General features: G+C 59.6%; 53 protein-coding genes (1 of these 53 running past the window's edge). 18 read left to right on the plus strand and 35 right to left on the minus strand.

Translation table 11 applies throughout. From position 1 onward, the window contains the following. On the plus strand, positions 1-369 hold a 369-nt coding region (locus CLV41_RS10920; RefSeq protein WP_146048555.1), incomplete at its 5' end, for an integrase core domain-containing protein. 699 nt (positions 370-1,068) lie between these two features. On the opposite strand, the gene CLV41_RS10925 is transcribed toward CLV41_RS10920, so the two are convergent. Next, positions 1,069-1,629, minus strand: coding sequence for a hypothetical protein (locus CLV41_RS10925; protein WP_103222382.1), 561 nt, complete (start codon positions 1,627-1,629; stop codon positions 1,069-1,071). Positions 1,630-2,195: 566 nt separating this feature from the next. On the opposite strand from CLV41_RS10925, the gene CLV41_RS10930 reads away from it, so the two are divergent. Next, positions 2,196-3,485 (plus strand): PQQ-dependent sugar dehydrogenase, encoded by a 1,290-nt coding sequence (locus CLV41_RS10930; protein ID WP_103222383.1) that lies wholly within the window; start codon positions 2,196-2,198, stop codon positions 3,483-3,485. Between the two features lie 77 nt (positions 3,486-3,562). Here the strand turns inward: CLV41_RS10930 and CLV41_RS10935 are convergent, their stop codons facing one another. The 4 genes from CLV41_RS10935 to CLV41_RS10950 are packed head-to-tail and all read right to left on the minus strand — an operon-like array spanning position 3,563 to position 6,591. Beyond that, on the minus strand, positions 3,563-3,823 hold the full coding sequence (locus CLV41_RS10935) for a PepSY domain-containing protein (RefSeq protein WP_103222384.1): 261 nt from the start codon (positions 3,821-3,823) through the stop codon (positions 3,563-3,565). Between the two features lie 31 nt (positions 3,824-3,854). After that, positions 3,855-4,298 carry a cupredoxin domain-containing protein gene (locus CLV41_RS10940; protein WP_103222385.1) on the minus strand — a complete coding sequence of 148 codons (444 nt, stop codon included), beginning with the start codon at positions 4,296-4,298 and terminating at the stop codon, positions 3,855-3,857. Between the two features lie 21 nt (positions 4,299-4,319). Continuing rightward, complete coding sequence (locus tag CLV41_RS10945; protein ID WP_103222386.1) at positions 4,320-5,300, minus strand: YVTN family beta-propeller repeat protein; 981 nt, start codon at positions 5,298-5,300, stop codon at positions 4,320-4,322. A gap of 10 nt (positions 5,301-5,310) precedes the next feature. Further along, the gene (locus tag CLV41_RS10950; protein WP_103222387.1) at positions 5,311-6,591 is read right to left on the minus strand and encodes an ABC transporter substrate-binding protein; all 1,281 of its coding nucleotides are present in this window, start codon (positions 6,589-6,591) and stop codon (positions 5,311-5,313) included. Positions 6,592-6,735: 144 nt separating this feature from the next. Here CLV41_RS10950 and CLV41_RS10955 point away from each other — a divergent pair, with 144 nt between their 5' ends. Further along, complete coding sequence (locus CLV41_RS10955; RefSeq protein WP_103222388.1) at positions 6,736-8,109, plus strand: histidine kinase; 1,374 nt, start codon at positions 6,736-6,738, stop codon at positions 8,107-8,109. Then, positions 8,106-8,735 (plus strand): response regulator, encoded by a 630-nt coding sequence (locus CLV41_RS10960; RefSeq protein WP_103222389.1) that lies wholly within the window; start codon positions 8,106-8,108, stop codon positions 8,733-8,735. The genes CLV41_RS10955 and CLV41_RS10960 overlap by 4 nt, the downstream gene beginning before the upstream one ends. Before the next feature lie 182 nt (positions 8,736-8,917). Here CLV41_RS10960 and cynS read toward each other — a convergent pair whose 3' ends face one another. The 8 genes from cynS to CLV41_RS11000 all read right to left on the minus strand — a co-directional run bounded on the left by cynS (position 8,918) and on the right by CLV41_RS11000 (position 16,427). Continuing rightward, positions 8,918-9,421 (minus strand): cyanase, encoded by a 504-nt coding sequence (cynS, locus tag CLV41_RS10965; RefSeq protein WP_235867110.1) that lies wholly within the window; start codon positions 9,419-9,421, stop codon positions 8,918-8,920. A gap of 39 nt (positions 9,422-9,460) precedes the next feature. Next, positions 9,461-10,639 carry an NAD(P)/FAD-dependent oxidoreductase gene (locus tag CLV41_RS10970; protein WP_103222390.1) on the minus strand — a complete coding sequence of 393 codons (1,179 nt, stop codon included), beginning with the start codon at positions 10,637-10,639 and terminating at the stop codon, positions 9,461-9,463. Positions 10,640-10,706: 67 nt separating this feature from the next. Continuing rightward, complete coding sequence (locus CLV41_RS10975; RefSeq protein WP_103222391.1) at positions 10,707-11,561, minus strand: sulfurtransferase; 855 nt, start codon at positions 11,559-11,561, stop codon at positions 10,707-10,709. A gap of 36 nt (positions 11,562-11,597) precedes the next feature. Next, positions 11,598-12,752: an acyl-CoA dehydrogenase family protein gene (locus CLV41_RS10980; RefSeq protein WP_103222758.1), complete on the minus strand. Its 1,155-nt coding sequence runs from the start codon at positions 12,750-12,752 to the stop codon at positions 11,598-11,600. An 80-nt stretch (positions 12,753-12,832) separates the two neighbouring features. Beyond that, positions 12,833-13,369, minus strand: a complete 537-nt coding sequence (locus CLV41_RS10985; RefSeq protein WP_103222392.1) for an OsmC family protein — start codon at positions 13,367-13,369, stop codon at positions 12,833-12,835. A 37-nt stretch (positions 13,370-13,406) separates the two neighbouring features. Then, complete coding sequence (locus CLV41_RS10990) at positions 13,407-14,279, minus strand: ABC transporter permease (protein WP_235867111.1); 873 nt, start codon at positions 14,277-14,279, stop codon at positions 13,407-13,409. Further along, on the minus strand, positions 14,276-15,562 hold the full coding sequence (locus CLV41_RS10995) for an ABC transporter substrate-binding protein (protein WP_235867112.1): 1,287 nt from the start codon (positions 15,560-15,562) through the stop codon (positions 14,276-14,278). The genes CLV41_RS10990 and CLV41_RS10995 overlap by 4 nt, the downstream gene beginning before the upstream one ends. Before the next feature lie 31 nt (positions 15,563-15,593). Then, positions 15,594-16,427: an ABC transporter ATP-binding protein gene (locus CLV41_RS11000; RefSeq protein WP_103222393.1), complete on the minus strand. Its 834-nt coding sequence runs from the start codon at positions 16,425-16,427 to the stop codon at positions 15,594-15,596. 302 nt (positions 16,428-16,729) lie between these two features. On the opposite strand from CLV41_RS11000, the gene CLV41_RS11005 reads away from it, so the two are divergent. Next, positions 16,730-17,356, plus strand: a complete 627-nt coding sequence (locus CLV41_RS11005; protein WP_408013777.1) for a TetR/AcrR family transcriptional regulator — start codon at positions 16,730-16,732, stop codon at positions 17,354-17,356. Between the two features lie 84 nt (positions 17,357-17,440). On the opposite strand, the gene CLV41_RS11010 is transcribed toward CLV41_RS11005, so the two are convergent. The 5 genes from CLV41_RS11010 to CLV41_RS11030 all read right to left on the minus strand — a co-directional run bounded on the left by CLV41_RS11010 (position 17,441) and on the right by CLV41_RS11030 (position 22,305). Further along, positions 17,441-18,133: an aspartate/glutamate racemase family protein gene (locus CLV41_RS11010; RefSeq protein WP_103222394.1), complete on the minus strand. Its 693-nt coding sequence runs from the start codon at positions 18,131-18,133 to the stop codon at positions 17,441-17,443. Positions 18,134-18,138: 5 nt separating this feature from the next. Next, positions 18,139-18,978, minus strand: a complete 840-nt coding sequence (locus tag CLV41_RS11015) for an ABC transporter permease (protein ID WP_103222395.1) — start codon at positions 18,976-18,978, stop codon at positions 18,139-18,141. 2 nt (positions 18,979-18,980) lie between these two features. Beyond that, on the minus strand, positions 18,981-19,859 hold the full coding sequence (locus CLV41_RS11020) for an ABC transporter permease (protein ID WP_103222396.1): 879 nt from the start codon (positions 19,857-19,859) through the stop codon (positions 18,981-18,983). A gap of 95 nt (positions 19,860-19,954) precedes the next feature. Further along, positions 19,955-21,247 carry an ABC transporter substrate-binding protein gene (locus tag CLV41_RS11025; protein ID WP_103222397.1) on the minus strand — a complete coding sequence of 431 codons (1,293 nt, stop codon included), beginning with the start codon at positions 21,245-21,247 and terminating at the stop codon, positions 19,955-19,957. A gap of 65 nt (positions 21,248-21,312) precedes the next feature. After that, a complete protein-coding gene (locus tag CLV41_RS11030) occupies positions 21,313-22,305 on the minus strand; it encodes an ABC transporter ATP-binding protein (RefSeq protein WP_103222398.1) in 993 nt (330 codons plus the stop codon). Positions 22,306-22,518: 213 nt separating this feature from the next. Between CLV41_RS11030 and CLV41_RS11035 the strand changes: the two genes are divergently transcribed. After that, positions 22,519-23,295 carry a GntR family transcriptional regulator gene (locus CLV41_RS11035; RefSeq protein WP_235867113.1) on the plus strand — a complete coding sequence of 259 codons (777 nt, stop codon included), beginning with the start codon at positions 22,519-22,521 and terminating at the stop codon, positions 23,293-23,295. 39 nt (positions 23,296-23,334) lie between these two features. Here the strand turns inward: CLV41_RS11035 and CLV41_RS11040 are convergent, their stop codons facing one another. Further along, positions 23,335-23,769 (minus strand): YybH family protein, encoded by a 435-nt coding sequence (locus CLV41_RS11040; protein ID WP_103222400.1) that lies wholly within the window; start codon positions 23,767-23,769, stop codon positions 23,335-23,337. A 200-nt stretch (positions 23,770-23,969) separates the two neighbouring features. Next, complete coding sequence (lysM, locus tag CLV41_RS11045) at positions 23,970-24,404, minus strand: peptidoglycan-binding protein LysM (protein WP_103222401.1); 435 nt, start codon at positions 24,402-24,404, stop codon at positions 23,970-23,972. Positions 24,405-24,791: 387 nt separating this feature from the next. Here lysM and CLV41_RS11055 point away from each other — a divergent pair, with 387 nt between their 5' ends. The 5 genes from CLV41_RS11055 to CLV41_RS11075 all read left to right on the plus strand — a co-directional run bounded on the left by CLV41_RS11055 (position 24,792) and on the right by CLV41_RS11075 (position 31,534). Continuing rightward, entirely contained in the window at positions 24,792-26,315 is a 1,524-nt protein-coding gene (locus CLV41_RS11055) for an ABC transporter substrate-binding protein (protein WP_103222403.1), read from the plus strand. A 169-nt stretch (positions 26,316-26,484) separates the two neighbouring features. After that, complete coding sequence (locus CLV41_RS11060; RefSeq protein WP_103222404.1) at positions 26,485-27,402, plus strand: ABC transporter permease; 918 nt, start codon at positions 26,485-26,487, stop codon at positions 27,400-27,402. Continuing rightward, positions 27,402-28,325 carry an ABC transporter permease gene (locus CLV41_RS11065; RefSeq protein ID WP_103222762.1) on the plus strand — a complete coding sequence of 308 codons (924 nt, stop codon included), beginning with the start codon at positions 27,402-27,404 and terminating at the stop codon, positions 28,323-28,325. The genes CLV41_RS11060 and CLV41_RS11065 overlap by 1 nt, the downstream gene beginning before the upstream one ends. A gap of 1 nt (position 28,326) precedes the next feature. Further along, a complete protein-coding gene (locus tag CLV41_RS11070) occupies positions 28,327-30,174 on the plus strand; it encodes a dipeptide ABC transporter ATP-binding protein (protein WP_103222405.1) in 1,848 nt (615 codons plus the stop codon). After that, entirely contained in the window at positions 30,164-31,534 is a 1,371-nt protein-coding gene (locus CLV41_RS11075; protein WP_103222406.1) for a lyase family protein, read from the plus strand. Before CLV41_RS11070 ends, CLV41_RS11075 begins: the two co-directional genes overlap by 11 nt. On the opposite strand, the gene CLV41_RS11080 is transcribed toward CLV41_RS11075, so the two are convergent. The 3 genes from CLV41_RS11080 to CLV41_RS11090 all read right to left on the minus strand — a co-directional run bounded on the left by CLV41_RS11080 (position 31,441) and on the right by CLV41_RS11090 (position 36,689). Beyond that, positions 31,441-32,421: a LysR family transcriptional regulator gene (locus CLV41_RS11080; RefSeq protein WP_103222407.1), complete on the minus strand. Its 981-nt coding sequence runs from the start codon at positions 32,419-32,421 to the stop codon at positions 31,441-31,443. The genes CLV41_RS11075 and CLV41_RS11080 overlap by 94 nt on opposite strands. Before the next feature lie 137 nt (positions 32,422-32,558). Beyond that, positions 32,559-34,601 (minus strand): C1 family peptidase, encoded by a 2,043-nt coding sequence (locus tag CLV41_RS11085; protein ID WP_170107169.1) that lies wholly within the window; start codon positions 34,599-34,601, stop codon positions 32,559-32,561. A 114-nt stretch (positions 34,602-34,715) separates the two neighbouring features. Beyond that, positions 34,716-36,689 (minus strand): DNA/RNA non-specific endonuclease, encoded by a 1,974-nt coding sequence (locus tag CLV41_RS11090; protein ID WP_103222409.1) that lies wholly within the window; start codon positions 36,687-36,689, stop codon positions 34,716-34,718. A gap of 282 nt (positions 36,690-36,971) precedes the next feature. Here CLV41_RS11090 and CLV41_RS11095 point away from each other — a divergent pair, with 282 nt between their 5' ends. Further along, positions 36,972-38,453, plus strand: a complete 1,482-nt coding sequence (locus CLV41_RS11095; protein ID WP_103222410.1) for a protein adenylyltransferase SelO — start codon at positions 36,972-36,974, stop codon at positions 38,451-38,453. 191 nt (positions 38,454-38,644) lie between these two features. Next, on the plus strand, positions 38,645-39,073 hold the full coding sequence (locus CLV41_RS11100) for an HIT family protein (protein ID WP_103222411.1): 429 nt from the start codon (positions 38,645-38,647) through the stop codon (positions 39,071-39,073). A 428-nt stretch (positions 39,074-39,501) separates the two neighbouring features. Here CLV41_RS11100 and CLV41_RS11105 read toward each other — a convergent pair whose 3' ends face one another. From CLV41_RS11105 to CLV41_RS11120, 4 genes are all read right to left on the minus strand, one after another. Beyond that, positions 39,502-40,152, minus strand: a complete 651-nt coding sequence (locus tag CLV41_RS11105) for a glutathione S-transferase family protein (RefSeq protein WP_103222412.1) — start codon at positions 40,150-40,152, stop codon at positions 39,502-39,504. Between the two features lie 36 nt (positions 40,153-40,188). Then, entirely contained in the window at positions 40,189-40,551 is a 363-nt protein-coding gene (locus tag CLV41_RS11110; RefSeq protein ID WP_103222413.1) for an AzlD domain-containing protein, read from the minus strand. Continuing rightward, positions 40,548-41,309: an AzlC family ABC transporter permease gene (locus CLV41_RS11115; protein WP_103222414.1), complete on the minus strand. Its 762-nt coding sequence runs from the start codon at positions 41,307-41,309 to the stop codon at positions 40,548-40,550. The genes CLV41_RS11110 and CLV41_RS11115 overlap by 4 nt, the downstream gene beginning before the upstream one ends. Before the next feature lie 91 nt (positions 41,310-41,400). Beyond that, positions 41,401-42,105, minus strand: coding sequence for an SDR family oxidoreductase (locus CLV41_RS11120; protein WP_103222415.1), 705 nt, complete (start codon positions 42,103-42,105; stop codon positions 41,401-41,403). 214 nt (positions 42,106-42,319) lie between these two features. On the opposite strand from CLV41_RS11120, the gene CLV41_RS27955 reads away from it, so the two are divergent. Beyond that, entirely contained in the window at positions 42,320-43,735 is a 1,416-nt protein-coding gene (locus tag CLV41_RS27955; RefSeq protein ID WP_208987456.1) for a patatin-like phospholipase family protein, read from the plus strand. A gap of 116 nt (positions 43,736-43,851) precedes the next feature. Here the strand turns inward: CLV41_RS27955 and clpA are convergent, their stop codons facing one another. From clpA to CLV41_RS11140, 3 genes are all read right to left on the minus strand, one after another. Next, complete coding sequence (gene clpA / locus CLV41_RS11130; protein WP_103222416.1) at positions 43,852-46,299, minus strand: ATP-dependent Clp protease ATP-binding subunit ClpA; 2,448 nt, start codon at positions 46,297-46,299, stop codon at positions 43,852-43,854. Positions 46,300-46,311: 12 nt separating this feature from the next. Then, positions 46,312-46,644 carry an ATP-dependent Clp protease adapter ClpS gene (gene clpS, locus CLV41_RS11135; protein ID WP_068416230.1) on the minus strand — a complete coding sequence of 111 codons (333 nt, stop codon included), beginning with the start codon at positions 46,642-46,644 and terminating at the stop codon, positions 46,312-46,314. Positions 46,645-47,042: 398 nt separating this feature from the next. Continuing rightward, on the minus strand, positions 47,043-47,375 hold the full coding sequence (locus tag CLV41_RS11140; protein WP_103222417.1) for a phasin family protein: 333 nt from the start codon (positions 47,373-47,375) through the stop codon (positions 47,043-47,045). A 611-nt stretch (positions 47,376-47,986) separates the two neighbouring features. On the opposite strand from CLV41_RS11140, the gene CLV41_RS28110 reads away from it, so the two are divergent. After that, complete coding sequence (locus tag CLV41_RS28110; protein WP_103222418.1) at positions 47,987-49,621, plus strand: D-alanyl-D-alanine carboxypeptidase; 1,635 nt, start codon at positions 47,987-47,989, stop codon at positions 49,619-49,621. A gap of 17 nt (positions 49,622-49,638) precedes the next feature. On the opposite strand, the gene CLV41_RS11150 is transcribed toward CLV41_RS28110, so the two are convergent. The 3 genes from CLV41_RS11150 to CLV41_RS11160 all read right to left on the minus strand — a co-directional run bounded on the left by CLV41_RS11150 (position 49,639) and on the right by CLV41_RS11160 (position 51,868). Next, positions 49,639-50,346, minus strand: coding sequence for a DnaJ domain-containing protein (locus tag CLV41_RS11150; RefSeq protein ID WP_103222419.1), 708 nt, complete (start codon positions 50,344-50,346; stop codon positions 49,639-49,641). Positions 50,347-50,568: 222 nt separating this feature from the next. Continuing rightward, positions 50,569-51,309 (minus strand): vWA domain-containing protein, encoded by a 741-nt coding sequence (locus CLV41_RS11155; protein ID WP_103222420.1) that lies wholly within the window; start codon positions 51,307-51,309, stop codon positions 50,569-50,571. 124 nt (positions 51,310-51,433) lie between these two features. Continuing rightward, positions 51,434-51,868 carry a DUF1489 family protein gene (locus CLV41_RS11160; RefSeq protein ID WP_103222421.1) on the minus strand — a complete coding sequence of 145 codons (435 nt, stop codon included), beginning with the start codon at positions 51,866-51,868 and terminating at the stop codon, positions 51,434-51,436. Positions 51,869-51,989: 121 nt separating this feature from the next. On the opposite strand from CLV41_RS11160, the gene CLV41_RS11165 reads away from it, so the two are divergent. The 3 genes from CLV41_RS11165 (at position 51,990) to CLV41_RS11175 (ending at position 54,779) form a co-directional block, all read left to right on the plus strand. Further along, positions 51,990-52,874 carry an NAD-dependent epimerase/dehydratase family protein gene (locus tag CLV41_RS11165; protein WP_103222422.1) on the plus strand — a complete coding sequence of 295 codons (885 nt, stop codon included), beginning with the start codon at positions 51,990-51,992 and terminating at the stop codon, positions 52,872-52,874. 111 nt (positions 52,875-52,985) lie between these two features. Beyond that, the gene (locus CLV41_RS11170; protein WP_103222423.1) at positions 52,986-53,534 is read left to right on the plus strand and encodes a hypothetical protein; all 549 of its coding nucleotides are present in this window, start codon (positions 52,986-52,988) and stop codon (positions 53,532-53,534) included. Between the two features lie 513 nt (positions 53,535-54,047). Then, positions 54,048-54,779 carry a DUF599 domain-containing protein gene (locus tag CLV41_RS11175; RefSeq protein WP_328590039.1) on the plus strand — a complete coding sequence of 244 codons (732 nt, stop codon included), beginning with the start codon at positions 54,048-54,050 and terminating at the stop codon, positions 54,777-54,779. Here the strand turns inward: CLV41_RS11175 and CLV41_RS11180 are convergent. Next, positions 54,665-55,912 (minus strand): adenylate/guanylate cyclase domain-containing protein, encoded by a 1,248-nt coding sequence (locus CLV41_RS11180; protein ID WP_146048557.1) that lies wholly within the window; start codon positions 55,910-55,912, stop codon positions 54,665-54,667. The two genes, CLV41_RS11175 and CLV41_RS11180, sit on opposite strands and share 115 nt — an antisense overlap. Positions 55,913-56,178: 266 nt before the next feature. Continuing rightward, positions 56,179-56,975: the 3' portion of a YdcF family protein gene (locus CLV41_RS11185; protein WP_103222425.1), read on the minus strand. It continues 1 nt past the right edge of the window; only the last 797 of its 798 coding nucleotides appear in the window; its start codon straddles the right edge of the window (only 2 of its three bases are visible, at positions 56,974-56,975); its stop codon occupies positions 56,179-56,181.

Consider the following 56,975-nt stretch of genomic DNA (forward strand, 5'->3'; position numbering starts at 1 on the left):
TGCGTTGAGGCGTTGAACGAAGCAATCTACCGCTTCGGCCCGCCCGAAATAATGAACACAGATCAGGGTTCGCAGTTCACGTCCTTTGCCTGGACTGACCGGCTGAAGCGGGTCGGCACCCGGATCTCGATGGACGGCAAGGGCCGTTGCCTCGACAACATCTTCATCGAGCGCCTGTGGCGTTCCTTGAAATACGAATGCGTCTATCTGCACGCCTGGGAGACCGGATCGCAGGCCAAAACCGGCGTCGCCAAATGGATCACCTTCTACAATCACCAGCGGCCTCACGCCGCCCATGGCGGACAGCCGCCCGCCATGGTCTACTTCAACCAGATCGAAACCGACCAGCAGGGGCAGAGAGTAGCTTAATTTGCACCTGAAGTTGTCCAAGTGATGGGGAGTAGCTCCCGCCCAAGAGGAAGCTGTTTCCACGACAGCGACGAGCGTCGCATAAACTTTTTCCGGCGCTGCAAATGCCCATGCGCTTGCAATTGGAACGCCCCAATTGATCACACTATCGATTCCGGCGTCCGCTTTTCGAGCGATCCACGAAAGGATCGAGCCCGCCACTTTTCGAAGGGTCGCAGCCCGTGTTTCTAAAACCTCGGCCTGCGGTGAAGATTTCTTAACTTCTTCCTTCAAGTCACGAGCCGCCTCAATGACTATCCTGATTTCGATTGGGGAAATGGGATCAGGCTCAACGAGCTCAGGCGGATTATTGTGGTTCCGCGGAGGCAGATGTTCTTGATAGTTACTTAACGCTGCTTCGAGACCATCCAAGCGCGAAAGCAATTCGCCGCGCAGACGATCTGCCGACAGACGTTCCGTCTGTTGCGGTAGTCTTGGACGGTTCCCTATCAATCTGCGTCCATTAGCATCTGTAAGAAAACGCCCACTTGCGTCCGTTAGGTGAGCTTGGCCTAGCGGATTGGGAAACTCACCGTCTTCGTACTCCCCCACCTCATCGTCATCAAAGGCCGAAATATCAGGCAATGGCTCATCAATTGAAAAGATGCCATCATCCAGTTCATCGTTCTGATCGTAATCCTCGCTCCTTTCCACGGGAGCTCATTCGAACAAACCATCACGTGTAACTTCCGTTATCGCCACTTCAATTTGATTGTCGTCGGCAAGGTCCGAAAACTCGCTCCCAATCTCTTCGCTAGCATCGTATGCCCCCCCCCAAATCCACTGATAACCTCCTTCTCGGCTTTCATAAGGCGTCCGAACAACGGGATCTTCATAGTTCTTGTGAAACCATTGAACCATCGCCTTAACCTTGCGTGCACGCGACAACTTACGAAATGCCGACGGTGTGAAACGGTCTTCGTCAATGTAATACGCGCGTCTTTCGTTGCTCTGCCGCTGAAGCTGTTCTTCGAATCCATCGTCTTCCGGTTCATCAAACGCATTAATGCTCAACTGACGAGTGAGTTTCCCAGGTCGAAGTCCCAATTTTGTAAGCACATCCGGGTCAGTCCCTTCATCAAAACGCACTAGATAGCCATGTAGCTCTCCGTCATTGCCGTCGAGCGTCTCCAACTCCCAGGATGTGTCGTTTAACAACTCGACACTGACGCCCCACGCATCCGCGATGGCTTCCGCCTGCCGATCTTCAAAAAACTCCATGATACGTCCTGTGACTCGAGTCTTTCAGTTCAATCTACAGATGAAATGTGGGCGAAGAAAACTTGCCTGCGGATGTAAAACTGAATTGGGTCTTCCCGATACCCTCAGCGAAACACTTACTTCAGTGATGAAGAAACTATGCGAAGTCGAATCCGACACATTCAAGTCTACAATTCTACCTAACCTGACGTGTCAGTCTATCTTGCTCTACGTGAAGAGTGAATTATCCTAGATCTGTAGACGTCTTCTTCCCTAATTTTGAGGCGGGAAGGCCGACATGGCACAAGCAATTTCAGTGACAATTTCAAACCGGATTCCGAGTGCCAGCATCAGATCCGTTGAGAATCTCCACGCTTGGCCCGAAGTGGACTTTCGCTACACACGGCACAATCCACCACTCCGCCAAAAAACTACCGTTGCCCGAATGGCCGCACTGACAAGCCGCATCGCGGAACGCTGCGCAATGATCGACCGCAACTCCGCCCCAAATCCAAACATGCCAAAAGCCCCTGTTACACCGCCCTGACCTCCGCTACGTTGGTCGCAAATCAGCTTGGAGGCCGGATATGGAACTTATCGCGAAGGCAACGGAACTGGTGGGGGGCGCTGTGGCGCTCATGCGGCGGATCGGGGCGCCGTCCCATCAGGCCATGGGGGCGGCGCCGTCGATTCCGGAGGCGAAGAAACAGGGGATCATGACCCTGAAGATGCCTGTTGCGAAAGGGTGGCAGGACGGCCGCCTGCCCGTCTGCGCGAAGGGGCTGAAGGTCAACGCTTTCGCCTCCGGTCTGGAGCATCCAAGGTGGATCGAGGTTCTGCCGAACGGCGATGTTCTGGTGGCCGAATCCAAGGAAAAGGCCGGACCGCCCAAGACACTGATGGACCGCGCGGCCCAGGCAACGATGCGACGGGCCAAAGCCATCGGGGAAAGCGCCAACCGCGTGTCCCTGTGGCGGGACGCCGATGGAGACGGGGTCGCCGAGATCCGGGAAGTCTTTGTCCAGAACCAGAACCAGCCCTTCGGCATGGCGCTGGTCGGGACGAAATTCTACCTCGGCAACACCGACGGCATCTCGGTTTTCGACTATAGCCCGGGGGCCACATCGCTGTCCGGGGACGGCAAGAAGCTCGTGGATTTCAAGCCGCACGGCCACTGGACACGCAGCCTGATCGTCTCGCCTGACAAGTCCAAAATCTACGCCGGGGTCGGATCGCTCACCAATATCGCCGATCAGGGCATGGACGTGGAAGAAGGGCGTGCTGCGATCTGGGAGCTGGATGTCGAGAGCGGAAAGGCGCGCATCTTCGCGTCGGGCCTGCGCAATGCCGTCGGCACGGCCTTTGAGCCGGTGACCGGGGCGCTGTGGACAGTCGTCAACGAACGGGACGGTCTGGGCGACGAGACGCCGCCGGATTACCTGACGTCTGTACAGGACGGCGGCTTTTACGGCTGGCCCTATTGCTACTGGGGCGACACGGTGGACGACAGGGTTCCGCAAGACGCGGACCTGGTCGCCAGAGCGATCACGCCGGATTATGCATTGGGCGGACACACGGCGTCTCTCGGGCTGTGCTGGATGCCCAAAGGCACCCTGCCGGGGTTCGGCGATGGCATGGTGATCGGGCAGCATGGATCGTGGAACCGCTCGAAGCTGAGCGGCTACAAACTGATCTTCGTGCCATTCGAAAACGGAAAGCCCAACGGCCCTCCCCGCGACATACTGAGCGGCTTCCTGTCCGAAGACGAAAAGATCGCCTACGGACGCCCTGTCGGCGTGACGATCGGGGCCGACAGGAAGTCGCTTCTGATGGCCGATGACGTGGGTGACATTATCTGGCGCGTGACGGCTGCCTGAGCGCTGCCGACCACACCGTGCGCGAACGAGGTCCCTGGGCGGTTGTACAAGCCCAGAGACCTCGCTTTGCTAACGGGTTATTCGGCCCTGCGTCCGGTCTCGTTCAACTCGGCATCGAGCTCGATGTCGAACTGCTTGCCACCCTTGCAGATGACGTCGTCAAGCTCGTAGCCGTCCTCGGTGACCTCGATGTCGTCCGGCGACATCTGGCATTCCATTTCAGTCAGTTTGGCCATGATCGCCGCTTCCGTTTCGGCGCTGACCTCCGCTTCGCCGGCGGCATATACGCCCGTGGAAAAGGCGAGCGCGGCGGCCATGGCCATGATCGATGTTTTCATCTGGTTTCTCCCTGTCACTGAATGATGAATGTCACTGGATGTTGAACGTTACTTTTTGAGACCCGCCCGTGGAGCCGGGAATGCGGAGCGTATGGCTTCCCGGCTTGATGGCGACGAAGGAGAGTTCCGCGGTTCCCGCCGCGTCGAACTCAAGGCTGTCGATGGCCATCGGCCGGACTTCGATCTGGTTGATGACGATCTCGTTCATCCAGATCGCCCGGAAGAAATCGGGACCGGAAATCGCAAGCTCGGCCGACCCGTCGGCGGTGATGAAAATCTTGTAGTAGGCGCCGGACTGAAGGGCATAGGAGCCCTCCTTGGAAAGCGGCTGGCCGGATGCCAGGGTCAGCTCGATCGGCTCGCCCCGGTTGCAGGACGCCAGAAGCCCCGCGAAGCCGAGATCGTCACACAGCGGCGCGGCGAGCGCGGGGTGGGCCAATACCGCCATGAGCGAGGCCAGAAATATGCGTTTCATCGAAGTGTCTCTCCCTGTTGTTTACCGGTCCGGCTGCACGACAACACCCCAGGGCTGCTGCCCCACCTGAACGGATTTGATGGCTTCGCGGGCCTCGACATCGATCACGGTGACGTCGTTGGAATTGCCGTTTGTCGTGACCAGGTATTTCTCGTCAGGGGTGAAGTCGAGTTGCCAGACGCGCTGGCCGACGAGAATGTATTTTTCCACCTCGTAGGTCTCGGCATTCACCACGGCGACACGGTTTGCCGGACCGAGCGCGACGAACAGCCATTTGCCGTCCTTCGTGATCCTGGCGCCAACCGGCTGCAGCCATTCCGGCAGGACACCGGGGACCTGGAAACCGATCTTGTGAACGAGGGTCGGCGCGCCTTCGTCATCGATCTCCATGACGCTGACCGTGCCGCCGATCTCCGAGGTCACGAAGAGTTTCGATCCGTCGCTGGAATACTGCGCGTAGCGCGGGCGCTGGTCGACCAGCACATTGTGCCTGATCTTGTAGTCCGCCGTGGAGATGAAGTGGGCCATGTTCGTCGTTTCCGACGTGTTGACAACCCATTTCGCATCCGGGCTGATCGCCATGCCCTCGGGCTCGACCCCGACCGGCACCTCGGCGAGAACCGTATGGCTGTGCGTGTCCGTCACCGTTACGAGATTGTCGTCCTCATTGGCGATATAGAGCCGGTCCCCCGAAGGATGAATGACGAACAGCTCCGGGTCCGGGCCGGAGGGAAGCGTGTAAAGCTCCTCATAGGTCTCGGTGTCGAAGACACGGACCGCATCGTCGTCGGACGCGCAGACATATAGCAGCGCGCCATCCGGGCTGATGGTGATGCCGCGTGGCCGGTTGCCGGCGGGAAACTCCTCAAGAACCTCCCATGTGTCACTGTCGATGACCGTGACGGTGTTTCCCTTTTCGTTGCTCACAAACACCTTGTTGGCAAAGGCCGGGGAAGCTGCCATGACGGCAAGGCAAAGGATCGCGAAGAGACGTCCGGTCATCGGGCACACGTTATTCAAACTCCTTGCAGGAAGATTCCGAGGCATCCAGCCCCAGCGTGTCGAGCGGCGATGTCTGATGCAGGAAGCCCTCCTGAGGAGAGACGCTCACCGTCATGCGGCCATTCGACAGCAGAAGAGGCTGGCGCACCTGGCCGTTCCAGGAACGCACGGTCAGGGGCACGCCCTTGAACGCGGCCAGTTCGAACGCGTCGGACAGGATATAGGTCCGCAACGTAGCGGCATCTGCGGCCCCCGTTCGCGTAACGGCCTCACCGATGATCCGGAGCGACAGCCAGGTCTGGTAGTCCGCTTCCGCCATATAGCGCCCGGCGAGTTTCTCGAAGCGCCGCTGTATCTGGGTCGCCCCCCAGCTTTCGTGAGTGGGGGCCCATGAGAGCGGACGCAGGCCCGCGGACCCGGCGACCGGTGCGGCATCCCAGGTATGGTAGGGCAGATATTCGGCGAAAACCTCGCTGGCATCGGCCGCAACGACGACATCGTGGTCCGCCGCATCTTGTGTGAACACCGGAATTTGCCGCTGAACCAGCACGTGGCCCGAATCGGAAACCCGGGAGCCGCCGGTGTCTTCAAATGTGCGGCTTTCCACGACCTGTGCGCCGAATTTTTCCGCGGACGCGGCATAAGCCTGCGTCAGCCGGATGTCCTTTTCGTTCGACCCGCCGATCAGGAACCAGCGGTTCCATCGCTTCCAGGCCAGAAACTGAGCGACCGCGTCGGCGCGCATGGCGTCGCTCGGCGCAACATGCAGCGTATTCGCACGGCAGTTTTCGGACCTGAGCGAAACGTCGCCCGACCAGGCATTGAACAACAGGGTGTCGGCCGGGGCACCATCGGACAAAGCCAGAAGGTCTTCCGCTTCGGCCACAATGACAAACAGGCGATACCCCGCGTCGACCAGTGCCTGGAAATCGGCACGGGCGTCTTCCGGCGTCGTGGCCACGGTTTCGGTCTGGAAGTCATGCCCGAGAAATTGCCCCGTGGTGCGATTGTCTTCCGTGGCCAGCATGCCGCCGGCAAATGCGCGGTCCTCCCCGGGAAGGTCCATTCGGGAAAGAGGAAGGAGCGAGGGATAATCAATCCGCAGGACAGCGGCGCGAATATCCAGCGCTGCGGCGGGGAGTGTTGCCGCAATCGTGAGGAGGCACGACAGGACAGACCAGTGTCCCAAGCGCTTCAGTTTGGGTGCCAGGTGATCCGGCTTTGATGCGAACCGTTCGATTTTCCCGGCTCCTTCCTGCTTTTCCGGTTTGAAAGCTAACAGTGGCCCCATGCGCCGCGCCTCCCAAAAGTCACCGGGAACATTCGGCAAGCCTGTTGCCAATAGTTCCCGCAAGCCGGTTCTTTCATCGACGGATGTCGTTCACCGCGCTACGGTTTCCTTGTCGGAAATGAGGAGGAGTTCGTGTTCGGCCGAATGCATTTGCACCATCAGGCAGTCCTTTCGATCTGTCTGATCCATCTGGCCGCGGTCACCCTGACGACCGCAATTCTGGTTTCAAATGCCCGGGAGGCGGTCCGCCTGGAGATCGATGCCAGCGCGAACAGCGCAAGGGCGCTTGTCCTGTCCACGGTGGGTTACGCCCTTCAGCAGTCCTCGCCGTCGGAAGTCCTGCCGCGTCTCGCGGAGATCCTGGTGGAGCCGCGGCATGTCAATATCACACTGCTCGACGCGCGCCGGGGTGTCCTGCCCTTGCGGAAGCTCTCCAGGGCCGACGAAGAACCCGGCGCGGCACCCGGCTGGTTCGTGCGCCTGGCAACGCCCGGGCCACGGGAAACGCGAATTCCGATCGAGACCAAGGGCATATTGCATGGCTATGTTTCGATGACGGCGGCCCCCGGCGACGAGATCGCCGAGGTCTGGCATGACGTTGCCAGCATGATCTGGATCGTGGCGGGAACCGCGCTTGTGTCCGCGTTGATCATGGTGGTGCTGGTCAACCGGACCCTGCGCCCCCTCGATACGCTGCGCACGGCGCTCGCCCAGCTTCGGCAGGGAAAGCATTCGGTCCGGGTTGGGCGCGGCGCAAGTGCTGACCTGACACCGATATTCGAGGGCTTCGACGCGCTTTCGCAAGCCTTGGAGACGGCCGAGGCGGATCGGGCCAGGCTGAACCGCCGGATTGTGGAGCTTGGCGACGCGGAACGCCGCTCCATCGCCATGGAACTCCATGACGAGTTCGGGCCATGTCTCTTCGGATTGAAAGTCAAGGCATCGGCTGTTGCCCGCGCCGCTGAAGCCAACAACGACGCGGACCTTGCGCGGGACGCTTCAAGCATTCAGTCGATTGTCGCGCAGATCCAGGCCTCCAACAGCCGCCTGCTGACGACGCTCAGGCCGATGGCAATCGGCCAACTGCCGCTGATCGATGCTCTTCTGGATCTTTTCGCGGCGTTCCGCAAAACCCACCCCGCTGTCGACTGGCGCGTGGATTTTCCCAAACTGTTGCCGCAGACACCCGAGATCGTCGATCTCACTGTTTATCGCTTTTTCCAGGAAGGCGCGACCAATGCACTTCGGCACGGCAGACCCGGCCGCATCATCGTGTCCCTGTCGCGGCAGGAAACAGAGTGCGGCCCCATGCTGCTTCTCGGTGTTGAGGACGATGGCGTGGGCATGACCGGCGAACGAAACGAAGGCAGGGGTTTGACGGCCATGCGGGACCGGATCCGCGCGGTTGGAGGCCATTTGAGCATCGATGCGACTGAAGGCGGGGGAACAAGACTGGTATCGCGTCTGCCCATGCTGATATCTTCCGACCATCCTTCGCTATTGCAGGCAGCTTCATGAAAACGGCGCTCATCATCGACGATCATCCGGTCACCCACCTGGGGTGCGGGCAGCTTCTTCGCGAATTGGAGTACAGTCAGGTTCTGGAGGCCCTGACCGACCAGGACGCCCTGTCCCTGGCGAAAGCACACACCCCCACCCTCATCGTTCTCGACCTCGGCATGCCCGGTCTCGGCGGGCTGAACCTGATCGAACCTTTGCTGCGGCATGTGCCGGCAGCGCGCATCCTCGTCTTCTCGATGAACGAACAAGCCGTTTTCGTCGCCAAGGCCCTATCCGCGGGTGCCGCGGGATATCTGACGAAGAATTCCGGCCCGGAACAATTCCATGCCGCGGTTCAGGCGCTGGAAGCGGGAAAAGTCTATCTGGAACATGAAATGGCCATGGCGGTCGCAACGTCGAAGATCGGCGGGCATGCCGACCCGCTGTCCATGTTGAGCGAACGCGAGTATCAGGTTCTGCGCCTGCTTGGACAGGGCGATGACCTCCAGAAGATCGCGGACGCGCTTCGCGTCAGCTACAAGACAGCCGCCAACACCTCTTCCGCGATCAAGAAAAAACTCGGCGCCAGGAACACAACCGAGCTTATCCGCTATGCGATCTCGGCGGGGGTCGTCGACAATTGATCCGCGTTGACCTGCGCTCCTGAAAGCTCAGCGTTTTGGGGTCAGTCGGTTTCCAACGGCTCTGGCACCGGCGTCTGGAGTTTGCCGGTGCCGGTCACGATGGCGAACAGCTGAAAACGCATAAATAATACACAAACCGGGCAAACCGGATCCGGTTGGTCCGGCCGCCCTTTCGGTTCACATCACCACTGATTGTAAGGCAGGAACTTGCCGCACATGGTCACCTTGACCCGGTCGCCTTTCGGGTTCTCTTCCCGCTCGATCTTCAGGTCGAAATCGATGGCGCTCATGATTCCGTCGCCGAACTCCTCATGGATCAGCTCCTTGATCGTGTCGCCATAGACATAGGTGATCTCGAAGAAGCGATAGATCAGCGGATCCTTGGAAACCGTTTCGGCTTCCTGACCCTTTTTGGGCGGCAGTTGAAGGGCGATCTCGACGTCTTTGGTGCGATTGCCGAAGCCGAGGAAGCCGGCAACCTTTGCAGCGGCTTCCGCTGGCAGGGCATTCTGGCCCAGGCAGGCCGACACCACGAAAACATCGGACATTCCGGCGGCTGCGGAAATGTCCGCCCAGCTTGCCTGCTTTGCGAATTTCGCGGCCATGACCAGTTCGGTCATCTCCAGCTTGGTCATCAAGGGCGCCAGTGTGACATCGGCGGATGGCATGCTCGTAACGGTGCTCATGTTTGCTCTCCTGGTTTGACGTGGTTATGCAATTCGGTTTCAGGCGGCAGCAGCCTCGGGCAGCTGCGCGAGTTCTCTGCGCGCCAGCATGTGCTGACGCGGTGCGTTGATGGCGTCGACGGCCAGAAGCCGGTCGCCGGAAAAGTAGCTCAGGGAAAAACTGCCGCTGTCAGGATCGCCTTCCAGCCGTGTGCGATCGTAACCTTCGGACAGGCCGGCGATCTGCAGCTTGGTGTCGAACTGATCGGACCAGAACCAGGGAACCGGATCGTAGGCGACGCTTTCGCCCAACATCGCGCAGGCCGCCGCCTTGGCCTGATCGATTGCATTCTGGACGCTTTCGAGGCGGAACTGCCTGCCGTAGCGCTTCGAGGGATAGAGACTGCAGTCACCGGCGGCAAAAATATCCGGCGCCGATGTCCGGCAGGCCTCATCGACGACGATGCCGCTCGAGACCTCAAGCCCCGCCGCCTCGGCAAGTCCGGTGACCGGCACGGCGCCCACCGCGACCAGGACGAGATCCGCCTCCAGTGCACTGCCGTCAGCCAGCTTCACCGCAGTGACAGCACCACTGCTCCCCTCAAGGGCCGCGACATTGACGCCGAGATGGAACCCGACCCCGTTCCGGCCGTGAAGCGTTTGAAAATACTCCGATATCTCCGGAGCAACCGAGCGCATGAGCACCCGGGACTGTGCCTCGACCACCTGCACCGACTTGTCCATGCCCGCAGCTACTGCGGCGAATTCCATTCCGACGTAGCCTGCGCCGATGATGACGATGCGTCTCGCGCATGCCAGCGCCTCGCGGAGAGGGGAAATATCATCCATGCTGCGGAGGGTGAAAACGCCGTCCAGATCTGCACCCGGCAATGGAATTTGCCGCGCCCGCGTTCCCGTGGCCAGCAGCAGCCTGGAGTAAGCGAGCTTTTCGCCATTCTCCAGCCAGACCCTGCTGGACTGGACGTCCAGACTGTCGACCCTGGTTCCCAACCGGAGATCGATCGCTTGTGCCGCGAAATAGGCTTCAGGCCGCAGGTAAAGCTGCTCTTCCGCCATGCTGCCTTTCAGGTAGGCTTTCGACAACGGTGGCCTCTGATAGGGAAACCAGCGCTCATCCCCGAAAAGCACGAGATCCCCGTCATACCCCTTGGACCGCAATGTCTCAGCGGCTTTCATTCCGGCCTGCCCGGCTCCAACAATCACAATCGGCGCGTTCATTCTCTAAGTCCTGTTTTCCCGTCAGGACACCGGCGGCAGGCTGCCGCCGCCGGTGCGGTTCAGCCTTTTAAAAAGGCAGACCTTCCTCGATCGGAAGCGCGGGATCGCGAGACCACTCGTTCCAGGAGCCGAAATAGATCTTGACGTCTTTCACGCCAGCCTCCTTGAGCGCCAGATAGGTGTTCGACGCACGCGCGCCCTTGAAGCAGTAGATGGCAACCGGCGTTTCCGGCGTGATGCCCACCGTGGCGCATTCCGCGAGGACCTCGTCCTTCGACTTGATCATCGGCCCCGATGCCGTCGGCTTCATCATCCGGTACCACTCGATCCATCTGGCACCCGGAATCCGCCCCTTGCGCGGGCAAAAATCCTTGCCGTATGGCGACGAGCTTTCCGCGATCCACTCGTCGATGTCGCGCACGTCCAGCTTGACGACACCTTCGCTCTTGATCGCCTCCATCATGTCGGCGACGTCCATCATCAATTCCGCGCCGATGTCGGATACGGGGAAGGTCTTCGGTTGCGGAGCGACAGCGTCGGTTGATGTCGAAAGACCGGCTGCCTCCCAGGCCTCATAGCCGCCATGCAGGACCTTGATCTTCGGATAACCCAGATATTGCAGCAGGAAATAGCCGCGGCAGGACTGACCGAAGCCGGTTGCCATCGACTGTTCGTAAATCACGGCCGTTTCCGCGCCGGACAGGCCGACCGAGCCGAACTCCTCCGCGAACTTGCCCCGGAGTTCCGCAATGCCTTCGGGCGAAGACGTTGCCAGATAGGTGAAGATGTCATGCAGATTGACCGCGCCCGGAATATGACCGGCGGCATAGGCTTCCGGTGCACGGGTATCGATCACGACACAGGGCTCACTTGCGACGAGGCTTTCAAGGCCTGCGGGAGAAATCAAACTTCCATCCGTCATAGTCATTGCTCCTTGGTTTTCAAAAATTCGGTGTGATCAGGCAGCCCCAAAATCCGCCAGCATCTTTCTGAGCTGTTTGGTGGCGGGTGTTACGATGGCCACGAAATAGGCCTCACGAAGTTTCCTCTGAGCCGCGCCGCGCCGCACATAGCCTCGCGCGCCGCAATGAAGCATCGCGTTGTGTGCGGCTGCGACCGAAGCATCGCCTGCCGCAAGGCGAGCCTTGATGACGCGAATGAAATACTCCCTGGACGTATCGAACGGCGTCCTGGCCAGCTCGAAGACCTCCTGCTCCATCGCTGCGAGTTGCTCGCGAAAATCATCCGGCTGATCCGGAAGATGGCAATTGACGTGGGACAGGGATTGTCCGGCCTGATCCATGAGGTCGATACACGACCGGATCATGCCGAAGGCCATGCCGGCCTGAAGCAGGATGAACCCGGCCCGGATGCGCGGAATGTAGTCGTCTATCGGATCTGCAAGCACGCTCTCCACCGGGATAAACGCCTTGCGCAATTGAATGCCGAAAGTCCGGGTGCCATCGAGCGCGACGAAATCATCGTTCTCGGAGATCTTCACGCCCTCACCGGAACAATCGGCAACGGCCATGACCTTCCGTTCGCCCTCATCCGGCAAGGCAAAGACGATACCGAAATGATGGTCCTCACCCAGGTTGGACACCCAGGGCAAGGTGCCGGTGACCTCATAGCCTCCTTCTACCCTGACGCCCTTGAGGCGGAGCTTTTCAATGCCGAAGAGCGATTTCATCGGGTTGGACAGGCCGGTGCCGCCGAGGACGTCTCCGCTGGCGATCTTCGGGCCCAGGGTCTGCTTGAGCGTTTCGTTTTCGGAATTGGCGATGTACCAGGCGAGCGCGTCCTGGCACCAGACGCAAAAGGCCGTCGAGAGGCATTCCTCACCGACCCTCGTCATGGCACGGATAGCGGTTTCGAGATCGAAGGCATCCGGGGCATCGGCCTCCGCCGCGCTCATCGGGGCATGTTGGCCAAAAGCGCCGGCGCGACCGAGCGCGCGCATCACGGCTTCCGGGTAAACGCCCTTCAGATCGATGTCGTGGACGAGAGGAGCAAGGTCGGTCTTCGCGATCTGCGCCACATTCGCCAAAATGCTCTCGACGCTCTCCGGCGAGATCGCATCTTCGACCGTCTTGAGCTGTACCTGTGCGTTCATCTTCACACCTCCTCGTTCCACGGACGGGAATTGATTTTCGGGACGATCCGCCCCGCCTGCGGCGGGGCGGATCGGTTGCATCAGAGCGACGCCGCGACCATGTTCACGGGCCGTGAGAAGGTGTTGAACACCGGCGACCACTGGCACACATGAGCGATCAGCTCGTCGATGGTTTCCTGCGGAGCGTCCGCGTCCATGTGGACGTTGATCCGCACGTCGGTGAAACCGACCGGCTTTTCGCTGACATCGCCCGTGCCCCAGACAGCGGTGATGTTGAGATCGCCCTCGAGTTCAACTTCGAGCGAATTGATGGTTATCCCCCGGTGCACCGCGTTGGCGTGCAGACCAACGGCAATGCACGAGCCAAGAGCTGCCAGAGACGCTTCGGACGGGTTCGGCGCGGTGTCATCACCCAAAAGGCCCGGCGGTTCGTCGACGATGTAGGGATCAAGGTCGCGGATGTAGTTGGCATGCCGGAAGCGGCCTTCGGCAACCGTCTTGCACTTCAGGGTCTTGACCGCTTTCGGATTCTTCTTGCCATTCTCGATCAGGGCATCGAGACCGCCCTTGTCGATAGGCGCCAAACATCCCGTCAGGGCTGTTGCAGGTTCGGACATTCGTTTCTCCTTCTTGGTTTCCTTGGGCAAAATGAAATCAGGATGATCGCAGCCAGCTGAGTTTTGCGATGGCCAGCTGCAACAGGGAATCGAGGCTGAAACCAATCACCCCGATGATCACGACGGTGGCCGCGAGCCGGTCGTATTCGAGCGTGTCGCGGGCGTCGTTGATGGCGTAGCCGAGCCCGGAGGTGACCCCGAGGTATTCGGCCGGAACGAGGATGATCCAGGCGACACCGAGCGCCAGGCGGATGCCGGACAGGATGTCCTGGGAGATCGCCGGCAGGATGATGACGAACAGCATGTGCCAGGGCCGGGCGCCCAGGTTGCGGGCGACCTTGAACCAGGAAGGTTCAATGCGCCTGAGACCGGAGGCCGTCGAAAACAGGACCGGCCAGATGGCGGCAACCGAAATCAGGAACACAATCGCGCCTTCCCAGGTGGCAAAAGCCATGACCGCGATGGGCATCCACGACAGCGGCGAAATCATCCGGAGGAACTGAAACGGCACATTCGTTAGCTTGCGGAAGCCCGCGATGGCTCCGACCAGAATACCGACAGGCACTCCGATGGCGATGGCCCAGAACAACCCGGAGGCGATCCTGAACAGGCTGGGAACCGTTATCTGAAACGCTTCCCCTGTCCGGATCATGTCCGTCAGCCGGATCAAGGTCGGCACGGGTGCGAAATCGGCGAAGGCATAGAGATCGTCGGAGGCCGCAACCATGCGCCCTCCGAGCCACCAGACGGCCAGCAGCAAGACCATTCCGGCCAATGTATAGCCGAGGCTTTCCAGTCCGCCGCCGATACGGCTTTTCATGTTCTCGGACAGAAAGGCCTTGCTGCTGCCGGGTGAGTAGGCCGGTGCGAATCCGGCCTCCCGCGTTGTGATTGGGCTCGCCTGACTCACAGCGACAGGACCTCCTCGCGGTTGTAGGGGTCACCCGGATTGACCGAAGGATCGTTCTTCCACTCCGGGTATTTTTCCAGCGACGCCTTCACGAAGCTGCGGTCGACCAGATCGTCGGCGACGAAGGCCGGATCGAGACCGGCGAGAAATTCCTTGTCACCGCCAACCACGGTTTCCTTCATTTGCTCGACGGTCAGCCTGGTTGCCGAGGGGTAAGGCCACGGCTGAAAGTCGATCCGTCCGTTTTTCCACTCGTCAACATGCTTGACCGCACCGCTCTCCCGGTAGGCGGGCATGTCGTATTCGGTCATCGCACGTTTGACGACCGGCCCCGGGGCCGGAAGATAACCTTCGCCGTTCTTGGAAATGATCTGCGCGACCTCAGCCTTGTTGGTCGAGGCGTAGATCGCACCGCGCACCACCGCGTTGACCACCTTCTGGGTCCACTCGGGACGTGCCTTCGTCGCTTCCTCATGCATGCAGAGCACACAACAGGGGTGGTTCTTCCAGATATCGCCGGTGAAACGCAGCATCCGTGCACCGGCCTTCATTTCACCAAGGGCGTTGAAGGGTTCTGCGACGATGTAGGCGTCCAGTTTCCGGGCAGCGAGAGATGCCGGCATTTCCGGTGGTGCCATGACCTGAAGATTGCACTCGTTTGCCGCCAGCGGCTCGCCCGGCCCCTTGATCACCGGCGTTACGCCAGATGCTCTCAAGGCGTACTGCAGGACGATGTTGTGCATCGAATACCAGAACGGCACCGCGACCTGTTTGCCGCCAAGCTGGGAAAAGTCGGTGATGTCGGTGTGTTTACCAACGACAAGGCCGGAACCGTTGGTATGTGCCCAGGCCATGATCTTGACCGGGAAGTTGTTGTTGTAGCGCATCCAGATCGGAATCGGATTGAGGAAGTGCACCACATTGAACTTGTTGGAGACGAAGCCCTCGATCAGAGGCGACCATCCGCGGATCAGGGTCGGGCGTTCCGCCTCCAGCCCCTCATCGGCGAAGAAACCCTTGGCATGGGCCACCAGAAGTGCGGTCGCATCGGTGATCGGCAGATAGCCGATACGCACGACTTCATCGTCCTGGGCATAAGACATCTGAGGCAATGACGACAGAAGTCCGGACAGCGACGCGAACAGACCGCCCTTGGCGAACATGCTCAGCATTTCACGGCGCGAGTAATCTCCTGCATAGGCCTCGCCGGCCCATTTCTGCATCGCCCAGTCAAACTCTTCGTTTTTCAGGCTGTCGAGATAATTGCTATCGGATTTGCTCATGGTCAGGTGCCTCTGTTGTCTGGAAAACGGGTCAATTGGCGGCCAGCCGGTCAATGGGCGTTGGCGTGTTCAGGCTGTCCTGGGGAATGAAACTCTGCGCCTCGGCCATCGCCATGCCTGCCGCGGCCTCATAGGCGGCGACGAGTTCACGGCGCGCATCGCCGAAGGCAGCCATCGATGGCAGGCGGTCACCCGAGATCGGGATCCTGATTTCGGCTTCGATGTCGCCTGGATCGGCTTTCATCACCAGCGCACGGTCCGCCATCATCACAGCTTCGTTGATGTCGTGAGTAACGAGCACAAGCGTGATGCCGAGGTCCTTGCAGATCCGGCGAATATCCCTTTGCAGCGCGTGACGGGTGAAGGCATCGAGAGCCGAGAGAGGCTCGTCGAGCAGCAGAACCTCCGGTTTCAATGCAAGGGACCTGGCAAGAGCGACACGCTGTTGCTGACCACCGGAGAGATCCTGAACGTTGCGTTTCGCATAATCGCCCAGTTCAACGAGCTCCAGCACTTCGGGAATGCGTCTGCCGGCCTCGTTCATCTTGCCATTGAAGCGCAGGCCGAGCCCGACGTTCTGCTCGACGCTCATCCAGGGATACAGGCTGGGCGCCTGAAACATCATGATCCGGCTCGGTGATGGCTCCGTTATCCGGGTGCCGTCGACCAGTACCTTACCTTCGGTCGGCAATGACAGCCCGGACAGGATGTGCAGCAGAGTAGACTTGCCACAGCCTGACCGCCCGATCAGCGCAAGCGCTTCACCGGGACAAATTTCCAGATCGATCTGCCCGAGAGCCCGCGTCCCTCCCCCCTTGTATGTGTGGGAGACCCCGATCGTCTGAATATGCGCACCATTTGTCATAGACCGCCTCAAGCATGATACATACCGTTCTGTTTCCTATAAGCAGGGACCATGCCAATTGGTCGTTTTCTTCATTTCCAATTGTTTTCATTGATATTTTCTGCTTTTCGGCAAATTTCCGAAACGGCTGCGCTGCACAAATTGAGATCGAATGACCATGCCAAGCGCCTATTTCCGCGCCCGGTGCACCTCAGGTTCACCTTTATTTGCCTGCCGCTACCGGCCGCTACCGGATTGAAATGCGCAAACGGGTCGGCTAAGCAAAGGATACAGATCGGTCGGTAGCTTTAAGAGAGGTCCCCGTGCCCCTTTCACAAAATGCCTGTTCGGAAAACTCCGGAATCACATCCCAGGCTTCCGGACGGGGGGCGGCACGCGAGCGGCTCTTGCTCGCCGCGTCAGACCTCTTCTGCAAGCAGGGCATCAATGCGACCGGAGTAGACGCCGTGATCGCTGCCGCGGGAACCGCGAAAACAACTCTCTACAAGGCCTTCGGTTCAAAAGAAGGCCTCGTCGAAGCGGTTCTGGAGCGGGAAGGTGAAACCTGGAGAAAATGGTTTGTCGAAGAGGTCGACGCCCTGCCCGGCAGTCCCTCGGATAAGCTCGTCCACCTGTTCGATATCCTGAAGAAATGGTTTGCCGAAGAGCACTTCTACGGCTGTCCCTTCATCAACGCCGTTGCGGAGCACGACAAGGACGATGACCGCATGCGGGCTATCGCCCTCCGGCACAAGACCGTCGTCCTCGACAAGATCCGCGAGCTGGCCCGTGAGGCCCGGCCGGAAGATGCCGAGGGACTGACCCATGAACTGGCGCTACTGATCGATGGCGCCATTGTCGCCGCCCTGATCACGCGGGATCCGAATATCGCCGATCACGCCCGCAATGCCGCAGCCCGGATCCTGAACAATTACAACTTGAACAGATGAAGCAGTTGCCTTGACCGGTGCATTGAAAATCACATGCAAGGCGGGATAGCTGAAAACCCAATTCGGCCAGATCCACCGTCCGTTTCAGGTCAAGCTATTGCGCCGATGCGGAAGGGCCTCAATCAACCTGACGGCTGCCGCGATACCGTCGATGACCGGGATCTTGAATTTGTCACTGAGATCTTCGGCAAGATCGGCCATTCCCGCGCAGCCCAGCGCGATGGCGCCGATGTCGTTTTCCGCCAGGGCCGCCGCGATCTCGGTTTCGATTTTCGATCGCCCTGCACTGCCCTCCTCTTCAAGCGCCAGAACCGGAACCTCCGAGGCACGAACCTGCGCGCACCGCGCCATCAATCCTGTCTTGCGCAGGTTGTCCTCCAGAACCGGGACGGAAACGGACAGTGTGGTCACGACCGAAAACCGCACGGCACTCAAGGCCGCCATGTGATAGGCGGCCTCGCCGATGCCGAGGACCGGAAACGGACACCGCTGCTTGAGCTCCCAAAGGCCGGTATCGTCGAAGCAGGCGATAATGATCGCATCCACGTTCTGCGGTCCCGCGAGCCAGTCCTCCACAAGCGCGAACAAGCCGGGAAGAGCCGCTTCCCCATCCTTCCTCCCCTGGATGGCGGCCGGACCGGTGTGTGGATTGACGGCGGTTATCCGGGTGGACGGACGTGCGGCGGCAATTGCCGCCACCCCGATCTTGGCGGTCATCGAAGCCGTCGTGTTCGGATTGATGACCAGAATATGCAGGGGATCCTTGCCGCGAACCATGCCCCTCACACCAGCCCTGATCCGGCATCGGAACTGCTCCTGGCCTGACGCTTGCGCATCACGACAACGATGGTCAGGAATGTGCCTATGATGAAGAACGAAAACACCGTCGTCAGGGTGCCGAGGGCATAAAGAACCGGCGACGTGACATTGGTCGTCATGCCGAAGATTTCCAGCGGCAGGGTGTTGTAGGACCCCGCCGTCAGCAGGGTGCGCGCGAATTCATCGTAAGACAGGGTGAAGCCGAACAGGGCGACGCCGATCAGCATGGGCGCGATGATCGGCAAAACCACATGACGCACGGTCTGCCAGGGCGACGCTCCAAGATCGCGGGCCGCTTCCTCATAGGATTTGTCGAAACGATTGAAGACGGCGAACATGATCAAAAGCCCGAACGGCAGCGTCCAGGTCAGTTGCGATCCGAAGCCCGACGTCGCCCAGTGCACTTCCAGATCCAGAATGTTGAAGATCAGGCCGACACCCAGCGACACCAGGATCGACGGGACGATCAGGCTGGCGATGATCAGGTAGAACAGCACGGAGGATCCGCGAAATTTGCGGCGGAAGGCCATACCGCCCATGACCGACAGCACCACGGTCACACTCATGACCATCAGTCCAAGCGCGAAGGAGCGGCGGAAGGAGCCCCAGATATCGCCGACCGCCTGCTGCTCGAACAGATCATGGAACCAGTGGACCGAAACCCCGTTCATCGGAAACGTCAAGCCGCCCCTGGGCCCCTGAAACGACAGGATACCGATGGTGATCACCGGGCCGTAAAGAAAGATCACGAAGAGCGCGAAAAAGCCTGCGAGAACATAAAAGGAGCGGGATCTCGGTTCCATGGTCACAGCTCCTTGCGAATGTCGACAAAGCGCATCATCACACCGATCATCAAGAGGACGGTGCACAGAAGCACCACGGAAGACGCCGCCGCCGCCGGATATTGCAGAAGCGCGATCTCGTTGGAGATGATCCGGCCGACCGAGGCGCTTTGACCGCCCGACATGTGGCGCACGGTGATGAAATCGCCCATCACCAGGGTCACCACGAAAATCGACCCGATCATGATGCCGGGTTTGGCCAGCGGTATGATGACGTTGGTGAGGATCTGCAGGCCGCTTGCACCCGCATCGCGCGCCGCCTCGATCAGGGATTTGTCGATCCGCATCATGGTGTTGAAAATCGGAACGACCATGAACAGCGCGTAGAGATGCACGAAAGCGAGTACCACCGCGAAATCGGAATAAAGCAGCCATTCCAGCGGCTCGTCGATGACGCCGAGACCGATCAGGCTGGAGTTGGCGATGCCGTTGCGCCCCAGGAACGGGATCCAGGAAATCATCCGGATGATGTTCGAGGTCCAGAACGGAATGGTGCACACCAGGAACAGCGCGATCTGTACCGGCAGGGAGCGGACATGAAAGGCGAGGAAATACGCCACGGTAAAGCCGATGACGGCACAGAAGCACCAGGTCAGCACCATGAATTTCAGCGTCTTCAGATAGGTTGCCCAGGTCACCGCCGACGTCAGGTGGTAGGCGTAGTTGTCGAGAATGAAATCGGGAAAGAACGACCACTCGTTGAAGTTCCAGAAGCTGACCGTAACGATGGTCAGGATAGGCAGCAGCAGAAAGAACCCGAGAACGCAGGCCAGCGGCGTCACCAGCATCCAGCTGACGCGTTCGGCCCGTTTCGATGGATCGATCTTTTTTGTTGTCTTCATGAGGTCAGGTCTGCCCGGAAGGTTTGATGCCCCTGTCGAGGGCCCCTGCCCGGCACAGCGCCGGACAGGGAAAGCTGGAGTTCTCGTTGCAGCGGTCAGGCGGCGATGAACTCGTTCCACTTGCGGACCATGTAACGGTTTTCGTCCATGACCGCGTTCCAGCAGGCAACGGAGCCCATGCGGTCGTAGAAGGAACCGCCATCGCGCACGGCACCGGCTTTTTCCATGACATCGCCGAACGGGTTCTTGATTTCACCTTCGGCAGGCTTGCCTTCGAACCAGAAGCCCCACTCGTCCTCGGTCATGAAGTTCTTGGAGGTTTCCGGCACGGCGGAATAATAGCCCTGACGCATCAGGAAGCCGCCGACCCAGCCGTCGAGATACCAGTTGATGTACTCATAGGCCGCGTCCAGCTCGAGGCCGGACAGGTTCTTGGAAAGACCGAGACCGCCGCCCCAGGACCGGTAGCCTTCCTTCAGCGGCTGATAGACGCAAGGAATACCCTTGGCGCGCACGGCGGTGATCGCCGGCGACCACATGGACTGGATCACCACCTCACCGGAGGCCATCAGGTTGACGCTCTCGTCGAAGGATTTCCAGAAAGCGCGGAACTGACCGTTCTTCTTGGCTTCCGTGAAGATGCCGAGCGTCTTGTCGATCTCTTCCTTGGTCATGTTGCCCTTGTCGGGATAGGTGTATTCGCCCATGGCTTCGACAACCATGGCCATGTCCATGATGCCGATGGAGGAGATATCGAGGATGGAAGCCTTGCCCTTGAACTCCGGGTTCAGCAGCTCGGCCCATGTGTCGATCGGACGACCGATGAGATCCGGGCGAATGCCAAGCGTATCGGCGTTGTAGATGGTCGGGATCAGCGTCATCCAGCCGGATTCTTCCTGAACGAAATCCGTGCCGTCCGGGCCCGAGGTAAAGCCGACCGTGTGCGGCGCCGTGCCCTGGGCGATAACGCTTTCCGGGGTCAGCTTGCCGCTTTTGAAGGTGCCTACAATCTTGTCGTAGTTCTTGATCTTGGAGGTGTCCATCGCCTGAAGGTTGCCGGCGCCCCAGACCTTCTTGCAGATCCAGTATTCGATGTCGGCGATATCGAAGGATTTTGGCTGGGTGGCCGCACGCTGGGTCACGCTGTCGCTGTCGAGCGCGGTCATCTCCAGTGTAAAGCCAAGGTCTTCCCTCACCTTGGCTGCAACTTCATTGATATTGGAAACACCGGTCCCGAACTGGCGCAGTGTCACATCCTTGATGTTCTGCGCCCAGATGGTCGGAAAGCCGGTCACGGCTCCGGATCCGATGGCGGCACCCGCGGCGGCGGCGCTGCCTTTCAGGATGCTGCGACGGCTGATGCCTTTGGTGTCTAGCTTCTTTGTCATGCGTTTCTGCTCCTGTTCCCTGAAAAGGATTTGTTCCGGCGTCCCCTGCCGGCGTTTCAGACGGCTTACACCGCCAAGGCGTGGGCATCCTCAGCCTTCCACGCGAGGAAGACGGTGGTGCCGATTTCAATCGGATCTGTGAAAAAATCCGTATCCGACAAGGCAGCCGTCAGATCGCCCGCGCAGCCTGCATCGAGTGCCAGATTGACTGACGACCCGAGATATTCGACGTCCCTGACGGCGGCGGTCAGCATTGCTCCGCCTTCGCCGGCCTGTCGTTTGACGTCCAGTTTGTCCGCTCTGACGGCAACGGCCTCGCCGCCGACCCGCAAAACGTTGTGACCACCTATGAACCTGGCAACGAATTCAGTCGTCGGCGCATTGAAGACGTCCCGGGGAGAGCCGGCCTGTTCAATTTTCCCGCCATTCATGACGATTATGTCGTCGGCCAGCGCCAGAGCTTCGTCCTGGGAATGGGTCACGTGGATGAAGGAAATTCCAAGTTCACGCTGCAACCGCTTCAGTTCCAGCCGCATCTTGATGCGCAGAAAGGGATCGAGCGCCGACAACGGCTCATCGAGAAGAAGCACGGAAGGTTCGGTGATCAATGCCCGCGCCAATGCAACACGCTGCTGCTGGCCGCCGGAAAGCTGATCGGGAAGCCGATCCGCATAGGACACCATGTCGACCAGATCGAGCAGCTCCATCGCCCGCTTCCGGCGCACCGATTTCTCGATACCCTTCATTTTCTGGGAAAAGGCCACGTTGTCCGTAACGCTGATATGCGGAAACAATGCGTAATTCTGAAACATCATGGCCGTGCCGCGGCTGGCGGGTGGGCGATCGGTGATGTTGACATCGCCCAGAAGAATATCGCCCTCACTGACCTGTTCGTGGCCAGCGATCATCCGCAATGTCGACGATTTTCCGCAGCCGGACGGACCGAGCAGGCACGAGTAGGTTCCTGACCTGAAAGTGTGATCGATGGCGGCCACCGCCACGGTTTCACCGTACCGCTTGGTGGTCGCGACAAGTTCCAGGTCAAGTGCTTTGCTCATATGCTCGGTTCTCGGGTCGCCTGACGATTTCGCCAGCTCCTTCGCAATCACCGTGCCAGATTATTTTTTTCGCGGAATTCCGCTATTCATGAGCCAAATTGTTCTGATCAACACCTCGGCGGAAAAGTTGAAGTGCACAGTTTCTAATCATATCGAATACATTATGCACAATAATTGTATACAATTTTGATTGTACCTGCGAATGACGTAGGTATGATGGCGGCACAACAACATTCAGCCTGCTTAATAGGCCATGCAGAACGTAGTTTGATGCCCGACAGAAAAGACGCACACCGCCTCCATGACCTGTTCCAGCTCCCGCAAGGACGAACACTCGATATTTGCCTGAAGATTCACGGCGCGATATTGGAACATCGTCTCGCACCGGGAACGAAACTGTCTGAAGATGAAGTCGGTGAGATCTATGGCGCCAGTCGCACGGTTGTGCGTGCGGCCCTTCAGGCATTGGCTCATACGGGGCTGGTCGCGATTGAAAAAAATCGCGGTGCGTTTGTCGCAAAGCCCAGCATTCGCGAAGCGCATGAGATCTTTGAAGCCCGGGCGCTCATAGAGCCGAGAGTTGCCCGCATGGCGGCCAAAGCGGTCACCGGGAAGGATCTCGCACGTTTGCAGGCCCATATCGATGCGGAACACCAGGCCCTGCATGCCGGAGACATGGGCAAGGCCCTGTTTCTATCGGGCGCATTTCACACGACGATTGCCGACATTGCGGACCAGCAGGTTCTGGCCCGTATGGTCCGGTCCCTCATTTCCCGGTCCTCTTTGATCATCGCCATGTACTGGAAACGCCCGGACACGGCCTGCGAAAGCCACTCACACCATGCATTGATGAAAGCTTTCGCCGAACATGACAGCGATGCGGCGGAAGAAATCCAGAAAAGTCATTTGATCGATCTTCATTCAGGCCTCAACCTGGTCGAAGTCCGGCAGCAGAACGATTCCTTGAAAGACATCCTTCGAGCAGGATGACGGTTCAGGTTTTCCCGTACTTTCCACCAGGAAGCAGCGTCACTTGGACATGGCGAGCACATGGTACATGTCCCGGTGCAGAAACCATTCGCCGTTCACCTTCTTCCAGATGTGCATGGACCGGCCGGTGATGGTCTGCGTGTTGAACGCGACCAGCGTCTCGCCGATCTCGATGGCAGTATCTTCACTGGTCTGGTCGATCTCGATCACGCGGTATTTGAGGCCAGCGACACCATTTGCAAACGCATTCGCGTAATGCGCCGCAATCGCCGGACGCCCGATAAGGGCTTTGCCCTGGGGCGGAAGAAGCGCACCTTTTTCAGCGTAGAAACCGGAAATGACCTCGGCATCCTTGGCGTTGTAGGCCTCGGTGAAGGCGGCCATTCTTGTCACGATGGGATTGTCCTGAGATTGGGCAGGACCGCAGACCGTCACGGCAATCAGGATAAAAAGACAGAAACGAATAATCGACATTGTTCACTCCAATTCATGTGGCCTGTCCAGCAGGTAAATGTAATCGCGTCGGTAATATTTTTTGAATATATGTCGGGAGTGACCTGTCCTTCCCGAGTTCGTTCCTCGCTTTCAAGTCAGCTCGGCGCGCGTTCGGCAAGGGTCTGATCCTCTTGATAGTCCCCGGACCGCGGCATGTGCCGCGGCCTGGAACAATGCCCTTAAAGGGCGGGAATGCGCAGGACCTGGCCCGGGTAGATCTTGTCCGGATGGGACAGCATCGGCTTGTTGGCCTCGAAGATCGCCTGATACTTGGAACCGTTGCCATAGGCCTTTTCAGCGACTGCCCAGAGCGTGTCGCCCTTTTCGACCCTGTGGAAGGTCGCTTGTGGCTCGCTGGTCTCGACCGTAATCTCCTCTTCGACCTTGCCGATACCCAGAACGTTTCCGGCGGCGAGGATCAGCTTTTCGCGCGCTTCCTGCGTCGGCGCCGCCCCTGCGATCTTGACCGTATCGCCGTTCACCTCGACCTTGACGTCGCCGTCCAGTCCGAGCGCGGCAACTTCCTTTTCGATGGCATCGGCGCTCGCTGCCGGCGCTTCATCGTCGCCGAAAAGCTTTTTGCCGGCATCCGTTACGAAATCGAAGAAACCCATGTCTTTTTCCTTTTAAACGTGCACATGCGAAAACCTGCCAATCCACCTGAATGGAGGCAATTTCACGTAACGGAATCATATTGCAGAATTGTGGAGTGTACGGAAAGAAATTTACGCCCCGCGTCCTGAGTGATCTTGGATTCAAGACGCACGCGGCCGAGCCGGTTCCGACAGACGGCACATTTGAGTATGTCACCTGTCCGCTTAAGCTCCCTGACCCGAACCAGCTCCTTTTTCATAAGGCCGTGCTCCAACGAACGCACAATCCCAATCATGGCTGCCGCTCCCGATTGCTGCAAAAAACGCAATTAACTATCGCTTTATTGCAATTGTTGGAAGTCCCCGGCCCGCTTAGTCTACCGCCTGAACTCATGGGAGGAGTACAAGATGCTTACATACATGCGCATTGCCGCGCTCGCGGCAATGATGCCGTTCATGATTCCGGCCGAAGCGAGAGCTGACAAGGCGGATGACACGATGCGTGTCGCGTTCGGCGAAGAGATCCTCAATCTCGACTACAACAACACAACCAAGCGCGAATACATCATCCTGTCGGACCTGATCGACGAAGGTCTTTTCGACTACGATCCGGAAACAAACACCTACATCCCGTCGGTCGCCACCGGCTATGAGTATCTCGATCCGCTCACGATCGAGGTGAAGCTGCGCGACGGAGTGATTTTCCACGACGGAACCGGCCTCACAGCCGAGGATGTGGCCTACACCTACAACTGGGTCATAAGCGAGGAGAGCGAGAGCGCCGCGAAAGGTACGATTGAACGCTGGCTCGACAAGGCGGTTGCCGTCGATGACAAAACCATCCGCTTCCATATGCTCGAGGAATATCCGCTGGCGGTTCGCGACATGGCCAATCGTATCCAGATCCGCAAAGCCGGCACCTACGACAACGACCCGAACGCCGCGGCGACCAGCCTCGTCGGCCTCGGCCCCTACAGGGTAGAGTCTTTCGAGCCCGGCAAGGAAGTCGTTCTGAAAGCCTTTGACGGCTATTTCGCTGAAAGCCCGAAGCAGCCCGTCTCTATCGGAACAATTGTGATCCGCAGCCTTCCGGACACCGGAACCCAGCAGGCCGAACTGTTTTCGGGCGGCATCGACTGGATGTTCAAGGTCTCGCGCGATGTGGCTGAATCCATGGGCGCGGCTCCCAACATCGATCATGTCGTGTCCACCGATCTGCGCATCGGTTTCCTCGTGCTCGATGCCTTCGGGCACACGGACCCGGAAGGCCCGCTGACAAACGTCCTCGTGCGCCGGGCCATGAACCATGCCATCAACCGCGACGAGATAGCCGAGTTCCTGATGGGTGGCGGTGCACAGGCGGTCCATACGGCATGCCACCCGGCGCAGTTCGGCTGCGATCAATCCGTCGCGGAATACGACTACGACCCGGAAAAGGCCAAGGCCCTTCTGGCCGAAGCCGGATACCCGGAGGGGTTTGACCTCGAGCTGTGGTCCTACCGCGACAAGGCTGTCGCCGAAGTCGTCCTGGCGAAGCTCCAGGCTGTCGGCATCAACGTGTCGCTTCGCCACGGCAAGCTTGCTTCGCTGAACGAGGCACGTGCCAACCGCCAGATCCAGGCCTATTTCGGGACATGGGGATCGGGCGGCACGCCGGACACGGCGGCAATCGCCCGGGTGCACTTCAGCGCCGACACCGACCGCAACATGTCCAACAACCCCAAGGTCACCGATCTCGTTCTGGCCGCCGAAGTGACCGGCGACCAGGAAAAGCGCAAGGCGCTTTACTCCGAGGCGCTGTCGATCATCGCGGACGAGGCTTACTGGGTCCCGATGTTTTCCTACGCGCAGAACTTCCTTGTAAATTCGGAACTGGAATTTCCGACCTACGCGGATGGTCTGCCGAGGCTTTATCGCGCAAATTGGAAATAACGGCGGACGGCGCACCTGGATCAACAGACCTCCAATCGGTCTCGATTGGAGGTCTGCAAGATGATCGGCCTTAAAGTGTCAGAGCATCTTGCCGGCGTTCAAGCGAACGCGGGATGAGCAGGCGCGCCGGACTGTCCCAGATTTTTCTCCGACCCGTAAAGTCCGCAAAATGTTGAAATACTCCCTGAAGCGATTGTCGCTTGCCGTCGCGGTGGCCGTTATCTTGTCCTTCGTGACCTTCCTGTTGCTGAACTTCGCCACCGATCCCGCCCAGGCAATCGCTGGCGAAGACGCCGAGCCGGAAGTCGTGGAGCAGATCCGCAAGACCTACGGCTTCGACCGTCCGTTCCTCGTGCGCTACGCCGAGTGGGCCGGCGGTGTGCTTCGCGGAGATTTCGGCGAAAGCTACTACTGGAACAAACCGGTCGCGGAGATCGTTATGAACCGCACGCCGGTGACGCTGCTGCTGGCGTTCATGTCGATTTCCGTCACCATCATCATCGCCTTGCCGCTGGGGATCGTGGCGGCGTTCAGGCCGAACACGGCAATCGACCGGATGGCACTCGGGGTCGCCGTCTCCGCGCAGGCAATCCCGAATTTCTGGCTCGGCCTGATCATGATCATTCTCTTCGCGGTCACATGGCAGATATTTCCGGTCTCCGGCGACAGCTCCCTGTCGCATTTCGTTCTGCCGTCATTCGTCCTCGGCGCCAGCTCGGTTCCGGCGGTGATGCGCCTGACGCGGACCGGCATGCTTGACGTCATGGAGAGCGACTACATCCGCACAGCGCGGGCCAAAGGCTATCGAGGCTTTGCCCTCGTGCGCCGGCACGCTCTCAGGAACGCCATTTTGCCGGTCATCAGCGTTCTGGCGGTTCAGCTCGGCCACAAGTTCGCCGGCTCCGTCATCACCGAAACCATCTTCGCCATCAACGGAATCGGACGGCTGGCACTGGAATCGATCCTCGGGTCGGATATCCCCACCGTGCAGATGCTGATCTTCCTGTTCGCCATCGTTTTCGTCGCGATGAACCTCCTCGCCGACATCCTCAACGCGGTGCTCGACCCAAGACTGAGGATCGCATGATGAGCGATGCAAAGGCTGACATCTCTTATATCGAGGCAGACGCTGCCGACGCCACACCGGCGCCACTGACACCCGGACAGGTGCTTCGCATGCGCGCCCGGGGTCACCGCGGCCTCCAGATCGGCATGGCCATTCTCCTCGCCCTGCTCCTGATCGCCCTCTTCGCTCCGCTTCTGGCGCCGCACGATCCCTTCGCCCAGACCCTGTCGGCGCGCATGTTGCCACCGGTCTGGTCGGAAGGCGGACGCTGGGAATATCCCTTCGGTACCGACCAGGTGGGGCGGGACTACCTGAGCCGCCTGATCTACGGATCCCGGATCTCGCTACTCGTCGGCTTTGGCGCCGCGACCATCGGGATGCTGATCGGCGTGACCCTGGGCGTTCTGGCGGGCTTCTTCGGCGGCCGGATCGACTATGCCGTGAATTTTGTCCTGACGGCACAGCTCGCGCTTCCGGGCCTGCTGCTCGCGATGGCCCTGGTTTTCATCATCGGGCCTTCGGTCTGGGTGGTCATAGGCATCGTCGGGGTGCTGCACTGGACCTATTACCTGGTGGTCACCCGGTCGGCGACGATGCGGCTTCGGGAGATCGATTTCGTCGCCGCCGCCGAGGCCATCGGAGCATCGCGACTGCAGATCCTGTTACGGGAGATCCTGCCCAATCTCGTGCCACAGATCCTGGTAATTTTCACATTCGAACTCGGCGTGGCGATCCTCGCGGAAAGTGCGCTCAGTTTTCTCGGAGTGGGCATCCCCCCGCCAACTCCCTCCTGGGGGCTGATGATCGCGGAAGGCAAGGAAGTGATGTTCTTCCGTCCGTGGCAGGTCGTGCTGCCGGGGATCGCGATCTTCCTGCTTGTGGTCGCGGCCAACCTGGCGGGCGACGGCCTGCGTGACATTACCTCGCCTGAAGGGAGGAACTGAGATGTCCGACACAGTCATCGACGTCGCAGACCTGTCCGTCACGCTGGATACGCCCAACGGGCCCCTGAATGCCGTGCACGAGGTGAGTTTCAACCTCAAACGGGGAGAAAGCCTCGGGATCGTCGGCGAAAGCGGATCGGGCAAGTCCATGACGGCGCTCGCGCTCATGAACCTGCTCCCGCGTTCGGCGGCAAGAAAGGCCGGGCATCTCCGGTTTCTGGAAGATGAGCTGACCGGGCTTACGGACCAGGACTTCGCGCGCCGCCTTGCCGGGCAGAAGATAGGGATGATTTTCCAGGAACCGATGACGTCGCTCAATCCGGTCTACAGCGTCGGGCGCCAATTGACCGAGGGTGTCGTGCGCGCCGGTCTGATGGGCGAAGCAGAGGCTCGTCGCCTGGCCCTGGATCTGATGGACCGCGTTGGTCTGCCTGATCCCAAAGCGCGTTTCGACCAATATCCGCACCAGTTTTCCGGCGGCCAGCGCCAGCGCGTGATGATCGCCATGGGTCTGATGTCGAAACCCGACCTGATGATCGCCGATGAGCCCACCACGGCGCTCGATGTGACGGTCCAGGCGCAGATTCTTACACTCATGGCCGATCTTCAGCGCGAATTCGGCATGGCGATGATCCTGATCACCCACGATCTGGGCGTGGTTGCCCAGACAGTCGACAAGGTCGCGGTGATGTATGCGGGCGAATTCGTCGAAACGGGGCCTGTGCGCAAGGTGCTCGGACAACCCAGGCACCCCTATACGGCCGCTCTTTTGCATGCGGCGCCGGAGCTTGGCAACGAAAGGCGGCGCCTGTCCGCGATCCCCGGACGGATCCGGCCGGTCTACGGGGAGCGCACAGCCTGCATTTTCGAAAACCGCTGCACCATGGCTGAGGCCCGCTGCCGTGCGGCACGCCCCGGTCTGCAGGCAGCGGACGCCGGCCACGGCTACCGCTGCATCATGCCGCCGCAGCAGGTCAGGGTGTTGGCCGAAAAAATGCCGTTACTGCCCTCCGCCACGGTTTCGGGCGGTGAACCGGTGATCGAGATCTCGAAGGTGGCGCGAATTTTCACCACACGCCGGACTGCCTTTCAACCCGTGCAAAGCCTGCGCGCGGTCGACGGCGTGGACCTGACCGTGTCGCGCGGCGAGACCTTTGCCCTGGTCGGTGAAAGTGGATCCGGCAAGAGCACCCTTGCGCGCATGCTGCTTGGCCTGGACACGCCGAGCGAAGGGGATATCCGCATCTCGGGACAGCCTGTGTCCGAACTGAGCGGGCTCAATCGCGCCAGGCTGGTTCAGCCGATCTTCCAGGATCCGTATTCCTCTCTCAACCCGAGGCGAAGCATCGGGGAGACAATCGCGCAGCCGCTTGCCATCCATCGCATCGGCACACGCGAGAGCCGGCGCGACAAGGTGCGCGGCATCATGGATCTCGTCGGTCTGCCCGGGGCCTTTCTGCACAATTATCCCAGCCAGCTTTCCGGTGGCCAGCGTCAGCGTGTGGCAATCGCACGCGCGCTCATCATGCAGCCCGAGATCCTTGTCTGTGACGAACCGACATCGGCACTCGACGTCTCCGTCCAGGCCCAGATCCTGAATCTGCTCGCGGATCTGAAGGCGGAAGTCGGCCTGACGCTCTTCCTCATCACCCACGATATCGGTGTCGTTCATCAAATTGCCGACCGTGTGGCGGTGATGAAATCGGGCCGGATTGTCGAGGCCGGATCCTCGGCCGAAGTGCTTCAATCGCCTAAAGAAAATTACACCCAGGCGCTGCTGTCCGCGGTTCCCTCAACTGCGCGGGCCCTGAATAGCGAACCCTCGGGAGAAGAAATACATGCTGGCTGAAACACAAACCGGTTACTTTAGCGACGAGAAGCGCTGGCAGTCCTGGCTGGATGTCGAGGCCGCGCTGGCGCGCGTACAGGCCGAGGCAGGCGTGATCCCGGACTGGGCCGCCCGGGAGATCACCGCCGCCGCGCGGCTCGAGAAACTCGATGTCATGAAGTTTCGCACCGAAATCCGGCGAACGATGGCGCCCGTCCACGCACTCTCCCGCAGCCTCGCCGATGCCTGTGGCGACGCCGGCGCCTGGGTGCACTGGGGGGCGACGACGCAGAACGTGATCGACGCCGGGCGCCTCCTTGTGTTGAAGGAGCTGCAGGCTGATCTCAAGGGCGGCTTCGCCCTGGCTCTTCACCGCATGGCCGGCCTGGCGGAGACCCATGCGGAGACCGCGATGGTCGGACGAACAAACCGCCAGCACGCGCTCCCCATAACTTTCGGTTTCAAGGTCGCCGGCTGGATCGACGAGTTCTTACGCGTTGGAGAGCGGATCGAGGAGTGCGAACAGCGGCTCTTCCAGCTGCGCTTCGGCGGCGCGATCGGTGCGTTTCAGAGCCTCGGAGAAAAAGGGCCGGCGCTCTCGGCACGGCTCGCGGAGGAGCTGGGACTGAAGTCCGCTCTTTATGAAGGCCGTGCCCAGGTGGACACGCTGATTGAGTACATCTCGTGTCTTGCCATGCTCGGCGTCGCGGTTTCCAGGATCGGCAACGACCTTTATGTCCTGATGCAGACCGAGATCGGCGAGGTCACCGAGGATCTTGGCCACGACGTCGTCGGCAGTTCGACCATGCCGCACAAGGTGAACCCCAAGCTGGTGGTCGCGCTCACGTCGGAGGCGAACCTCCTGCGAGCAAAGGCGGCAAGCGCATACGCGGTGACACCGCCAAGCCACGAGGGAGACGCGGTCACCAATCGCGAGCTGCGCATCCTCGTCGAAGAAACAAGCCTGCTTGCCCTGAGCGTGACTGACCGCCTCGCCGGTATCCTGGACGCCGTGGTCGTGGAAACCGGTGCGACGAACCGGAACCTCGCCTCATCGAGCGACGGGACGGCCCTTGAAAGCGTGATGATGCGCCTAGCTCCCAAGCTTGGCCGCGCTGCCGCCCATGATGCTCTGCATGCGGCCGTAACGCGCGCCAGGACAACGGGCGAGCCGCTGGACAGCCTGATCCTGAGCATGCCGGAGATCGAGGGCGCAATTGACACGGCGGCGCTCAAGCAGCTCTTCGATCCACGCCGGAACACCGGTCAGAGCGCGGCGATCGCCCGTCAGTTCGCGGTGGCGGGCAGAGAGCGGGCCGGCCGGCTCGAGACGGCTTCGGGCGCGAACCGCAACACCCGGGCCAGTGCAGGGCTGGAGTAGCAGCGTTCCGTAAGCCATGCCCGAATCCGGTTCGAGAAATCGCGCGTTGCCACCGACGTTCTCCCCTTGCCGGTGACCAGGCAATAGTCGGTCCACATGTCCGGCTCAAGCGGTCTGAGCACCAGGCGTTCATCCTCCTGGAGACCGGCATGAATTCTGTCGGCGAGCGTCACGCCGAGCCCGTTGCGCACGAGATCGAGCGCTGCCGCGCTTGAGCTGGTCTCCGACACGATCCGCGGCGCGAAGGAGTGGGACATCGCCATGGCGTCGAGGCGTTTGCGCCAGCGCTGCGCCGGCCGCAAGGCGACGAAATCCTCATCGACGATATCCTGGATGGTGAGCGTTTCCCTGTTCGCGAGCCGGTGCCCCCTCGCCATCGCCACCTCGTAGCGCGCGCTGACGAGCGGCTCGACGTCGAGATCGACGATCGCGTTTTCGACAGGAAGGGACAGGATGCCGAGATTGTATTCCCGGGCCGCCACCTTGCTCTCCAGATCGAAGCGCGTCTCGATGTTCAAGACGCTGCGCACCCCCGGGTTCTCCGCCTGCCAGATCGCCAGAACCGGAGAAAAGACGGAGATCGCCAGGGGAACCGTACTGACCAGCCGGAGCGGATCTGAATCGACCGACCGGACCTGGGCCGCAATGTCGGTGAGCCGTTCCAGACCTTCCAGAATGTGCTGGGAGCGCCGCAGGAATTCACGCCCCTCGCCGGTCAGGTCGAGATTGCGGTTGCGCCGCGAAAACAGCGTCAGCTTCAACTCGTGCTCGAGCACGCCGATCATGCGGCTTGCCGCCGACGGGCTCATTCCCAGCCGATCGGCGGCCGACGCGAGCGAGCCCGTCCGCACGATCATTCGAAAAAGCTGAACGGATCGCAAATTCATTGCGCGAACATACGTGTGTTCCCGCCGCGCGCCAAGTCATTGCGGCATCGGTATGGCAGTCCGGGTTTGCGGAGAAGCGCCTTCGGCACCCGCCCGATGCTTCTGGAACGCACACACGCGCAATCGGCAAAGCGGATCTATTCCACCAGAAGACTGTCGCGGTCCTCATAAGCGGACTCGAACCCGGCAGCGGGCTTTTCGCCCAGAATGCGCTTCAGCAGCATGTCGAGTACATCCGTGCGCAAATCGAAATCCCGGTGCGGCACATCCAGCGGATAGATCTCCACACCCGGCTCACCCGCCAGGACCTTGGCCGGTCCGCCGAGAGCCAGAAGATTTGCATGCCATGCCTTGTCGATATCGCAATAGCTAATCCCTCCCGTTTCCATCCCGGCATAATCCCCGTTGGCCCGCCTTTCCGCGATCGCCAGGACCCGTGTCCACAACTGCGGCCAGTTGCCGGTGTATCCGGGAAGAGGCCTGTCGTCCTCCATGGCCTCGGCGCTCTGCAGATAGAAATCCAGATGCTCGATCACCGCATCCTCACCATGCGCCCTGCGGCTGAGCGGCAGGTCATGGGGATGAGCCAGCCGCTCCAGAAAAGATTGCCGGACAGTCTCGACCGGCAGCATGGGCGAATAGAGACTGATCGACGACAGGACGGGATGCCGGCTCCAGTGCTGCGTGTGCGACAGAAGCGCGGCAAGCAGTGACGCTCCAAATCCATGCGCCGACAGGTGGTAGGAGACCTCGCCGCGGCGATGACGGTCGCCGAGCGCGTCGAACAGGTCGTTCAGGATATCCAGTCCTTCACCGAGCCGCCCGTCGCCGTTCCCGTAGACCACCGACATGGAACTGCGCTGAATTTCCTCCACGATCCTGAGCGCCGACGCCGAGAGACGGCCTTCGATGCGCCTGTCTTTCTCCTGACTTTCACCCAGCCCGGCTATGACGTTGGCACGCTCGACCTCAGCCTCGACCATGTCATGCACGGTGGAAGACAGTTCGTTTTCGACGGTCACGAAGAACGGATAGATGCCGTTGCTCTTGAAGACCGGCACCGCATCGCGAATTGCGGTCATCGTCGCGTTCTCGTGGCGCTGCAGCCCCATGAAATGGACGAGAATATGCTTGTATTTGGGGCTGTCCTGCAGAATCCTGACCGTTTCCTGGAGCGTCCTGGGATCAACATGATACGCGCCATAGCGGTCCAGACGGCCGCGCGATGTCGACGCGATATGTCCCAGGACATCGAACCGCGTCGGCGGTGTGGCCGGCCGCAGCGAGTCCGCGTCGAAGGCGCCTTCTCCAATCCGTAGTCCCCGGCTCCGGGAGGACATCGGGTTGACCGCCGTCGACTGGCTGGTGACCTGCACCGCCAGCCTGAGCACCCACATATCGACGACATTTGCCGACCAGTCCTCGTAACTCCACAGAGCCACACCCTTGTCGCCCCAGGCGGTCCCCCAGGAATTTTGAACAAGGAACCCCTCTTCGGTGTAGCCGATCAGGATGAAGGCGTGACGGCCCTTTTTCTCCGCTTTCTTTTCGCCGAAAGGAATGCGTCCGCTATCGGTTGCCCAGCCCGGGTGCAAGTCGGCCGAGGCAAGGACCAGTCCGGCTTCGTTGAGTGCGGCATGCACGTCCGACAGCCGGGGACGCACGCGGTAATAGGCACCGAGTTGCACCCGGCGCGCGCTTTCCAGAATTTCGCGCGTCATGTGCCACTGCTGGCCCGAGAGCCCCCTGGTCACCGCCTCGGCACACGCCCCGTTGAAATAAAATGCTTTCAGCGCGCCTCGGATCGACGAACCCGAATAGGATTCGCCGGGGAATTCGTCATGGAACCGGGCAATGTTGTAGAGCATGTCCGCCGATGCCCACGAGCGCCGGTCTTCCGCGGGGAGCGCCGCATCCGCGGGCAGATTGAGCATCCGGTCACGCGCGCGCAAATGATCGATTATCCCGGCCAGCGCATGAGCGGTGCAACTGCCTTCGCTTCCCTGGTCGCGTATGCGCCCGTCGCTCCACCACGGCGCGGCCGCGTTACGCGGATCTATCCGCGCCGCCAGACCGGCCAGAGTGGGCTTATAAAGATAGTCGCGGACATCACCGACATCGGCGCTGGTCTCCAGCAACCGCGTCTCACCGAAAAACAGAGTGGAAGGCGGCTTACCCAAATCGGTGTCCCCCGGCGCGCAGCCTCGAGCCATCCAGCCCCCGCCGAACTGCGGTTGGCGGGGGCTGGATGTTGACCTGTGGCGGCATCTTTTTAGCGCTCATCGAAGGCAGGCCTAACCAGCTTCCACATCCGCAAGAGAGCCGAGCGGCTTGATGTGATCGGAGGAACCGGTGAGGAGGCCCGTCACGGATTCCAGCTTTTCCTTATGCTCGGCCCGCATTTCCGGGGTGACCGCGAACGTGTCCGCGTCCCGAAGCGGACCGAAGTCATGCCCCGCGAGCCGTTCCAGCTCCTCGATCGTCACCTGGTATTCTTCGAAACCCTGCCCGAAGACCAGCTCAAGGTCCTTTGGTTTGACAAGATGCTCCTGGGAGAGAATGAAGGCCTGCGCCTGAAGCACACGCCGGTTCGACCGTCCGCGCCGCGTTCTGCCGATCGAGGCAAGAACCTTCCAGAAACGCATCGGCACCTGAATGCCGGAGCGTTTCTGCACCGGGTCGCCATCATCGAACAGGCAGCCGACGAAAACCGAGATCCTCGCATCCGCATCGTCCGTCTTGTCGAGAACATGCTCCTCGAGCTTGAGCCATATCTTCTGGTTCAGATTTTTGTGCTGGGGCGCGATATTCGGGAAATACATGGAATCCCGATTGGCCAGGTCGGCCTCCGCCTTGGTTCCCCAGCAGGGATCGAGCCGGCGGATCAGGTGGCCACGGTCCAGGTCGTTTCTGGAATAAAGGTCTTCCCCCGCCTGTTTGTCTTCCGCAAGCCTGGGATCGAGCTTGAAGGAGTTTATCCTTCTCGGCCGGCGAAGTTCGTTTCCGTCGATATTGGCGGCCGCGTAAAAGGCGAGCCGACGTTCTCCGTTTATGACGGCCGAATAATGGGTGTATTTCAGTTCGGTGTCACCGGAGTGCGTCCGCGCGAGTTTGAGAACCTGCACACTGTTCAGTTCCGGAAGCGGAACCCGCAGGGAGCCGTCGCCGAGGAAGTCTGGCTGATAGCCCTGCCTTCCCTCGAATAGCCGGGCGTCTTCCACCGAACCGGAACCGTTCGATCCGCCGGCTGACTTCGTGTCCTCGTCTTCGTCGCCGGTTCCGGTTTCGAAATAAACGGAATGACGCGTCAGGATATCGGCGACGGCGTCAATCTTGACGGCGTAGTTCTGCGTCAGCGCGCTTCCGGCGTAGTGAAGGCCGATGGCCCCCCCCGTATCGACATCGATAATCATCGAACCGGAATTGCCGCCAAGTGTAGTAGCGTTGTGAGTGAACTCGGTGGACGAGTGGTTCTCGTCCATGATCTCGCCGGGTGCGAACCGTTTCACATTGTAGATATCGTTGAAATACCGGTCCATCGCGTCGATGGGATTGTCGCGGATGGCTTTGGCGGGATAACCGATGACGCCGATTGTCTCCGGTTTCCGCCCGCCAAGCTGCAGAGAAACAGGATCGGCCGTGTCGCGCAGGGCCGTCTTGTCAATCCTGAGAATCGCCACGTCCGGCAGACCGGTCGGTTCGATATGCAGGATCGAGGACACCAGCATCTCAAGTTGCTCGTCGGACTGATGCTCCTCTCGCAGGTCCATATAAACTTTTATACCGCGCGCGAAACCCCAGCCCTCGTGCCTGAGCTGGGCGAAATAGGCGGCAACATGCCGGTTGGTGACGAATGTGTCTTCATTCACCCGCCAGCCGGTGCCGATCCATTTGTTCTGGGGATCGTTGACCAGATCGACCCGGCCGACATTCGCGATCGCCCGATCGATCACGTCGCGTCGGTGAAGAAGAATGTCTTTCCAGTTTTGCAGCTTGGGCGTTTCGAAGGTGCCGTTTTTGACCAGCAGCGACGGATAGCCGGTGCGCATCACGATCGCTTCGGTATAGGTTGGCGCGCTCAGGTCGGTCTGTCCCTTGCGCAAGCGGTCGACGGCTTCTTCAAGCGTGGCGGGACCACTCCTGGCCGTGACGCCTTCGAGCATCTCATCCTGCAGGAACGGCGCTTCCGCGACGATCTTGCTCTCGTTGTTGAGAAGACTTTCAAGCGCTTGACGGTTTTCAAGCTGGGACTGGAAAACAGTTTTCATGACAGATACCCAAATGTTTGAACCAAGAATAAGAAATAACTGATCGGAAAATTCGACCCTGAGGCGATAAAGGCAAAATATACACTAATAGAGTTCGGATTTACAGTTGTAAATTTGAACTGCCGCAGTCGTTTCGCATGATGTCGCAAAGAAGCGGCAGCCGGATCTTGCGGCAAGCAAACCTGGTCCGCGGCGATGTTTAAATTTGCAAAGGGGCGGAAACACCGCTTACGGCACCTATATGTCTCCTATAATCAAGCAGACCAACCACCGGATTCGCATATGACCGCCACACCTCCTCTCTTCCAGTTCGACAATTCCTATGCCCGGGACCTGCCCGGTTTTTATGTCGATTGGGAAGGGGCAAAGTTTCCGCAGCCCGGGCTGGTTCTCTTCAACCGTCCTTTGGCGGAAGAACTCGGCCTCGATCCGGCTGCTCTGGAAACCGCCGAGGGAGCGGCGATCTTCGCCGGCGTGAAGCAGCCGGAAGGCGCCTCTCCCCTCGCCCAGGTCTATGCCGGCCACCAGTTCGGCGGATTTTCACCGCAACTTGGAGACGGCAGGGCCCTGTTGCTGGGCGAGGTCATCGACACGCACGGACGGCGGCGCGATATTCAGCTCAAGGGCTCGGGACCGACGCCGTTTTCGCGCGGTGGCGACGGCAAGGCGGTCATAGGCCCGGTGCTGCGCGAATACATCATCGGCGAAGCCATGTACGCACTGGACATCCCGACCACGCGCGCCCTGGCCGCCGTGACAACAGGAGAAACGATCTACCGGGAGGGCCCGAAACCCGGCGCTGTCCTTGCTCGTGTCGCCGCAAGCCACCTGCGCGTCGGCACCTTCCAGTATTTCGCGGCTCGCGGAGAAACCGACAAGGTTCGACTTCTCGCCGACTATGCCATTTCCAGGCACGATCCGGATCTTGCCGAAGACCCGGACCGTTTTCTCAAGTTTTTCCGCCGTGTCACGGAACGCCAGGCCGCGCTGATGGCCCGCTGGGTACTCGTCGGGTTCGTCCATGGCGTCATGAACACCGACAACACGACCATCTCCGGCGAGACCATCGATTACGGTCCTTGCGCCTTCATCGATGCTTACGACCCGGAAGCCGTGTTCAGCTCCATCGATCACGGCGGGCGCTATGCTTTTGCCCGCCAGCCGCAAATCGCCCAGTGGAACCTCGCCCGCCTTGCGGAAGCGCTGCTTGCCCTGATCGAGCCGGAAGATATGGACAAGGCGGTGGATCTGGCCGGTACGGAACTCGCCCGTTTCCCGGAGCTCTACAACGCACACTGGCTGGAAGGCATGCGCGCCAAGCTCGGGCTTGAAACGAATGCGGAAGGCGACATGGAGTTTTTCAAGGCGCTGCTGACCGTGATGGCCGAACAGGGCGTCGATTATACCCTGTTCTTCCGCGCGCTGGGTGAGGCTGCGGAAGGTGCGCCGGAACAGGCACGCGCACTCTTTGTCGATCCGACGGCCCTCGATCCCTGGCTGGCCGAATGGCGGAAAAGACTGGACGGGAAAGGAGTTGCACCGGACCACGTCAGGACCCGCATGGATGCGGTCAACCCGCTCTACATCCCCAGGAACCACAAGGTGGAAGAGGCGCTGAGCGCCGCCGAAACAGGCGTCTACACAGCTGCCAGACAACTCCTTGACGTTCTAAAGACGCCCTTCACCGAAAACCCCGACTTCGAAGCCTATTCACAGCCGGCGCCGGACTCCTTTGGCCCCTACCAGACCTTCTGCGGCACCTGAATCGGGGGGACCCATGCCAGGGCAAAGTGGATTTTTCTGACCCGTCGCACCCTGCAGGAAATTTTGCGCTGACGGTAAAGGAGCACCGGCGGCAATCACTTGCCTCTTGCCCCCTTCCCGCCTGTCCGACTAATCTCGCGCCAACAGCACAAGCTGACCGATCCTTGCCTTTCAGACCGGAATTTTCAGATATGCCCACGCCCGCCTACGACGACCAGAATGTCTTTGCCAAAATCCTGCGCGGCGAATTGCCGTGCCACAAGGTTCATGAAGATGACATGACGCTGGTCATCATGGACATCATGCCGCGCGGAGAAGGGCATATCCTGGTGGTCCCGAAGGCCCCCTCCCGCAATATTCTCGACATCGCCACCGACGATCTCAACGCCGTCATGGCGACGGTCCAGAAGATGGCACGCACCCTGATCGAGGCATTCGATGCGGACGGCACGACCATCCAGCAGTTTTCCGAACCGGCGGGAGGACAGGTCGTTTTCCATACGCATGTCCACGTGATCCCGCGCTTCGACGGCGTGCCTCTGAAACCGCACACCGGCGAGATGGCCGACAACGATCTGCTCGCCACCCAGGCGGAGAAGATCCGGGCAGCGCTCGGCTAGGGTGTGGACTCATAAATGAAGATGAAATGGTTTGAGTCGAATTGGTCTTCATCAAGGAGCGAAAGCGCAGGAAATGTGGTTCATTTTCAAGCCTTTCGCGACGCTCGAGCATCCCGTGTTCACTCGAACACGGACAAGATGCTCGACCACTTGGCATGCGATCAACTTGTCGGCTTTCGTGTTCACACGAAAGCAGGTTGATCTTTGGAGGACCAATTCGGTCAAATTCGAAGGACATGGAAATGGCTTCACCCCGTGTCGTCAGCGTGCTTGACCGGGCAGAAAACCCGCTCCGCGCACGCTTCCTAACGGGATTTTGCCATTTCCGATGCCATTTCGTCTTCATTTATGAGTTCACACCCTAGAAGCACTTCCCGGTCATATTGGATCATTTGACCGGAGGTCTGTTGACCTGGCGCCCAAAGGCGTCAGGAAACACCTGCTTTTTCGGCCGCTTCCTGCTGCTCGGCCGCAAACCGCTGGTCGTCCTGAAGCACGGTTTGCGGCGCGGGACGCTGAAAGTAGCGATCGGTAAAGACCTTGAATTCCTCGAACTCCGGCACGATGCCGAAAGCCATGCCCCAGCGCAGCCCCGTGGCCCACAGAACATCGACAGCGGTTATTCTTTCTCCCAGCACATATGGCCCCGTGGCAAGCTGCGCGCGCATGGTTTCCATCACCGTGTCGTAGCTGCCATAAGCCGACATCACATGCGGGGTTTCCTCCCGTTTCATGGCGCGGTCGATCAGGGCCGGCTCGAAACAGGACGCCATATAGACGAACCAGCGCAAATACGGCCCGCGCAAAGGATCGCTCAAGGCAGGCGCCAGACCTTTGCCCGGAAAGAGATCCGCGAGATAGAGATAGATCGCGACCTGCTCGGTAACGATGGCCTCCCCGTGGCGCAGGACCGGCACCTTGCCGACAGGATTTATGGCGAGATAGTCCGGACGGCGGTTTTCGCCCAGCTTCAGATTGAGAACATTGAGTTTGTAAGGGGCGCCCAGCTCTTCCAGAAGCACGCGAACGCCGGTTGCGCGGGTCTGCGGGGCATAAAAAAGTTCTAATTGATCGGACATGCCGGCCTCTTGCGATTGGGTTCGGTTCCTTCGCGGTCAACCTAGCCTATCGAGGGCCAGCCATCCACACAGCAGGAACGCCTCTGCTGACAGGACGCCGACAACAACTCTTTGCCGCGCGGCGAAAAAAGCGGCGAAACCAACACCTGTCGCGGCCAGCCGGAGCCAGATAGGCGTTTCCGCCAGGATGCCTTGTGGAAACAGGATCAGTTTTGAAATAACCCCGGCGACGAGGGCGGTTGCCACGCAGCGAACCCAGATGAGCAGTTCGCCGTCCTCACGCAGCCTGCCTCCGGCGAAAACACCCAGCCAGCGCCAGACATCGGTGGCGAACCAGCCCGCCACCAGGATCATCACGAAGGGCCACCACCAGGTTTCCGTAAGGAGCGCGTCCGTCATGCCAGCCCCCTGCGGTAAAGCCGCGTGCCGACATAGGCCAGTGTGCCGCCTGCAAGACCCGTCCAGAGCAGGTCAAGACCGGGAAAATAGATGAAAAACAGCGGCCCCAGGGCCAGACCGGCGACCATGGCCACCCTGTCGGCATTCAGCCGGGAAGCCCCCCACAGCGAACACAGGAAATAGACCGGCGTCAGCAGGAAAAGCGCTCCCGCCACGATGTCCGGCAAGCGTTCGACAAGCAGATAGGCGATCGCGGTCATGCAGAAGACGAAACTGGAGACCGAACCGCCGAAGCCGACAAAAAACGGCAGGCGTCCTTCTCTCGGCAGGTCCGGCAGGTGTTTCATCGCATAGACCCAGGCTGTCACCGCGACAAAATGGGAGGCGACCAGAAGCTGCCAGTTACGGGTCTTTCCGGGGACCTTGATGAGTGGCATCAAAGCCATCGTCATCGGCATGAGACGAACGGAGGCAAGCGCAACGGCAAGTCCGGCCGGCAGCAGCCCCATGCCGGAAGAAAGCGCCCCTGTCAGGACCACGATCGACGGCAGTGCCCAGACAAGGCCGGTCATGGCGAGCGTTTCGGCGAGTGTCAGCCCGGTCTCGCGCGCAAGTCCGGCATAGCCGACAAAGGCCGCGGTGAGGATAAAAGCCGGAATGGAGATGGCGGCGCGCGCCCCGCGCAGCATCCAGACGCGACCGGGAACCGGCGTACCTGGCGGCGAATCCGGCTGCTCGGGTCTTTCAGGGACTGTCATTTCACAGGACTCGAAATAAGATAGATAGTAAGGGAGCCTTACCTTTTTCGCTCAAAGCTGTCCAGTCCGCCCGGTGGATAGATCGCCTGTCTCAGACCGATCGCGTCAGGCCGCCGTCGATCCGGATATTCTGCCCGGTGATATAGGCCGCCTGCTCGCTGGCAAGATAGGAAATCAGTCCCGAAACCTCATCCGAGCGGCCATAGCGGCCCATGGGAATGCGCGCCTTTCGATCGTCGGTTTCGGGCAGGCTGTCGACGAAGCCCGGCAGGATATTGTTCATGCGCACGTTTCGCACCGCGAATTTGTCGGCAAAAAGTTTGCTGTAAGCGGCAAGCCCCGCCCGGAACACACCGGAGGTCGGGAAAAGTGGGTCCGGTTCGAATGCAGCGAAGGTGGATATGTTGAGGATGGTGCCGCCGCCCTGGTCCGCCATCACCGGCGCGACAAGCCGGCTCGGGCGAATGACATTCATAAGGTAGACGTCCATGCCCAGGTGCCAGTCATCATCGGTTATTTCCAGAATGTCCCCCTTGGGACCATGGCCAGCGGAGTTCACCAGAACATCTATCTTTCCATAAGCTTCCAGTGACTTGTTGATAAATTCATTCAAGTCGTCGGCAACAAGGTTGGAGCCCGTGAAACCGATCCCGCCCAGCTCCTTCGCCAACGCTTCCCCCTTGCCGGAAGACGACAGGATAGCGACCCTGAACCCATCCGCCGCCAGACGTCTTGCAGCTTCCGCCCCCATGCCGGACCCGCCTGCCGTAATCAGAGCAACTTTTCTCTCGGACATCCCGTTTCTCCTGTCTTCAATGCGAAAGTTAGGGAGCCGGTCAACGATGCGCAAACGATTTGGAAGAATGGAATCGATCAAGGATGTGAATGGAAACGCCCGTGCACCGCACAAGTTTTCCGTCACGGCAGGCGTAAACCCGATTACAAAAGTCGTGAATTTTGATAACCTATACCCTTGATTGTTTTTTATTGTATTTTTGAAGGAAGATCCCATGCCGATCGGACTTGTACTGGGCGGTGGCGCCCCGAATTTGCCGCTGATGAGCGGCGCATTACTGGCACTGGATGAAGCGGGGGTTGAGTTCCAGGTGATTTCCACCACAGGCGCGGGCATGCTCGCCGGTCTGCTTTATGCTTCGCCGCAAAAAGCCGCTCCCGATGACGCCCTTGCCTCGACCCGCCGGGATGCCCTGAAAGCCACCCGCCTCATGGGCATCGACGATCTGATTTATCATTTCATGCCCATCAACTTCAAAATCTTCCAGAAGCCCGGCCCGATCGCGGAAGCCCTGGCCCCGGCCTTCAACACCTTCCTGTCTTCCTTTCCAAGGGAAAGACGGGACCAGCGCCTGATGGGAGACTGGCTGTCTCTGGTTGTGGCGACCATGATGCCATCCAACCTGAGCACGAAGAGCAAGGGCCTGTGCCAGGCGCCGTCCTGGATCGAGGCCATGGTCGATTTCGACGATCTGGTGAAAAATCTCGGCGAGACCCGCTTCCGCCTCGGCGCCTACAGCGTCGAGGACAGGGACGAGATCACTTTCAACCGGGAAGACATCACCATCGATCATTGCAAGGCCGCCCTGGCGATGCCCTTCATCTATGAGCCCTACAAACTCAGAGATCCGAAAACCGGTGAGGAAAAAACCTACCTGGAAGGATCCGCCTTCGATCCCCTCAAACTCGATCCGGACGATGTCATGGTCGAGCACGACGTCGACACCATCATCTTCTTTGACATCCTGGGTCACCGCAGGCTGATCGACGAGCCGCGCGACCTGACGGACGCCTGGGTTCAATCGATCATTGCCCCGCTCACCAGGCTTGCCGAAAACAGTGTCACTGCTTTCAAGTCGAAGCGCGCGCAGCATGCGAGGGACCGGTTCCTGACGCAGATGGACCGGATCATGGATCTTGCCGAAAGCGACCCCGAGGCCTTCCAAAAGCAGCGCAAACAGGTCCGTAACGACAAGGAGCTTTACGAGCTGGTGGATCTGCTCGGCAGCGCGGATGTCGATCTTGCGGCATTCGACAACCGCGCCCAGGCCTATCTCGACCTGAAGCCAGATCCGGAACTGGCCGAATTCGTAGGTTTGGCGCTAACCGACTACCGGGCCTTCGTGCTGAAGCGCGAAGCGTTCCTGAAAAAGCGGGAAAAGGCGCTCGGAGGCAAATCCGTTTGCAGGAAGACCCACAGCAGCCGCTCGGAACTGCTCAGAATGCCCTTCCGACGGCACATCCCGGAAGAGCATTGGCCGAATGTCCTCGACTGGAGCCACTCCAACATGTCGATGCTTTTCGACATCGGCTACGAGACCGGCAAAAGCTTTGTCGCCAATCACAGGGAGCGGCTGGAAAGCAGCATGGGAAAGACACTCGCCGGTGAACCGGAACTGGCATCCGTCTGAAGCAACAGCCCAGGGCCTGTCGATCGTTGGGAAAGACCTTTGGCAAGGACAAGCCTTTGTCGACAAACTGAAAAAGCCCCGGAAGGTTCCGGGGCTTTTTCATACGGTGAGCCGCGTTAATCGGCCAGCGGCACTTTGGGAACCAGGCTTTTCTTCGCAGATCCGCCTTTTCCTGCAGGCGGTTTCGTGTCCTTTGCGGCGACTGCCTTGGCCGCAGGCTTGCGCTTGCGTTTCGGCTTCGGCTTGGCGTCCGTCTTCGCCTTGCGTTTCGGCGGTATCGCGCGTTCCTCGATGCTTTCCAGCAACAGGCCTTTGCTGTCCTCGGAAACGGATACCTTGACCATACCGCCCTTTTTCAGCTTGCCGAAAAGAACCTCGTCCGCGAGCGGCCGTTTGATATGCTCCTGGATGATCCGGCCAAGTGGTCGGGCGCCCATCTGGTTGTCATAGCCCTTGTCGGCAAGCCATTTTACCGACTCATCCGTGAGTTCGAAGGTCACGCCGCGATCCGCGAGCTGGACTTCGAGCTGCATGACGAATTTCTCGACGACCTTGTAGACCACTTCCATCGGCAGATTGCCGAACGGAATGATCGCGTCGAGGCGGTTTCGGAATTCCGGCGTGAACAGCTTGTTGATCGCTTCCGTATCGTCGCCTTCCCGCTTCACGCGGTTGAAGCCGACCGGCATCTTCTCCATGTCCGCCGCGCCGGCGTTGGTCGTCATGATCAGGATGACATTGCGGAAATCGACTTGCTTGCCGTTGTGGTCGGTCAGCTTGCCGTGATCCATCACCTGCAGGAGGATGTTGAAGAGGTCCGGATGGGCCTTTTCGATCTCGTCAAGCAGCAAGACGCTGTGCGGATGCTGGTCGATACCGTCAGTGAGCAGTCCGCCCTGATCGAAGCCGACATATCCGGGAGGCGCGCCGATAAGGCGGGACACCGTGTGCCGTTCCATATACTCGGACATGTCGAAACGGATCAGCTCCACCCCGAGCGACAAGGCCAACTGGCGCGCGACTTCGGTCTTGCCCACACCGGTCGGGCCGGAAAACAGATAGCTGCCGATCGGCTTGTCCGGTTCGCGCAACCCCGCCCGGGCAAGCTTGATCGCCGAAGCCAGCGTTCCGATGGCCTCGTCCTGGCCGTAGACCACCCGCTTCAGATCCTTGCCGAGATTTTCCAGCACTTCCGCATCGTCCTTGGAAACGGATTTCGGCGGGATGCGGGCCATGGTGGCGATGGTGTTCTCGATTTCCTTCACACCGATGGTCTTGCGCCGCCGGGCCAAGGGCACCAGCATCTGCGAGGCACCGGTCTCGTCAAGCACGTCAATGGCCTTGTCCGGCAGCTTCCGGTCGGAAATGTATTTCGCCGACAGTTCAACCGCGGTCTTGATGGCGTCATTGGTGTAGCGGACCTTGTGAAAGTCCTCGAAATAGGGCTTCAGCCCCTTCAGAATGTCGATCGCATCCGGGATCGATGGCTCGTTGACGTCGATCTTCTGGAAGCGGCGGACAAGAGCCCGGTCCTTCTCGAAGAACTGCCGGTACTCCTTGTAGGTCGTCGAGCCGATGCAGCGAACCGCACCGGAAGCCAGGGCCGGCTTCAGGAGATTGGAGGCATCCATCGCCCCGCCCGAGGTCGCGCCGGCTCCGATCACGGTATGGATCTCGTCAATGAACATTACCGCGCCGGGATAGTCCTCGATTTCCTTGACCACCTGTTTCAGGCGTTCCTCGAAATCGCCCCGGTAACGGGTACCGGCCAGCAGAGAGCCCATGTCGAGCGAGAAGATGGTTGCGTTTTTCAGGACATCCGGCACATCCTCGTTGACGATACGATGCGCCAGGCCTTCGGCGATGGCGGTTTTGCCGACCCCCGGATCTCCCACGAAAAGCGGATTGTTCTTCGAACGGCGGCACAGGATCTGGATCGTGCGCTGGATCTCGCGGTCGCGGCCGATCAGCGGGTCGATCTTGCCGTTGATCGCCTTCTCGTTGAGATTGACGCAATAGGCTTCAAGGGCATCGGTCTTCTGGGTGGCCTTTTTCTCGGCCTCAGCACCCGGCAGCACATCTTCCTCGTCCGCCCCGTCCACCGGACGTGCCTCGGACATGCCGGGGCGCTTGGCGATGCCGTGAGAGATGTAATTGACCGCGTCGTAACGGGTCATGTCCTGGTCCTGAAGGAAATAGGCGGCGTGGCTCTCGCGCTCGGCGAAGATTGCAACGAGCACGTTGGCTCCGGTCACCTCTTCGCGCCCCGAAGACTGAACATGGATCACCGCGCGCTGGATGACACGCTGGAAACCGGCCGTTGGCTTGGAATCCTCGTCACTGTCCGTGACCAGATTGTCCAGCTCGGTCTCGATATATTCAATGAGGTTCCGGCGGATCGTGTCCAGATCGACATTGCACGCGCGCATGACCGCGGCGGCGTCCTGATCGTCCAGCAGAGCCAGAAGGAGATGTTCAAGCGTCGCGTATTCCTGCTGGCGTTCATTCGCGAAAGCCAAAGCCTGATGCAGGGCTTTTTCAAGACTGCGTGAGAAAGAAGGCACTTGCGTTTGTCCTCACTTTTTTTCCATGACGCATTGCAAAGGATGCTGATGCTTGCGCGCGAAGTCCATCACCTGGGTCACTTTCGTCTCGGCGACCTCGTAGGAGAATATTCCGCATTCCCCTACGCCGTGATGGTGAACATGCAGCATGATGCGGGTCGCCTCTTCCCGGTTTTTCTGGAAGAAACTCTCCACGACGTGGATGACGAACTCCATCGGAGTATAGTCATCGTTTAAAAGCAGCACACGATAGAGATTAGGCCGCTTGGTAACTGTTTTGGTACGGGGGATAACAACCGTTCCGGCGTCACCACCGTCATTGTCATAATCTGAACCCGCCGACATTGCCGTTTCTACCGCCTCTAAAACTCCGGCCATCACTTTACTCTGCTCCGGCCCAGCCGCAACCGGCCGGTCCGCAGTTCGGTCCCACAACGCAACCCGCGCCGCCGGTCGATATTTTGTGATGTTAATCCTGCCGCGCAAGTCGCGCTCGCGCAATGGTCGATTTCATCAACATTCCGGTATTCGGCGCATTTGAAGGATGCCCTTGTCCGTTGAACCTGAATGTAGGTGTCCGGAAAGGAATTAAAAGATGGGAACGAAAGGCATTTCCGGCATGTGCCCGGAAAGGCGGCCGCAACAGGCTGCGGGAGGGCAAATCTGTGCATATACGAAAAAACCCGGCTCATCCCAGCCGGGTTTCAGTCACTTCGCCTTTTGCCGGCGGATGTAAACGGCGGTTACTTCGCCATTTTACCGAGCACGCCTTCATAAGGCTTGTAAGCGTCCTTGGACAGGTCGGTTACCATTTCACCAATCTTGGTCATTTCTCCGACAAAACCTTCGTAGGAGGTCTTGAAATAGTCGGCCTGAGCTTCGAATGCCTTGTCGAGAGACTTGGAAGCAACCAGTTTCTCAACAGCGGCGGATCCGTCCTCGAAGGACTTTTTCTGGTAGTCGGCAACTTCAGCGGCGATCGCCTGAAAGCCCTTGCTCATGGACCCTAAGGTTTCCATGGCGATGTCCATGTTCTCTTTGCTCAGCTTCTGCATTTCTTCAAAGTTGCTCATCATACCTTGCCCTTTTCCGGCGAACCGGTTCCGGAGGCAGCACAACGGCCCAACATGCCTCCCCGGTGCGCGTGTCGCGTTACGCAAGGTTTTGTCGTAATGCACTGCACAATAACTGTCAAGGCGATTTTGCAGCGCAGCAACAACCATTGCGCGAAGAAACAAAGCCAGGAATAACGTTCCGTATTCAAGGAATTAAGCGGAGCGAAACAGAGATTTCAGCCCAGACACAACCCGAAAAAAGCAAGCATGCTTTGCATCGCAAAAACACGACAAGCAAAACAACGACCTATATTATAAAAACAAATAATTATTCAAAAATAACAAATTAAACAAACAACCTCGCCGAAAATAAAAGAACATCTATGTAAAATTATTCACAGTTTACTATAACTAACCCGTATACGTGAATTAACTAAAGGTTAACCCTATATAAAAACTATTATTTTAAGTGTTTTTTATGCCGACTATTTACACATTCGTAACCGTGTTTCCCTCAAATGTCTCCAGAACATTGGAGCGGCCGGGTTGAATCGCTAGGGGGTTGAGATCCGACCCGGGCAGCTCCAGCCACGAACCACCTGACCCGGAATGGGATAGTAACTGTGTTTGGTATGCGTATTCTTCGAAATGCTCGGGCGATTGCCCGGACGGGAAAAATTCTGACCCTCGGCGTCCTTCTCTTCAGTGTTCCGGCAGCTGCGCTGGCCAACCCGAAATATGCGGGCATCGTGGTGGACGCGAAGACAGGCAAGACGCTTTATTCCTCATCTGCCGATTCCTACCGCTATCCGGCTTCGCTCACCAAGATCATGACCCTTTATGTGGTCTTCGAAGAGCTGGAAGCCGGGCGGCTGTCTCTGGGTTCCCCCCTGAAAGTCTCGAAATACGCTTCAGGCCGTCCGCCGTCGAAACTTGGCCTCAAGCCGGGAGAGACCATAAAGGTGAAGGACGCGATCCTGGCACTGGTGACGAAGTCGGCCAACGACGTCGCGTCGGTCATTGCCGAGAATATCGGCGGTTCGGAACGCGCTTTCGCCGAACGCATGACCCGCACCGCGCGCCAGTTGGGCATGAGCAAGACCACCTTCAAAAATCCGCACGGCCTGCCGGATTCGGGCCAGCGGACCACCGCACGGGATATGGCGACACTCGGCCGCGCAATCCAGGAACGCTTTCCCAGCTATTACGGCTATTTCAAAACCCGCGCCTACAAATACAAGGGCCGGACCTATGGCAACCACAACAAACTGCTGGGCCGGGTAAAGGGTGTCGACGGTATCAAGACCGGGTACATCCGCGCCTCCGGGTTCAACCTGGTCACCTCGGTCAACCGTGACGGCCGGCATATTGTCGCGGTGGTGATGGGTGGAAACACCGGTGCGTCGCGCAACGCGCAGATGACCAAGCTGATCAACACCTATCTTTCCAAGGCCAGCCGCGGACCGAAGACGGCGCCGGTGGTCGTTCTCCAGGACGTGGAACCGACCTTTGTCGCCACCGCGCTCAAGAACCCGCCCCTGCCGGCCGCAAAGCCGGGAAGCGAACCTGCCCCTGCTTCAGGTACGCCGATGGTGCTCGCCTTCAATCCGCCCGCGACGGCCTCCGTCGTGCCGATGCCCGCTCCCGCGACTGTGCCCGGATTTGGGGACGACGTGCCGCTGCCGCCGAAATTGATCAAGCAGCGCGTCGACACGACCTTTGCCGTGGCGAACTCCCTGCCGCCGATCCCGCCGGAAAGCCCCGACGCGCCTCTGACCACGAATTCGATCTCGGAAACAGCACTGCGCCAGGCTGCCCGCGACGACGCCACCCGGACCGCAAGCCGCCAGGTTGCCTCCGCTTCGGCGCAGCCGTTCAAGACCGTCAACGTGGAAACGATACGGGTCGATACCACTCCGGTCGAAACGATCCGTGCGGAAATTGCCGAAGCGGCTGAAAACGCGTCGGAAACCGCAGAAGATTCCGTGACGGTCGCCACCAGCGACACGCGTGACATCGAGCCGGGCTGGCAGGTTCAGATCGCCGCCGCGGAGACGGAAGGTCAGGCAATCACGATGCTCAAGAACGCCAAGGCCAGGACCGGTGGCGCGCTGCGTGGCCGCTCACCCTACACAGAACCTGTCGAAGCCAACGGGCAGACCCTGTACCGGGCGCGTTTCGTGGGCTTTGAAACCAAATCCGCAGCCTGGAATGCCTGCAAAACGCTCAAAACTGCAAAATACGCCTGCTTCGCCATCTATCAGTAACCGCGTAACGGATGCCATCAATGTCCTCTGAGAAGCGTGTCTTTAGCCTCGTTGATTTTCGCCGCGAGGAAACCGGAGCCTCCCTGATCGGGGTGGACCCTCTTCATAAGCCGGCGGTGCGCGGCTCGAATTTCCGCGTGCCCGGCGTCGGGAGAAAGCCCCAGGATCTGGTAGGCCTCCTCATCTGTCATGGGGCCCGCGCTCGCCGCGCTTCCCTGCCGATCTGCTCCATTCGCCTGGAAGTGTTCGCGCCATCCGGCAAGCCGGCGGTCGAGATAAGCTTCGATTAGCTGCTGGCTTTGTCCATCCTGAGCCGTTTCGCGCCAGAAGGCCTGTAAATCGTCTTCGCCCAGATCGTCCAGTCCGCGGCCCTGATAGCCGCCGGTCAGCACTGTCCCGGTCATGACCCCGGTATCGTGGTCCAGCTCCATTTCAACCATCGCGGTGCGGACCCGCGATTGTTGTCCTGATGTCTTTGTCGGTTTGTAGCCACCCGACAGGCCGCGCAAGCCGGACGATCCCAGAATGGAAAGCCCGAGCCCGAAGAGCGGGACCGCGAAGACAAATCGTCCCCCGAATGCGAACACGGCTGCAAGGACGATCAGGAAAATACCGCCGTAGATCCGGAGATTGCGGGCAAGCACCGTCGGATTGGCGTTGACGAAGCTCCGGCCCGCGGCGAGGAGCACCACCAGCAGGATGCCACTGATCAGAAGATAGATCATTCGGCGGTTCCTATCCGGATGGTCGATTGCCGCCAGAATCCTGCCATGGCCGTGCCTCCCTGCGAACCCTCCCCGACCGTGTCAGGTCAAGCGTAATCAAAAGGGTCTGTCTGACCGGAGCCCTTATTGGAACTCCGTGACACCCCGCTTGCGGCAATTCACCGGAAAAGGCAACCGGCAAGGAAGCCGCCGTGAGCCTGTCCCGGGATCGCGGAGCCGGGCCTATCTCCGGCTGGGCTTCAGTTGTTCCAGCAGCAACCGCGCGCCTTGCCCACCCTGCTTTCCCAGTGCCTGGAGCGCCGTGTGGCCGCCGCTGGCGAAAACGGCTACGGCCTTGAGCAACTCCGCCAATTGCTTCGCGGAACCGGCATCGAACGGGCAGTATGCACCATTGGTCAGGCGCGCCATTTCCCGAAACGCCCTCTCGGCGACACTGTCGCGCCCTTCCTGGAAGAGAAACATGGGGACACCGAGCAGTCCCAGCTGGCCTGCCTTTTCGCACAGAAGATCGACGTCCTCCTCCATGCAATCGCCGACATAAACCAGAGCCGCAATCTTCTCCTTGTCCGCCGCCCCAAGGGCTGCCGACAGGACCTTTCGGATCTGCGTCCGGCCACCCTGGCAGGCAATGCCGCCCATCGCACGCGCCAGGTCCTCACCGCTTTCGAACCAGCGTGAAGCCCTGCACTCCCCAAAGCCGCGAAAATAGACAAGCTTGATCTTCAACCCGCCGACCTTGCCGGATTCCTGAAACATTTCCGCCTGGATCTGACACGCCTGGTCCCAGGTGGGCTGCCGGCTCATGGTCGCATCCAGTGCAAAGATCAGCCGCCCGCCGGTGCCGGGCCGGGATTTGATTTCCTTCGCTTTTTCCAGAAACCGGTTGATTTCAGGCGTCGCCGACGGAACCGCGGTCTCCTGCCGGACGATTGCCTCTTTTTCGCTGTCCCTGGTTTTCACCATGCCTGTCGGTTCCTCGCGCCGGATATCTGTCTTTCAAATTGGGGCCGGCATTGCGTCTTGGCAAGGTTGCCCCGCAGCTCCGGCGCTCGCAGGAAGGAACAACGGCAACCGGATCCGAGGCCCTTCAAAGCAGGCAAAGTTCTGTCAGGTCGCGGCGCATGGCGTCCGGCATGGCCTTTGCGCTGCCACCGATCCTGAGATCCGCCGGTGCATCTGTCGCTTTCAGATACCGCCAGCCCTGAAAAGGCCGCCTGGGCTGATACTGCGTCAGCACCAGCCGCGGTTCCATCACGAGATCGCACCGCTTGACGCCGGCCTCGTCGGTAAATGGCCTGATATCGAGAAGGTGCTGGCGCGCCTGGATCTTGCCCTTGATGACCCAGTAGAGCGACCCGCCCTCCAGCAGGTCCTCCCTTCGCGTCGGCACCATGCGCGTCGTATGCGTCGTTTCCTCGGCAAGCCCGGCCATGCGGGCCTGATCCACCCGGAAATCGATCCAGGCTTGCAGGGTCTCGACACTGTCGGCGCCCACACACAGTTTTACCAGATGCAAGGTCATATCCCTGACGTAACAGGCCTGCCGGCAAGGTCAAGCAGCCGCCGGACCGCAACGGTGGATTTTGCACAGGCGCAAACAGGTTGATCTTGCACCGCACTGCCGAAAAGAGTTCTCTTTGCCCATGGATGTTTTTGTAACGGGCGGCACCGGCGCGATCGGTGCGGCCGTGGTGAAACGACTGAATGGCGAAGGCGTCAGGGTCATCGGGCTGGCCCGTTCCGACACCGCTGCGGAAATGCTGAGGGCATCGGGCGCCAGCGCTTATCCGGGCGACTTGCGCACCCCTGAAAGTTGGGTCGGCAGGGCGGCCTCATGCGACGCGGTCATTCATACCGGCGCGACGTTCACGGAAGATATGGGACGGGTCGACCGTCAATCCATGCTGGCCCTCAAGCAGGCCGCAAGACACCGCAAACAGCCTTTGAAAATTGTCTATACAGGCGGCATCTGGCTCTACCCGGCCGTGACGGGCACCAGGCTCATCACCGAAAAGACGCCCTTTTCTCCCCTGCCCGCCTTCCGTTACATGACGGAAACCATCCGAACCCTGTCCAATGGCACGGACCTTAACCTCGCCGTCATCCATCCGGCCCTGGTCTGCAGCCGCAGCGCCGGCCCGATCGCGGAAATGACCGCTGCGCTCGGGAAAGGCGTCCCTTTCGAAACGCGTGCCACCCCGGATACGCTCTGGCCGCTGGTGGAAGCGGACGACCTCGCCGCGCTTTACGCGCTGGCGCTCAGGCAGCCGCGGTTCCGGATGTCGCTCATCGCAAGCTGCATTCAGGGCATTTCGGTCGCACATCTCGCATCGCACATTTCCGCAAGGCATGGACTGCAGTTGGACATCGAGACACAGCCGGTTCCGGAAAACGCCAACCTGGATACGGATTGGCGGGCGGGTTACGCGCTGTCCCAGTCCGTCGATATCCAGCATGCCCGGCGCGCCACCGGCTGGCAGCCGGAGCATTCCACGATTGAAGATCTGGTCGTCGCGCTCTCCAGATAAATATAATTTCCAAAATATGCGACCTGCCCCGTGAAATAGAGCTTTGGAGCAAAACTTTTTAAAGTTTTATCTAACTACAATCGCGAAATATGCCAATTTCGGGATCCCGCGATGCTTAGATTATTTGCCGCATTTCTGGCCGTTGTGTTTTTTGCCGTGCCGCTTCAGGCCGGAAACGATTATCCAGTGGGCGAATTTCGTGTGATCAATTCCACCGGCTTTGTTGAAATGGACGGAATCCGCCAGGAACTCGAAACGGATCGAACCGTGGCAACAGCACGTATCGCCCGGGATCCGGATGACAGCGTGACTGTTATGATCAACGGCTCGACAATCCGTCTCCATCCTTTGAAAAACGGTCTGGCCTCAGTTGAGTGGAATGCCCGGGGAACGGCCATGTTGCACAAAGCCGATATTCAGGCGCTCATGAACGACAGGGCACCCGGTGAGATCCCTGCCTGGGGCGCTGAACTCGTCTGGCCGGATCTGGGGCCGGTTCAAATGGTCCTGCTGCCGTTCGGCTTTACCGCCTATACAGGCTTCTTGGTCAGCCATCCGGGTAAAAAAACGGTGGTCAGGGAAATGGAATTCCAGCAGGTCTTCGGTCCGACGGACCGGCCGCGGCTTTCAGCCAATTCCCACGTCGCAGAGTTTGAATAGGGTTGAAGACCAACCCGTAACGATCCAGCACCGTGGAAACAAAAAAGGCGCAGCCTGTCGCTGCGCCCTTGTTCTGAAAACCTTCCGCTGGCCTTATCCGGCTGCGGCGATGGCTTGTTGAGCACTCTCCACATCGTTGAACAGGAGAACCATCGTCAATGCGATACCAACTGCAGCGACAGTCCAAAGAGTGACGCTCCAACAAGATTTCTGCACGTTTTCGTCCATTAAAGCCCTACATTTTGTTATTTGGTGCCAGGCCCCCTGTGGCCGTGAATGTGGCACCTTTGAGGCGACGAGGTAAACGATCCCTTACCATTTCGCAAGTGCAAAAAAAGTGTATCAGCAATGACATTTTCGCGGGTCTGGAATTCCTGTTATTTTTCATGTGTTTGATGTTAAGAATCCGTCTTTTGGAGACGTGGGGGAAACTCTGCTATGACTTCACAATCCTGTTTCGCTCCCGTCTGAACGACTGAAAGGTTCGCGATGCATCCCCTCTCACAATTGGACATGGCTGCGGCGGCCTGGTTCCTTTTCGCCTGGCTCGGGTTCAATTTGCTGATTGATATCAGCCCCTTGAGGAAAAAAACCCTGTCAAGTGCAATGGATCGGTACCGGCTCGGCTGGATGGAGGCGATGTGTTCACGGGAGGTGCGCATCATGGACACGTCCATCATGGCGGGGCTTCAGCAGGGAACCGCCTTTTTCGCCTCGACCGCACTGCTGGCGATTGGCGGCGGATTTGCGCTTCTGGATGCGACCGAGCGCATCCTGCAGGTTGCCGGCGATCTTTCGATCCCGGTTGCGGACAGCAGAGCGCTATGGGAAATCAAGGTTCTGGGCCTGATGACGATATTCGCCTACGGCTTTTTCAAGTTCGGCTGGGCCTACCGGCTTTTCAACTATTCGAGCATCATCATGGGGGCCGTCCCGGAGCCGGGCAAGGCGAGCGACGAAGCTATCCGCACCATGGCGAAACAGGCAGGTGAACTCAACGTTCTGGCTGGCCGCCACTTCAATCGCGGCCAGCGGGCCCTTTTCTTCGCGATCGCCTTTCTGGGCTGGTTCGCCGGTCCCTATGTCTTTGCCGGAACGACCTTCGCGGTCCTGCTTGTCCTGCTCCGCCGTCAGTTCGCCTCGCGCGCGCGCAACGCGGTGTTGTCCGGGCAATATCCGGTCACCGCCCCTGCCGAAAGGTCAGGAGAATATACCGCGACCGGATCGTCAAACCCCTTCACCTGATAGCGGCCGAAGAGACCGGAGCGGCAGCCCATGATCTCCGCCAACGCATCCGAGACGAGAACCTGGCGTTCCAGGTCCTTGGCCAGCTCCGCGATGCGCGCGGCCAGATTGACCGCCGGACCGACCACGGTAAAGTCGAGCCGGGTCTCGCTGCCCACATTGCCGTAGAAGACGTCCCCGGCATGAAGGGCGATGCCGACGCTCATATCAGGTGTCGCTGCACAGGTATTGGAACTGTTGATATCGTCGATTCGCTCAAGCGTTTCCCGTGCCGCAAGCAGTGCCTGAAGCGCGGCTTCCCTGGCTTCCTCTTCCGTTTCGAACGGAAAAATTGCCATCACTTCATCGCCGATGAACTTCAGAACTTCACCGCCATGAGCTTCCACGGCCGCTGTCATCGCCCCGAAATACTTGTTCAAAAAGACAATGATCTTGTCCGCCGGCAGCGTGTTGGACAGCCGCGTGAAACCGCGGATATCGGCAAAGCTGACCACCGCCTTGATCCACTCGCCGTCTCCCCGGCGCGTGGTGCCGTCAAGAACCTTCAGGCCGGCGCGTCTGCCGACATAAGTATCCAGTACGGTCTCCGCGGTTCTGCGAAGCGTTTTCAGTTCACAGACAAGCGCCAGTGGCCGGATCAGGGAGTCGAAAACGCTGAGATGAGAAGCGGAAAACCCACCCGGCGCCTTTGTCGCGAAAGAGACGACCTTGATCGACCCGTCGGAGAAAGGCATCGGCAGGGCGATGTAGTCCGTGTACCCTTTGTCACGAAGCTCGGTGGCTACCGGATATTGATCCGTCGTCGCGCTGTCCTTCGCGATTTCAACACGAACGCCCGCCCGCGTCTCATGAACGCGCTTGATCGGACTGAGGGCATATCCCTCTTCCTCATTCCGGTCGGCTTTGTAGAGCAGCAATTCCTTTGTTCCGTCGCTGGTCCACACAGAGCCCTCGGCGCGCACATTGGGATGCACCACCCAGATGGCGGTGTTCACCCTGTCCACCGGCACCTTGCCGATGCGCAGGCGGCGCCCAAGATCGCTGACGATTTCCAGCGTGTCTTTCAGATGAGATGCATCGCTGTAAAGCCACTGAACAATGTCCGCCGCAACAATCGGCGCTTCTAACACCATCCGCCCAAGTCCTTTCAAATATCGTGGCCGCCTGGAGGACACCTCCCGGTGTGACCGAATATCGTTCCTGCGTTCAGACGAACGCAAGTGATTCCAACACTTTAAAACCGATTGACTTTTGCCTGTCCAGACACCAAACGCGGTCTGGCGGCGGGTCTTCATCCTGCCGCCTGCATGTCCTGCAGGCATTATATGGTGCGATGTGGCCGGCTGTAAAAGGGTCTTGATGCGAATTGCCGCCCTGAAGGTGAAGCGATTTTCCAGGATCAGGGCCCGGGGAAGAAAGCCGTGCTCCGCCCGCTCATCCGATAAACGATAAGTCCAATCCATTCACGAAAAGCGACGTCGAACCGGCGCAGTCCCTTCGACGCACCGTCAAAGCCCAGTGTCAGATCCTCTTTTCCCCGCGTTCGGTAGTCGACTGGATAAGCCGTTACGCCGGTCCAGCCCGCCTTCTCAAAAACCCCCATCGACCGCGGCATATGATAGGCGGAGGTAACGAGAAGCCATCTCTGGCCGGGCCTGGGATCGACAAGCTCTTTTGTAAAAACCGAATTTTCCCAGGTGTTGCGCGCGGCATCTTCCAGAACCACTCTGTGGGCTGAAATGCCGAAATCGGCGAACAGACGGGCAGCCCCCTCCGCTTCACTCGCCTGGGAGGCAACGATGACGCCTTGTCCGCCCGTGTGAATAACCCTGGCGGCGGGAAGCTGGCTTGCAAGGCGCGCGGCAATTGTGATGCGCTCGGCGGACGTGGTCAGCGCCGTGTCGCCGCGCCCGCCGGTCACGACGGTGTCGACAGCGCCACCCAGTACGATGATGCCGTCATATCCACTCAGCTCCGCCGGTTTGGGAAACCGTTCCTCCAGCGGCAGAATCAGCCAATTCGCAGCTGGAGAGAACCCGCCGACCGCGAGCCCCAACACACCTGCCCATGCGAAAAGGCGCCCGGTCTTTCGCCAACTGGTTCCGGCGCTCACAATCAAACCGGCCAGAACCAGCGCGATCAGGAAATTCGAGGGCTGTATAAGAAAATAGCCGATCTTGGCCACGTAAAAAAACA

It is taken from the genome of Roseibium marinum (assembly GCF_002906165.1).
GTDB lineage: Bacteria > Pseudomonadota > Alphaproteobacteria > Rhizobiales > Stappiaceae > Roseibium > Roseibium marinum.

Bases quoted from the DNA above. Each gene is read 5' to 3' on its own strand.
- CLV41_RS10925 (WP_103222382.1), bottom strand. From the start codon at position 1,629: ATGGAGTTTTTTGAAGATCGGCAGGCGGAAGCCATCGCGGATGCGTGG.
- CLV41_RS10930 (WP_103222383.1), top strand. From the start codon at position 2,196: ATGGAACTTATCGCGAAGGCAACGGAACTGGTGGGGGGCGCTGTGGCG.
- CLV41_RS10935 (WP_103222384.1), bottom strand. From the start codon at position 3,823: ATGAAAACATCGATCATGGCCATGGCCGCCGCGCTCGCCTTTTCCACG.
- CLV41_RS10940 (WP_103222385.1), bottom strand. From the start codon at position 4,298: ATGAAACGCATATTTCTGGCCTCGCTCATGGCGGTATTGGCCCACCCC.
- CLV41_RS10945 (WP_103222386.1), bottom strand. From the start codon at position 5,300: ATGACCGGACGTCTCTTCGCGATCCTTTGCCTTGCCGTCATGGCAGCT.
- CLV41_RS10950 (WP_103222387.1), bottom strand. From the start codon at position 6,591: ATGGGGCCACTGTTAGCTTTCAAACCGGAAAAGCAGGAAGGAGCCGGG.
- CLV41_RS10955 (WP_103222388.1), top strand. From the start codon at position 6,736: ATGCATTTGCACCATCAGGCAGTCCTTTCGATCTGTCTGATCCATCTG.
- CLV41_RS10960 (WP_103222389.1), top strand. From the start codon at position 8,106: ATGAAAACGGCGCTCATCATCGACGATCATCCGGTCACCCACCTGGGG.
- cynS (WP_235867110.1), bottom strand. From the start codon at position 9,421: ATGAGCACCGTTACGAGCATGCCATCCGCCGATGTCACACTGGCGCCC.
- CLV41_RS10970 (WP_103222390.1), bottom strand. From the start codon at position 10,639: ATGAACGCGCCGATTGTGATTGTTGGAGCCGGGCAGGCCGGAATGAAA.
- CLV41_RS10975 (WP_103222391.1), bottom strand. From the start codon at position 11,561: ATGACGGATGGAAGTTTGATTTCTCCCGCAGGCCTTGAAAGCCTCGTC.
- CLV41_RS10980 (WP_103222758.1), bottom strand. From the start codon at position 12,752: ATGAACGCACAGGTACAGCTCAAGACGGTCGAAGATGCGATCTCGCCG.
- CLV41_RS10985 (WP_103222392.1), bottom strand. From the start codon at position 13,369: ATGTCCGAACCTGCAACAGCCCTGACGGGATGTTTGGCGCCTATCGAC.
- CLV41_RS10995 (WP_235867112.1), bottom strand. From the start codon at position 15,562: ATGAGCAAATCCGATAGCAATTATCTCGACAGCCTGAAAAACGAAGAG.
- CLV41_RS11000 (WP_103222393.1), bottom strand. From the start codon at position 16,427: ATGACAAATGGTGCGCATATTCAGACGATCGGGGTCTCCCACACATAC.
- CLV41_RS11010 (WP_103222394.1), bottom strand. From the start codon at position 18,133: ATGGTTCGCGGCAAGGATCCCCTGCATATTCTGGTCATCAATCCGAAC.
- CLV41_RS11015 (WP_103222395.1), bottom strand. From the start codon at position 18,978: ATGGAACCGAGATCCCGCTCCTTTTATGTTCTCGCAGGCTTTTTCGCG.
- CLV41_RS11020 (WP_103222396.1), bottom strand. From the start codon at position 19,859: ATGAAGACAACAAAAAAGATCGATCCATCGAAACGGGCCGAACGCGTC.
- CLV41_RS11025 (WP_103222397.1), bottom strand. From the start codon at position 21,247: ATGACAAAGAAGCTAGACACCAAAGGCATCAGCCGTCGCAGCATCCTG.
- CLV41_RS11030 (WP_103222398.1), bottom strand. From the start codon at position 22,305: ATGAGCAAAGCACTTGACCTGGAACTTGTCGCGACCACCAAGCGGTAC.
- CLV41_RS11035 (WP_235867113.1), top strand. From the start codon at position 22,519: ATGATGGCGGCACAACAACATTCAGCCTGCTTAATAGGCCATGCAGAA.
- CLV41_RS11040 (WP_103222400.1), bottom strand. From the start codon at position 23,769: ATGTCGATTATTCGTTTCTGTCTTTTTATCCTGATTGCCGTGACGGTC.
- lysM (WP_103222401.1), bottom strand. From the start codon at position 24,404: ATGGGTTTCTTCGATTTCGTAACGGATGCCGGCAAAAAGCTTTTCGGC.
- CLV41_RS11055 (WP_103222403.1), top strand. From the start codon at position 24,792: ATGCTTACATACATGCGCATTGCCGCGCTCGCGGCAATGATGCCGTTC.
- CLV41_RS11060 (WP_103222404.1), top strand. From the start codon at position 26,485: ATGTTGAAATACTCCCTGAAGCGATTGTCGCTTGCCGTCGCGGTGGCC.
- CLV41_RS11065 (WP_103222762.1), top strand. From the start codon at position 27,402: ATGAGCGATGCAAAGGCTGACATCTCTTATATCGAGGCAGACGCTGCC.
- CLV41_RS11070 (WP_103222405.1), top strand. From the start codon at position 28,327: ATGTCCGACACAGTCATCGACGTCGCAGACCTGTCCGTCACGCTGGAT.
- CLV41_RS11075 (WP_103222406.1), top strand. From the start codon at position 30,164: ATGCTGGCTGAAACACAAACCGGTTACTTTAGCGACGAGAAGCGCTGG.
- CLV41_RS11080 (WP_103222407.1), bottom strand. From the start codon at position 32,421: ATGAATTTGCGATCCGTTCAGCTTTTTCGAATGATCGTGCGGACGGGC.
- CLV41_RS11090 (WP_103222409.1), bottom strand. From the start codon at position 36,689: ATGAAAACTGTTTTCCAGTCCCAGCTTGAAAACCGTCAAGCGCTTGAA.
- CLV41_RS11095 (WP_103222410.1), top strand. From the start codon at position 36,972: ATGACCGCCACACCTCCTCTCTTCCAGTTCGACAATTCCTATGCCCGG.
- CLV41_RS11100 (WP_103222411.1), top strand. From the start codon at position 38,645: ATGCCCACGCCCGCCTACGACGACCAGAATGTCTTTGCCAAAATCCTG.
- CLV41_RS11105 (WP_103222412.1), bottom strand. From the start codon at position 40,152: ATGTCCGATCAATTAGAACTTTTTTATGCCCCGCAGACCCGCGCAACC.
- CLV41_RS11110 (WP_103222413.1), bottom strand. From the start codon at position 40,551: ATGACGGACGCGCTCCTTACGGAAACCTGGTGGTGGCCCTTCGTGATG.
- CLV41_RS11115 (WP_103222414.1), bottom strand. From the start codon at position 41,309: ATGACAGTCCCTGAAAGACCCGAGCAGCCGGATTCGCCGCCAGGTACG.
- CLV41_RS11120 (WP_103222415.1), bottom strand. From the start codon at position 42,105: ATGTCCGAGAGAAAAGTTGCTCTGATTACGGCAGGCGGGTCCGGCATG.
- CLV41_RS27955 (WP_208987456.1), top strand. From the start codon at position 42,320: ATGCCGATCGGACTTGTACTGGGCGGTGGCGCCCCGAATTTGCCGCTG.
- clpS (WP_068416230.1), bottom strand. From the start codon at position 46,644: ATGTCGGCGGGTTCAGATTATGACAATGACGGTGGTGACGCCGGAACG.
- CLV41_RS11140 (WP_103222417.1), bottom strand. From the start codon at position 47,375: ATGATGAGCAACTTTGAAGAAATGCAGAAGCTGAGCAAAGAGAACATG.
- CLV41_RS28110 (WP_103222418.1), top strand. From the start codon at position 47,987: ATGCGTATTCTTCGAAATGCTCGGGCGATTGCCCGGACGGGAAAAATT.
- CLV41_RS11150 (WP_103222419.1), bottom strand. From the start codon at position 50,346: ATGATCTATCTTCTGATCAGTGGCATCCTGCTGGTGGTGCTCCTCGCC.
- CLV41_RS11155 (WP_103222420.1), bottom strand. From the start codon at position 51,309: ATGGTGAAAACCAGGGACAGCGAAAAAGAGGCAATCGTCCGGCAGGAG.
- CLV41_RS11160 (WP_103222421.1), bottom strand. From the start codon at position 51,868: ATGACCTTGCATCTGGTAAAACTGTGTGTGGGCGCCGACAGTGTCGAG.
- CLV41_RS11165 (WP_103222422.1), top strand. From the start codon at position 51,990: ATGGATGTTTTTGTAACGGGCGGCACCGGCGCGATCGGTGCGGCCGTG.
- CLV41_RS11170 (WP_103222423.1), top strand. From the start codon at position 52,986: ATGCTTAGATTATTTGCCGCATTTCTGGCCGTTGTGTTTTTTGCCGTG.
- CLV41_RS11175 (WP_328590039.1), top strand. From the start codon at position 54,048: ATGGCTGCGGCGGCCTGGTTCCTTTTCGCCTGGCTCGGGTTCAATTTG.
- CLV41_RS11180 (WP_146048557.1), bottom strand. From the start codon at position 55,912: ATGGTGTTAGAAGCGCCGATTGTTGCGGCGGACATTGTTCAGTGGCTT.